Here is a 57671-nt window from a genome sequence, read left to right as displayed (position 1 = left end):
ATCGGTGATACCGTGAACAAGTGCGCCCGATGGAAGCCGGGCCGTGTAATTGGTATCGGCGAGCGCGTTACCGCCTGCATCCTTCAGCGTGAATTGCTGGTCATGGAATAGTCTCGACAGGAGACGTAAACAAAGAGGTAGACGTGTTGGACCGTGCGACGATCCGGTCGGCGGCACCGCTATCGTGGATCATTCATCGACGCCCATGCACTGCAATGATTCGCGGTGGTTCGCTGCATTTGCAGAGAACGATGTCACCGCCCACCGCCTGACGTCGCCCGCCGTTTGCAAGATCAATCATGCGGCGCATGTCGTCCACACCCGCACCACAGGTGATCGGGCCCGTGTTCTTGCACTTTCAGCAATATGCGTGATCGCCGATAAATGCCATGCGGCGTTGTCTACCGCTTTGGTCGGCGATAGTTCCAACCCTCTCGCTTGCAAACACGCGACTACCGTCGCCGCTCGTCAGCGGATCGCCTTCGACCGCTGCGTAATAGACGCTCGGCATCAAGCCTCCCTATGTCCAGGGTACACGGCCAGATTTCGCCCGCCGTCTGTTGCGTATCTGGTTGTACCTCCCGCTTGATCGGTGACGCTATGCTTTAGCTCGCCCGGTCGGAAACGGACCGCATGGAGCGTCTCAAGAAGCGCACGGCCGTTGCCATCGCGAAGCGCGAACCGCTGGTCGAAGTTGCCCGCAATGCTGATCGCTGATGTCGCGTGTGCGACGCTGCTGGCCGACCCGCTACCTATGTCCATTACATTCCGTCGTTCGGGCTTGCGATAACGCCCCCCTGTGACCAACCGATATAACTTGCTATTACGTTGTCGCGTGTCCGGCATTTTGCAGTGTTCCTTAATGAAAAATGCGCCAGTGACGCAAGTCAGGCGCCTATTGAGAATGATGGCAATGATTCCGCCGCATCCGCTTCGATCGTTCATCAGATTTGTGCGGACCGCAATCAACCAACTCTGAAAATTGATCACAGTCCATGCGCATCAGATAGATTTATCAATAATTGACCTTCACCAGCTTCTGACCATTCGACCGATCGACGCGACCGCGGTCATCGAAACGCGTCTTGACTTCCCGTCGACATTGCAGAAAAGTTTGACGACGCAGCAGGCTTGAGATCGACCATCTGCCGAACTCTTGGAGCGCGAGCGCAACGAAGAAGTGTCAGAAGCAACGCGCGAGCATCTGCTGCATACTCTCAACGCGCTATCCCGCATCAGCGAAATCCTCGAACCCTGAGACTTCGCTCGCCCCAACGCCATCGCCACGAGAGGCCTTATGACCATCGATCCCTCCGTCGTCGCCGCATTCACGCCCACGGGCAAGCTGCGCGCGTCGATCAATCTCGGCAATCCAATCCTGGCCAATCGTCACCCCGACTCCGGCGAGCCGTTCGGCGTATCGGTCGATCTCGCGCGCGCGTTCGCCGCGAAACTCGGCGTCGAACTGGAGTTGGTGGTCTTCGATACGGCCGGCAAATCGGTGCAGGCCGTCGGCGAGGAGCGCGCGGATTTCGGCTTCTTCGCGATCGATCCGTTGCGCGGCGAGACGATTGCGTTCACGGCGCCGTATGTGTTGATCGAAGGCTTCTACCTGGTGCGCGACGACTCGCCGGTGCGCTCGAATCAGGATGTGGATCAGGCGCACAACCGGGTCGTCGTTGGCCAAGGCAGTGCGTACGATCTGTTTCTGACGCGCGAGCTGAAATCAGCGCAAATCGTGCGCGCGCCGAGCTCGCCGAGCGTCGTGCCGACGTTTATCGAGCAGCATCTGGAAGTGGCGGCAGGCGTGAAGCAGCAACTCGAGGCCGATGCGAAGCAAACTCCCGGTCTGCGGCTGCTAGACGAGCGCTTCATGGTGATCCGGCAGGCGATGGGTGTGCCGAAGAGCCGCGGCGAAGCGGCGGCTCACGCGCTGCGTTCGTTTGTCGAAGAGATGAAGGCCTCGGATTTTGTGGCGCAATCGCTCGCGCGGCACAAGATCGCGGGAGCGTCGGTTGCGCCTGCGGCGTAGCGGGCCGCTCGAACCCGACACCGCGTAGCTTTCGAAGCTGCTGGCATAGCAGATACGCGGGGCCGCGCGATGCTTCGGCGCGGCCCCGCCACCACCTTCAGCGACGCTCAAACGAGCGTAGTCTGCACATCCACATTACCGCGCAACGCCTTCGAATACGGGCAGGTCAGATGCGCTCGCTCGATCAACCCCTGCGCCACGTCACGCTCGACACCGGGAAGACTGACGAACAGCCGCGCCTGAAGGAAATAGGCGCCATCGGTGGTGCCGAGATCGATCTCCGCATCGACGCTGGTACCGGCCGGCAACGACAGGTGCAACGCGCGCGCCGATCAGCAGGAACCAGACCGGTTCGTCCTTCATGGCGGAATCGCGAGCACGCGCGGCGGTGGCGGCAGCCGGGCCGCGTCGCCGCTAGCGCGCGCTGCTCGCGCCATGCTGGCGGCACTGTCCGTGCTGAACCGCGGCCTGGTTCGCGCGCCCCGCGTGTTCACGGTTCGCCTGGTCGCGGCTCAGCTCGCCGGGCGCCTTGCGCGCAGACGACGCCACTGGCAACACCCAACTTCGCGGCGATGGCAAGGCGCTGTACAACCTTGTTCATGAGCGACCCCTCGGTTCGGACCAGCTGGAATGCCCTGTCCGTTCCGTTGCAAGCCGCGTTCCTCGCCTGAGGCGTGAGCGTGCCGACCGCCCTCACACACCGAATGGAAAAGTCTCCGCCGCGTGGTTCTTTTCGTCGGCGGAAACGGGCAGCGCGCTCACCGCGCTCGTGCGATCGAACCACACGAACGCATCGAACTGCTCGGCCAGCGACGCTTCCGCGTAATGGCTATACCGCTCGGTCCCGGGACGGTAGATGACGCCGATGAAGCGCTCCAATAGCGGCGCGCGCAGCCGTTCGCGCAGCGCGTCGTGCATGCCGGGCCGCAGGTCGAGCAGGAAGCGCGGGAGACCCGTGCCGTGCATGCTGAATTCGACGCTGCCCTCGAGCGATGGCTGCACGGTCTTGACCTCCATCGGTCCGCCCCAATCGCTCGCCGCGGCGACCGTGCCGCTGTGCGTGCCAAACCCGATCAGCGCCGCCGCGTCGCCGAACTGCGCGCGACACAGCTGGCCGAGATTGATCTCGTCCTGCATGCGGCCCATCTGCGTGGCGCTCGCGTCGCCGATATGCGAGTTGTGCGCCCACACGACCAGACGCGCCTGCGGCCCGCGGCTGTCGAGCGTATGACGCAGCGTGTCGAACATATGCGTGTCGCGCAGATTCCAGCTTTGCGGCCCGCCGTAGTACATCGCGCGATAGTAGTGCTCGGCGACCGCCACGAGCCGCGCGTTCTGCGCCGCGTCGAGGAAGCGCTCGCCGTCTTCGCGCGCATAGTCGAGCCGGCTTTTCAGCAGATCGCCGAGTTGCGCGACCACGTGCTCTTCGCACTGGGCGTAGCCGCCGCTCAACGCGGCGCGTCCATACACGGCCGGATCTTTCTGCCACGGACTGAGGCACCCATAACGCTCGCGAGCGATGCGCGCCGCGGCAGGGTCGACGCTGTCGAGATAGCGCAATACCGCGTCGATCGATTCGGAAAGGCTGTAGATATCGAGCCCGTAAAAGCGCGTTTCGCGCTCGGGGTGCGCGGCGTTGTGCGAGCGCAGCCACGCGACCAAGCCCATGAAGTCGGTGTTGCGCCACATCCAGGTCGGAAAGCGGCGAAACGGTCGGGACCGCCCGCCGGGCATCGGCCGATCGCGCACATGCCGGTCGACGATCGCGGCGTCGGGCCAGTCGGCCTCGACCGCGATCATCGAAAAACCGTGCTGCTCGACGAGGCGCCGCGTGATCGCCGCGCGCGCACGGTAGAACTCCGACGTGCCGTGACTGGCCTCGCCGAGCAGCACGACGCGATGCCCGGCGAAGCGATCGAAAAATGCCGCGAATTCCGCAGAATCGATGTCGGGCAACGGTTCGGCCGCGTCGCAAATCGCGAGTTCGAGCGCGGCCGGCATAGGTGCGGCCGGCGTAGGCGCGGCCGGCGTAGGCGTGAGCGGGATGGGCGTGGACGTGGATGCGGGCCGCAAATCCGCGCGCGGCGCGCCGCCTGGCTCCGGCCAGCCATCGTCGCCGACGAGCGGCACGAAGCGCACGTCGCCGAACGCATGTTCGTCGTAGTCGTGTTCACCGCGCCGCACGATCTTCACGAGCCGCTGACGGCTCTGACTGCTGCCGACCGGCATCACGAGCCGTCCGCCCACGGCGAGTTGCATGCGCAGCGCTCGCGGCACACGCGGTCCGCCCGCCGCCGCGATGATCGCGTTATAGGGCGCATGCGCGGCAAGACCTGCGGTGCCGTCGCCGACATGCACTTCGACGTTCTCGTAGCCGAGCCGCTGCAGGCGCTCGCGCGCGCCCTCGGCGAGGCTCGGGTCGCGTTCGATGGAATCCACCCGGCCCGCGATCTCCGCGGCGATCGCGGCCGCATAGCCGGAGCCCGTGCCAATGTCGAGCACGTGATCGCCGGGCTGCAACTCGGCGGCCGCGAGCATCTTCGCGACGATGTACGGCTGCGAGATCGACTGCTCGCCGCCGATCGGCAGCGGCGTATCGTCATACGCGAATTCGCGCAGTTCGGATGGCACGAATGCCTCGCGCGGCACGCGCCGCATCGCCTCGATCACGTAGTCGTCGCGCACGCCGCGTTGCACGATCTGCCGTTCGACCATCCATGCGCGCGCTTCGTCGAAATCGCTCATCGCCGCCTCCTCGCGAATGCGCGGCGCGGCGCGCGCCACGCATTGCGACGGGGCCGCGCGCGAGTCCGCTGCTCTTTCACGCTTCAGCAATGAGCATACCGCCGGCAGGTGCTCGTGGCGATGCGCGAAACGTGAAGCGCGCCCGGACCGATCTTTGCTGCGCGCTTCTCGGGAGCGATTGCACGAACAAAATGCCGTCCGAATCCCTCGCACAACCAAAGCGAAAATCATGAACATTCCCATGCAGGTCGTGTCCTTCCTCAGCTCGCGAGGTCTGAAGCTCGCGACCGCCGAATCCTGCACCGGCGGCCAGATCGCGTCGTATCTGGCGAGCGTGCCGGGTAGCGGCGCGTGTCTCGATGTCGGCTTCGTCAGCTACTCGCCATCGGCAAAGCACGATGAAGCAATACGGGCTTACCAGCGAAGCGGTCGCGCGCGAAATGGCCGAGGGCGCGCTGCGCCAGGAAGGCTGCTGCGCGGACATCGCGGTATCGAACACGGGGCTCGCCGATAGCGGCGCGCATGGCGGCTCCGCTGACGATCCGCCACCAGGCACGCAATGCTTCGCGTGGTCGATCCGACGGCGCGGCAATGAGTTCACCACCTTCGCCGAGACGCGGCGCTTTTCGGGCGACCGCAACGACGTGCGGTCGGCCGCCGCGCTGTATGCGCTGTCGCGCGTCGAGCATTATTTCGATCAACTCCCGCGCGTCGAGCGGGACCACCGATGAGAGACCGAGACGCGCCACCAACGCGCATGGCCGGTGGCACCGACGCCATCGCCGGCGTCGGTGTAAAGGGGCGGCGCTCGCTTATCCGGCGCGCGGCCGCGTGGCGCGCTTCGGCGGTTCCATGTCATCGTCCGACATTTCCTGCAGTTGCTCTTCGGGCGCGATGCGCGAGCCGCGCTCGCGCTCCGCGGACTGATCGGTCGGCTCCTGCGGCACGGCAGCCTCGTCGGCCGCGCCTTCCGCCTCGATCTGCCGGCGCGCTTCTTCCCAATGGTCGTCGGCTCTCCCTTCCGGCGACGGATCGTTTTCCCAGATCTGGTATGCCCGCGTGCGAATGCGGGCTTCGAGTTCCTTGTCCATAAGTGCTTCTCCGTGAACGTGAGCGATGCCGCGGTACGGCGCCACATGCACCGTGCCCGAATGACGGCGAGCCACAGGCTAGCAAGCGTTGTTCCGCGCGGCGCGCGTTCGTTCGATGGCACCCCGCTATTCGACGTGCCAATCAAATCAGCGCGCCGCCGGACTGGCGCTCGAGGAAGGCGACGTCGACGACGTCAGAACGAAAACGGCGGGCACAGATCCACCGCGTGCCAGTCGTGAACCAGGGCAAGCGTTTGAAGGGGATCGTGTCGCCAGGCGATATCGCGGCGGCCCGCGCGCTCACGCCTCGGGACAGGCAAGGTCGGCCGCGACGATTCGCGCACCGTACTCCTCGGCGGCGAGCCGCGCTTCCTCGATACTGTTGAACGGACCGACTTCGGGCGCGCCATCGAACGGGAACAGACGGCGGCCATCCACTTTACGGCTCACCAGCAGATCGGCATAGAATCGCCCATCGGCGCTGCGGCGCGCGGTGACGTAGATGGAAAAGTCGTCGCGCGAGGCGACCCCTGCCGCCAGATACTGCGTCAGTTTCAGCTTTCTCCTTGACATGGCTCTCCCCTGCTGCATCAGGCGATCCTGTTGTACCCTCCTGAAATCGATGTTAATGGACATGTAACAGGGAGCGGACGTCCGTAAGTGTCGACTTATAGACAAGACTGTCGCAGCGACGTTTTAAACGAATCAGTGCGAGCGCCGCGCGCAAATTCAAGGCTCCCATCAGGTCTTGTCGCCGACCGCGCGACTGCCCGCCTGATCCAGCCTGGCTTGCAGCGTTTGCTTGCGCGCCGCGATCTTTTCACCGAGCGCGGCGAGATCGCAGCCGGTGCGCCGCAAGGCCGGAAAGAGTTCGCCTTCCTCTTCCTCGACGTGATGCCGCACGAGCTCGGACATGACCTTGAACGTCGCGTCGAAGCCTTTGTCGCCCGGCTTCAGCGTCTCGAACTTCGCGATCAGCGTTTTCACCAGAAAATGCTCGACGTAGGCTTCATCGACATCGAGCTTGTCGTCGTCGGGCAGCGCCTGTTGCGCGGCCGGATACAACAGATCTTCCTCGATGATCGTATGCATCGTCAGCTCTTCGCACGCGCGCTGCGCCAGCGCGGCTTCGGCTTCGTGCGTGTCGCGCTCGTCGCCGCGCGATTTGCCGAAGGCGTCGAACAGTCTTTCCACGGCGCGGTGATCGGCCTCGGTCATGCCTACTCGGGCGCAGCGCTCGACGACGGCCGCAAGGTCGATGCCGGGGACTCGTTGCGCAAGGCGCTGCGCGAGCGCGAAATGTTCAGCCTGGAGCTTGGCCAATTTCGCCAGGACAGGAGACACCGCGGCGCAACAGCGCGAGGAGGACAACGCGCGGCGCGCGGGGCCACGCGGCCGAACTCCTGCATTCCATGCTGCTGGAAATATAAGTCCAATGCGAGATAATGGGTGTCTGGCCCAGCAGGAAATGGGCTCGTTGCCCTATAAAAATCCACCGCTGGACTATCCTTTTAGGGACGCGCAGCCATGTCAAAAAAGCGAGGGCAGTCTCTGCCTAGCCAGGCACACTATCCGATCGTCGGTATCGGCGCATCGGCGGGGGGGCTCAACGCGCTGACGGAATTCTTCGAGGCGCTGCCTGCGCACACGTCGATGGCCTTCGTAGTGGTCGTTCACCTGTCGCCGGATCACGAAAGCAATCTGGCCTCGCTGCTGCAGAAAGTCACCAGCATGCCGGTGCAGCAGGTCACGGGCCCCACGCCAATCGAATCGGATCACGTTTATCTGGTCGCGCCCTCGTTCGAGATGATCATGGTCGACGGCTACCTGCGCGTCACGCAGAAGCAGTCCGAGGAAGGACGCCGGGCGAGCATCGATCTGTTCTTCCGCACGCTCGCGGAGGCGCACCGCGAACGCGCGATCGGCATCGTGATGTCGGGCGCGGGCTCGGACGGCTCGGTCGGCCTGTCGCGTATCAAGGAAATGGGCGGCATTACGCTCGTGCAGGACCCTTCCGAGGCCGAATACGACAGCATGCCGCGCAGCGCGATCGCGACCGGCATGGCCGACTTCGTGATGACCGGGGCCGAGATGCCGCAACGGCTGATGGATCTGTGGTCCACCGCGCGGGAAATCCATTTGCCGGCCGCGCAGGCGGAAGAGCCCGACGAAGACACGGTCAACGAGTCGGCGGAACGCGCGTTGCGCGAGATCATGGTGATCCTGCGCACCCGCACCGCGCACGACTTCCGCCATTACAAGCGGGCTACGGTCCTGCGCCGCATCGAACGCCGGCTGCAGGTCAACGGCATCACCGAGCTGCAGGCGTATCGCGACTATTTGCATCTGCATCCCGAAGAAACCCAGGCGCTGCTGCAGGACATGCTGATCAGCGTCACCAATTTCTTCCGTGACAAGGAAGCATTCGACGTGCTCGAGCGGGAGGTGTTGCCGCCCCTGTTCGAACAGCGCGGCGAGCAGGGCCGTATCCGCGTTTGGTCGGTGGGCTGCGCGACCGGCGAGGAAGCGTATTCGCTCGCCATGCTGATGCAGGAGCGCTCGATAAAGTCACACGAGGGCGTGTCGTTTCAGGTATTCGCGACCGACATCGACGAGCGCGCCATTTCGTTCGCACGCACCGGTCTGTACCCGGACTCGGTCTTCGCCGACCTGACGCCGGCGCGCATCCGCCAGTTCTTCACGAAGGACGCCGCGCACTTCCGGATCAAGAAGGAACTGCGCGAACGCATGCTGTTCGCGCACCATAACGTGCTCAGCGATCCGCCGTTCTCGCGGCTCGACATGATCTGCTGCCGCAACCTGCTGATCTACCTCGACCGCGAAGCGCAGATCGAAATTCTGCGGATGTTCCACTTCGCGCTGCGGCCCGGCGGCGTGCTGTTTCTCGGCAGCTCGGAATCGGCCGACAGCGTGAGCTCGATGTTCACCGTGGTCGACAAGCGCAACCGCATCTATCGCGCGAACCTGGCCGTGCGCGGCGACACGCCGGTGCCGATCGCGATGTCGGGCACGATGAGATCGCGGCCCGTGGTGACCACGGTGCAGCCGACAGGGCGCCGGCGCTTCTCGTTCGGCGATCTGCATCAGCGGCTCGTCGAGCAATATGCGCCGCCCAGCGTGCTGGTGAGCCGCGAATCCGAAATCGTTCATCTGTCCGATCGCGCCGGGCGTTTTCTGCAATATTCCGGCGGCGAGCCGTCGCATCACATCGTGGCCGCCGTGCGCCCGGAACTGCGGCTCGAACTGCGCACCGCGATCTATCAGGCCTTGCACACGAACCGCAGTGTCGAAGCGCGCCGTGTACACATCGAACGCGATGGCCGTTCGTACTTCGTCAACATGACCGCGCGGCCGGTGCACGATCCGGAAGCGAACGCGGACTTCGTGCTGGTGCTGTTCGACGAGGTCGAGGACAGCATGGCCAACGCGGAAACGGCCTCGGCCGACGTGCAGAAAGACCCGATCGTCAGCCAGCTCGAACGCGAGCTGCAACGCACGAAGGAACAGTTGCAGTCCACGATCGAGCAGTCGGAAACCTCGACCGAGGAGCTGAAGGCGTCGAACGAGGAATTGCAGGCGATCAACGAGGAACTGCGCTCGGCGACCGAGGAACTCGAAACCAGCAAGGAAGAGCTGCAATCGATCAACGAGGAGCTGACCACGGTCAACGCGGAACTGAAGTCGAAGGTCGAGGAAACCGGCAAGATCAACGACGACTTGCACAACCTGATCGCCGCGAACGACATCGGCACGATCTTCGTCGACCGCAACTTCTGCATCAAGCGCTATACGCCGCGCGCAACCGACGTCTTCAGCATCATTCCATCGGACATCGGCCGCTCGCTGCTCGACATCACGCACCGGCTCGAATACGACAGGCTCGCCGACGACGCGGCCGAAGCGTTCGACTCGCTGCGCCTGATCGAACGCGAGCTGAAGAGTAACGACGGGCGCTGGTATCTTGCCCGCTTCGTGCCCTACCGCACGACGGAAGACCGCATCGACGGCGCGGTGCTGTCGTTCATCGACATCACCGATCGCCGTCAGGCGGAAGACCGGCTGCGCGAAGGCGAGCGGCGCATGCGCATCGTCGCGGAGGGCACCAAGGACTACGCGATCATCACGTTCGACGATAACGGCGTGATCACTAGCTGGAACGCGGGCGCGGAACGGATTTTCGGCTATTCGGAAGCCGAAATGATCGGCCGGTCCGCCGACATCCTGTACACCGACGAGGACCGCGCCGGCAACGTCGCGCAACGCGAGTTCGCCGAAGCGCGTCTGAACGGCCGCGCCGAAGAGGAGTGCTGGCATCTGCGCAAGGACGGCACGCGCTTTTTCGCGAGCGGCGTGCTGTCCCGTCTCGACGAACCGGGCATCAGCGGCTTTGCGAAGATCACGCGCGATCTCGGCGAATATGTGCACGAACCGACCTCGGGACGCGGCACCCATGTCGAAACGCTGCGCGCGGCGAGCGAGCGCGACGCGCAGCGGCGCCGCGACGAATTTCTCGCGGTCGTGTCGCACGAGCTCAAGCATCCGCTGAACCTGATTTCGGCCAGTGCCGAGCTGATCGCGCGCGCGCCGGAAGCGCGGCAGAACCTGAACGTGTCGCGCGCGACCGATACGATCCGCCGCACCGTGATGGGCCAGGCGCAAATCATCGACGATCTGCTCGACATTTCGCGCGTGCGCACGGGCAAGCTGTCGGTCGTGCGCACCGTAGTGGACATGCGCGAGATCGTGCAGCGCGTGTGCAACGCGGTGCAGGACGATGCCGCGCAACGCGGCATCACGCTCAGCGTCGAGATGACCGATGCGCCCGTGATCGTTCACGCCGACCTCACGCGGATCGAGCAGATCGTGTGGAATCTGATCAGCAATGCGCTGAAGTTCACGCAGCGCGGTTCGATCCATGTGTCGTTGCAGGTCAACGATCACGCCGAGGCCGTGCTGCGCGTCAGCGATACCGGCATCGGCATCGAGGCGTCGCTGCTGCCGCATATCTTCGAGATGTTCCAGCAGAGCCGCGATCCGAGCTCGCGCCGCGGGGGCCTCGGCATCGGCCTCGCGCTGGTGCGTGATCTGGTCAACCTGCACGGCGGCGCGGTGCGTGCGGAGTCGGACGGCGTCGGCCGCGGTGCAACGTTCACGGTGACCCTGCCCACCCACCGGCTCGCCACCCGCACGAGCGCGGGTATCGACGTCACCGCCGAGCCGTTGAAAGGCACGCGCATCCTGATGGTCGACGACGACGCCGCGACCGTCGAAACCTTCAAGCTGCTGCTGGAAAGCGAGGGCGCCGAAGTGCGGACCGCGACGAGCGGCGAGGAAGCGCTGACGATCATCAACGGCAACGCGCCCGATATCATCCTGTCCGACATCGGCATGCCGGGCATGGACGGTATGGAGTTCATCGGCAAGCTGCGCGGTATGCCGGCGATGAAGTCCGTGATCTGTATCGCGGTCAGCGGCTTCGGCCAGCAGGCGGACGTCAGCGCGGCCGAAGACGCGGGCTTCGACGCGCACCTGAAAAAGCCGGTGGTTCTCGAAGACCTGATGAGTATTTTCGCGCGGCTGCGCGGCTGAACTAGCGGCTTGACGGGGCGCAACGGGTCTATCCGTTGCTTTGCGACGACGACGCGTTGCGCGACGCGACCCTCGCAACGGCCGCGTTGACCTCGATCGGTGGCTGCCTGTCGCCGAACGGCGGTTCCACGACGAAGCGATCTATCACGCCCGGCTCGAACACCAGGCAGCAGGTCGATCCGCCGTACTGGAAAAAACCCAACTCATCGCCCTTTCTGACGCGCTGACCAGGCAACGCCTCGATCCTGCACGACGACACGTCCGCCATGCCAACGAACACGCACGCCACCTGCCCCACCGCCGGATCCTCGCACTTGATCACGATCACCGCGCGCGTGCGTGGCGCCGTGCGCGCACGTTCGCGCGCTTTGGCGACCAGCATGGTCCGGTAGTGCGCGAGCTGCGCTTCCTCGCGCGGCAGCCATCCTCCAAGCCGCCGCCGTTGCGTGCGCGGGCTCGCCACTTCGTCGTTCGTCATGCTTCGCCCTTCTGAAGTGAGTGGCGGATCATTTGAAGTGGCAAGCGGGTAGCAGAACCGCAATGGGAGCAAGTGCTATTCCCGCACCGACCCTCCGCGCACCGCGCCGGCGGAATGTAGCTTGCTAATCGCCGGTATGGAATCGAACCAGCGCTTGCTCGTCATCTCACCGCATCTCGACGATGCGGTCCTCAGCTGCGGACTTCTGATCGCCGCGCATCCCGGCACGGTCGTCTGCACGGTTTTCACCGCGCCGCCCGCCGGGAACATGACGACCGATTGGGACCGCGCGGCCGGTTTCGCCGACACGTTCGAAGCGATGCGCGCACGTCAGGCGGAAGACCGGGAGGCGCTGGGGTTGTTGTCGGCGATTCCCGTGCATCTGCTGTTCCGCGACGCGCAATACCATGCGTCGCCCGGTGCGGATGAGCTGTTCACCGCGTTGAGCCAGACTGTTTCTCACGCAAAACCGACGCGCGTCGTGATGCCGTTGGGCCTGTTCCATTCGGATCACGTTCTCGTGTCCAATGCCTGTCTCGCACTGATGCAGCGTCAGCCAGCCACTCCGTTCATCGCCTATGAAGATGTGCCCTACCGGCGCATGTCCGGCGTCGTGCAAGCGCGCCTGTCCGACCTCGCGAAACGCGGCTATGCCGCCAACACGCCGCATGCGTTGAACGTGCCCGGCACCACGCAACACGAGCGCATGAAGCGCGCGGCACTCGACGCCTATCGCAGCCAATTGCGCGCATTCGGTCCCGAAGGACAGGCAAGCCTTTTTTCGTCCGAACGCTATTGGCCGCTTGGCCGCGACGAATCGAGTCGATCTACGCAAAACGCGTGACGCACGGCACGAGGTTTGCTTCGTCGTCGCAGTCCAACCGTCGAAGCGATTGCACAGCATGCAAACCAAAGCCCCCCACCCGCGCATTTCGGTCGTCGTTCTCACGTATAACCGTGCGGGCGAATTGCTCACCACCCTGGAACGTCTGCTCGCGTTACCCGAAAACCCGCCGATCATCGTCGCCGACAACGGTTCCACCGACAACACGGTCGCACTCGTCGAAGCGCGCTATCCGAGCGTTCGCGTCGTCGAATGCAACGGCAATCTCGGCGCGGCGGGCCGCAACCACGCGGTCGCGTGCGTCGAGACCGACTATGTCGCGTTCTGCGATGACGACACCTGGTGGGGCCCGGGCTCGCTCGAACGCGCGGTGCAATTGCTCGATGCATGGCCGCGCGTCGGGTGCTGAATGCGCGCGTCGCGGTCGGCGCGGACAACACGACGGATCCGACCTGTGCGTTGATGCGCGCAAGCCCGCTCGGCCGTGTCGGTCTGCCGGGGCCCTCCTTGATCGGCTTGATGGCGGGCGCATGCGTGTTTCGCGCGGCGCTGTATCGCGAGATCGGCGGCTATGAGCCGCGTCTTTTCATCGGCGGTGAGGAAACACTCGTTTCGCTCGACGTGCTCGCGTCGGGACATGCGATCGTTTACTGCGAGCAGTTGACGCTCCATCACCATCCGTCGCCGGTGCGCGACAGCGCGTTGCGCCGTCGCATGCTCGCGCGCAACGCCGCGTGGGTCGCGTGGCTGCGTCTGCCGTTGGGCGAAGCGTTGAGCGCGACTCTGCGCGCCCTCGACGTATTCGCGCGGGAAGGCACGCTGATGCGCGACGGCACCGAATTACTGGCCGGGCTGGCGTGGACCGTGCGAGAACGCCGGGTGGTCCCCCGGTCGATCCTCGCGATGCGCGACCGCGTGCGCGCGGCCGAGCGCAATCTCGACGCGTCCGCAACGACGACTGTTGGTGGCAAGTTCGACGCGCCGATCTGAGACCTCGCCCAGACCTGAATCGCGCGCATCATGATCGCGGCAACGCCGTGTCCGTGCGCGACGGCGCCTGCGCGAGCCGCCGGATCGCGGCGATCAGTTCTGCGGGCGCCACGGGCTTGTGCAAGTGCGCGTCGAAACCCACGGTGCGCGCACGCTGTTCGTCGAGTGCGTCCGTGTAGCCGGTCAGCGCGATCGCGGGCAGTGGGCCGCCCCGTATCGACGGCCGCCCGCCTTCCAGTGCGCGCAAACGGCTCAGCACGTCATAGCCATCTTCGCCGGCCAGCATCAGATCGCAGAGCAGCACGTGCGGCCATTGCGCCGGGTCCGTCGCGCGCAGCCAGTCCAGCGCTTCGGTGCCAGCTGCACATAGCCGTACGCGTGCGCCGCTCGTGCTCAGCACCGCTTCGAGCGCGTCGCGCGCTTCTTCCTGGTCGTCGATGGCGAGCACGAAGAGGCCATCGAGCGGAGCGGGCTCCGCCGAATCCGGCGCCGTGGGCGCCGACGCCAGTGGCGATTGCGCATCCGCGACCGGCCGCAGCGGCAGCATCGCCACATAGGCGAGCCGCCCGTTCAGCGGCGTCAGCGTGAAGCTGCCGCCCGCGGCTGCCAGCGCGCTTTCCATCTGCCGCGCCGCCGCCTGCGATAGCTCGGCCGGCTTGTCGCCCATGCCGAGCACGCTGAACCACACATGATTGCCGTGCCGCTGCGCGCGCAACGCGATGCGCTGCCCAGGGCTCGCCTGCGCGATCTCATTGCGGCACAACTCGGCGATCAACGGTTGCAGCACGCTCGGATCGCCGGTCAACCGCAGCTCGTGGTCGGACGGCTCCGCGTAGACGACGACGCGCCGCTCGGCGATCTCGTCGTGCAATGCATCGATCACACCCGCCGTCAATGCGCTGACGCTGACCGATCGCGCGGTCAGCCGGCGCTGCGCGTGTTCGAGTTCGCCCTGCTGCCATTGCAGCGACCACATTTTCGCGTACACGCCCTCGCGCGCGAGCAGTTCCCGATGCGTGCCCTGCTCGACCACCTGGCCGTGCTCCATCACCAGAATCCAGTCCGCGTCGACGACGGTAGAAAGTCGATGCGCGATCACGATCGACGTGCGGCCTTGCGCGAGGCGCGTCAGCTCGGTCTGGATCGCGCGCTCGGAGCGCGTGTCGAGCGCCGAGGTCGCCTCGTCGAACACGATGATGCGCGGGTCCTTCAGAATCGCGCGCGCAATCGCGATGCGCTGCCGCTCGCCGCCCGATAGCCGCACGCCCCGCTCGCCCACGCGCGTGTCGTAATGGTCGGGCAAGCGCTCGATGAACTCGTCGAGCTGCGCGGCCCGCGCCGCCCGCACGACGTCCGCGCGCGTCGCCGACGGACGTCCATAGGCAATGTTGTAGGCGATCGTTTCATTGAACAGCACGGTGTCCTGCGGCACGATGCCGATGGCCTCGCGCAGACTGCGCTGCGTGAGCATGCTGATGTCCTGCCCGTCGATGCGGATCATGCCGCGCTCGGGCCGATAGAGGCGAAACAGCAGCTTCACGAGCGTCGATTTGCCCGAGCCGCTGCCGCCGACCACCGCGAGCGTCTTGCCCGGATACGCGTGAAAGTCGACATCGCGCAGCACCCGACGCGCCGTGTCGTAGCCGAAATCGACATGTTCGAACTCGATCAGCCCCGCGCCGACCTTCAGCGGCTGCGCGTCGCGCGCATCGATATCCTCGCCGACGCGGCCGCGCGCGACCAGAATCACGAACATGCGCTCGACGTTGACGAGCGCGTCGTTGGTCTCGCGAAACACGAAGCCGAGCGTATTCAGCGGCATGCAGATCTGGATCAGGTAGGCGTTCACCAGAATCAGATCGCCGACGCTCATGCTGCCGGCCACCACGTGCTGCGCGGCAAGCAGCATGACCGCCGCTACCCCGAGCGCGATCACCGCGCTCTGTCCCACGTGCAATGCGGTCAACGCGTTCTGGTTAGCGATGCGCGCGTGCACCCACTTCTCCAGCACGTTGCCGAGCCGTTGCGTCTCGCTCTCTTCGGTCGCGAAGTATTTGACCGTGTCGTAGTTCAGCAGACTGTCGACGAGCCGCCCGTCCGATTGCGCTTCGAGCAGATTGACCGCGCGCTGGAATGCGACGCGCCGCCGCGTGAACACGAACGTGTAGCCCGCATACAGCACGAAGGTCACGACGATCACGAGCATGAATTCGCGCGCGTAGCTATGCACCATGATCGCGACGATCACCGCGATCTCGAAGAAGGTCGGCACGATCGTAAACAGCGCGGTGCCGAGCAGAAAGCCGATGCCGTCGGCGCCTTTCTGCACGTCGCGCACGATCGCGCCAGTCTCGCGCCGCGCATGAAAGCGCGCGCTCAACCGATGCAGATGCGCGAAGGTCCGCTCGGTCAGCGCCGCGACCGTGCGTTGCACGACGATGCTGAACACGACGTCGCGCGCCTCGTTCAGCGCGTCGCCGAAAAATCGTAGCAGCGCATAGGCGAGCACGAGGAACACTGGAAACGCCACATGCGCGAGCGGATGGCTCAGTTCGTCGACGATGTGCTTCAGCGTGAGCGGCATCAGCACGGTCGCGAGCCGCGCGGCGATCATCAGCGCGAGCGCCCCGCTGGTCTGCCAGCGATAACGCCATACCGCATGCGCGAGATCGCCGACGATTCGGCGCGTCAGTTCGGAGCGAGGCGGCGGGGCGGAATTCGGCATGAGGTCGTGGTGGGGGCACCCGGAAGAAACGTCGCACAAGCGTGGCGGCGCGCAAGCGGCGCGCCCGGGCGCAAGCAAAAAAGGCGCTGGCTCCAGCCCTTTTCCGCGCACTTCTTACTTATCAATTGGGCGGGGTCCTTCGCCCATCCTGGTACCGGCGCGGCGCGAGCGGTTCGAAGTTACATGACCGTATGTAGAAACAGGGGACGCCACAGCGCTTCTCTACCCACGAAAAAGGGCACGCTACAGCGCTTCGTACGGTTCCGCGCGACGTTTGCGTCGTTTGTCCGCACCGCAGGATGCGAATGGCACACCACATGCTGTGCGCCGCTTACGAAAGTCAACATCAATAGCCGCTCATCGCAGGAAGGAATGCCAATGAAGATCGCCCTGATCAGCGAACACGCGTCGCCACTTGCTGTCGCCGGTGGCGTCGACAGCGGCGGACAGAACATCTACGTCGCGAACGTCGCGCGTCAACTGGTGGAAATGGGCCATCAGGTCGACGTGTTTACGCGCCGCGATCGCGCACTGCTGCCCGAGCGCGTCGACATGGACGGCGTGCGCGTGATTCATGTGCCCGCGGGACCGCCGCGGCAATTGCCAAAGGAACGACTGCTGCCGTTCATGGACGAGTTCGCCGCGTTTCTGAGCGCGTTCTTTCGCCGCGAACCGCAGTCCTACGACGTGATGCACGCGAACTTCTTCATGTCCGGCCTCGCCGCGCTGCAAGTGAAGGCTGCGCTCGGCGTGCCGCTGGTCACGACCTTTCACGCGCTCGGCCGCGTGCGGCGTATTCATCAGGGAACGGATGACGGCTTCCCCGACGAGCGCTTCGCGATCGAAGACGAACTGGTCGCAGGCTCGGACGTGCTCGTCGCCGAATGTCCGCAGGACCAAGCCGATCTGCTCGAACACTATCGCGCCGATCCAGCGCGCATCCAGATCGTGCCGTGCGGTTTCGATGCCGAGGAGTTCATGCCCGTCGAGCGCGAAGCCGCCCGCGATGCGCTCGGCTGGCGCCAGCACGACTTCATCGTGCTGCAACTGGGCCGGCTCGTGCCGCGCAAAGGCATCGACAACGTGGTGCGCGGCGTCGGCGTGCTGAAGCACACGTTCAACGCGTCGGCGCAGCTGTACATAGTCGGCGGCAATTCGGACGCGCCCAACGAAATCGCGACGCCGGAGATCGCGCGCCTGCGCGAGATCGCACGCGAATGCGGCGTCGCGGAGCAGACGAGCTTCGTCGGCCGGCGTGGTCGCACGCGGCTGCGCTACTTCTACAGCGCCGCCGACGTGTTCGTGACGACGCCCTGGTACGAGCCGTTCGGCATCACGCCGATCGAGGCGATGGCCTGCGCGACGCCGGTGATCGGCGCCGATGTCGGCGGCATCCGCTATTCGATCCTCGATGGCGTGACCGGCTTTCTCGTGCCGCCGCGCGATCCGCACGCGCTCGCCGCGCGTCTCGACCGCTTGCGGCGCGACCCTGCGCTCGCGCGCCGGATGGGCGAAGCGGGCCTCGACCGGGCGCGGACCGGCTTCACCTGGCGCGGCGTCAGCGATGCGCTCGCGCAAATCTATGCTCGTGCGGCAAGGCTCGCACCGACCCAAACATCGCTCGACACCGCGTCCGAGCCGGCGCAGCTACCGCTGCGAGCAGCAGCCGGAGCGTCGTCCCGTTGACGACGGCGCACGCCGCGCGAACCCGCACGGTGTGCGCATCTGGAACACGCCGCGGCCGGTCCAGCGGCTGCGGCGCGCCTTTTTTCGACTTATGACCGAAGCTCGCGCATACCACGAACCATCATGACGCTACCCGCTGTGTTCATCGACAAGGACGGCACGCTGCTCGAAGACGTGCCCTACAACGCCGATCCCGCGCTGATGCGTTTCGCGCCGGGCGCGCGCGAAGCGCTCGCGCTGCTCGCCGCGTACCCGTACGCGCTGTTCGTGATCAGCAATCAGTCCGGCATCGCGCTCGGCAAGTTCGAAGACAGAGCGCTGTTCGACGTCGAACGCCGGCTGCGGCAGATGTTCGCCGAGTGCGGCGCCACGCTCGCCGGCGCGTACTGGTGTCCGCATCATCCCGAGGGCAGCGTCGCGCGTTACGCGATCGTCTGCGACTGCCGCAAGCCCGCGCCCGGCATGCTGCTGCGCGCGGCCGAAGAGCATGAGCTCGATCTCGCCAACAGCTGGTTCATCGGCGACATTCTCGACGACGTCGAAGCGGGCAATCGCGCCGGCTGCCGCACGATCCTGCTCGACAACGGCCACGAGACCGAATGGCGAACCGGCCCGCAGCGCACGCCGGGCGCGCGCGCCGCCGGTCTCCACGAGGCCGCGCAACGCGTCGTATTGCACGGCCTGCCGCCGGACACCGCGGCGCGCCGCAAGGAGGCGCCACGGTGAACGCACCTCTGCCACTTGCGCCGCCCAAGCTGGCTCACGCGCGCGCCCCCGATACGTCGCAGCCGGTGTGCTGGGGCGGCGAGGTCAAACGGATTCTGTGCGTGCGCCTCGACAATCTCGGCGACGTGCTGATGACCACGCCCGCGCTGCACGCGCTGCGCGAGTCCGCCGAAGACCGCCATATCACGCTGCTCGCGTCGCGCAGCGGCGTCGCGCTCGCGCCGTTTCTCGACGACGTCGACGATGTGATCGAATACGACGCGCCGTGGGTCGCGCCCGCGTCGACCGTGACGCGCGATCTGCTCGACGATCACCGCATGCAGCAGCGGCTGCGGCGCGGCGGCTTCGATGCGGCGGTGATTTTCACCGTCTATAGCCAGAGCCCGTTGCCGGCCGCGATGCTGTGCTATCTCGCGGGGATTCCGCGCCGCCTCGCGCATTGCCGTGAAAATCCGTACGCGCTGTTGACCGACTGGCTGCGCGAGCCGGAGCCGCAGCAGCGCACACGGCACGAGGTGCAACGCCAGCTCGATCTGGTGCATCACGTCGGCGCGCAGACGGGCGACACCGGCATGCGCTTTCGCGTGCCGCCGGCCGCGCGCCAGTCGCTCGACGCGAAACTGAGGACGCTCGGCATCTGCCGCCACACCGAGTGCATCGTGTTGCATCCAGGCGCGACCGCTGCGTCGCGCCGCTATCCGCCCGAGCGCTTCGGCGAGGTCGCCACGCAGCTCGCGCGCGAAACCGGCGCCTCGGTGCTCGTGACCGGCGGCGCGAGCGAGCGAGCGCTCGTCGAGACCGTGATGCGCACGGCCGCGCCCGGCGCGCGCGCGCAGCTATACGACCTGAGCGGTGCGCTGACGCTCGCCGAACTGGCCGCGCTGCTCGAACGCGCGAGCGTGCTCGTGTCCAACAACAGCGGCCCCGTGCATGTCGCGTCCGCGCTCGGCACGCCGGTCGTCGATCTTTACGCGCTGACCAACCCGCAGCACACACCGTGGCAAACGCCGCAACGCGTGCTGTATCGCGACGTCGAATGCCGCTGGTGCTATCGCAGCGTGTGTCCGCACGGGCATCACGCATGCCTGCTCGGCGTTCCGACCGACGAGGTCGTGCACGCGGCACTCGAATTGCGGCAAGCGCATGCGCATGCGCCACGTCGTGGTGTATCGGAGCGCGCCGGTCGCGCCGATACAACGAGCACGCCGTCGCTGATCGATCAGCCAACCGCCCCCTGAACCCACTTCCACTGCTAATGCCATGTACACACTCGGAATCAATGCGGTCTATCACGACAGCGCCGCCGCGCTGCTGCGCGACGGCGTGGTGCTCGCCGCCGCCGAAGACGAACGCTTCACGCACGTCAAGCACGCGAAACGTCCGGTGCCGTTCTCGACCTGGCAGCTCCCGTTCGATGCGATCGACTACTGCCTGAAGGCCGCCGGCATTACGCTCGCCGCGATCGCTCACGTCGCTTACTCGTACGACCCCACGCTCTTCGGCGGCATGCCGAAGAGGCCGGGCGCGACGATCGAGCTGCCGTTCGATCCGGCCGGCACGCGCCCGGACAACCCGTCCGCGTCGGCGTGGGACCCGCTGTTCCTCAGCTATATCGCCAACGCGAAGGGCCAGCTGCTCGACGGCGCGCCGCATCATCTGCGCAAGCGCTTCCAGGGCGTGGATCGCGAGCACGGCTTCGCATGGCACTTCGTCGAGCACCATCTCGCGCACGAGGCGAGCGCGTTTCTCGCCGCGCCGTTCGACGACACCGCCGTGCTGACGATGGACGGCCGCGGCGAGGGCGTGACGACCAGCATGGGGCAATTCGTCGGCGGCGAGTACAAGCGTCTGAAACAGGTCGAGCTGCCGCACTCGCTCGGGCTGCTCTACGAAGCGGTCACCGACTGGCTCGGCTTCCTGCACTCGTCGGACGAGTACAAGGTGATGGCGCTCGCGTCGTACGGCAAGCCGGCTTATGTCGAGGTGTTCCGCGAGATCGTCCGCTATCGGCAGGACGGCAGCTATACCGTCGACGCCCCGCGGCTGACCGAACGCTTCGGTCCCGCGCGCGAACGCGGCGGGCCGCTCGAACAACGCCACTTCGATATCGCCAATTCGTTGCAGCGCGTGCTCGAGGAGACCGTGCTGGAACTCGCGCACTGGCTGCATCGGCAGACCGGCTTGAGCCGGCTCTGCATGGCGGGCGGCGTCGCGCTGAACTGCGTGATGAACTCGAAGGTGCGCGACGCGGGGCCGTTCAGCGAAGTGTGGGTACAGCCGGCGGCCGGCGACGCTGGCACCGCGCTTGGCGCGGCACTGTGGACCGATTATCGCGAGCGTGCCGCGCGCGGCGACCGCGAGCGTCACTGGAAAATGGATCACGCGTATCTCGGGCCCGAATACAGCGAAGCGGAAATCGAGCAGTTCCTGCGCTGGTCGAAAGTACAGTACCGGCGACTCGCCGATATCGCCGGCGAGACCGCCGATCTGCTCGCGCAAGGCAAGGTCATCGGCTGGTATCAGGGGCGCACCGAATTCGGGCCGCGCGCGCTCGGCGCGCGCTCGATCCTCGCATCGCCGGTCGATCCGCGGATGCAGGCGAAGCTCAACGAGATCAAGGATCGCGAGGACTTTCGCCCGGTCGCGCCGGTCGTGATGGAAGAGGAAGCCAACGAATGGTTCGTGAACGGCCAAACCGCGCCGTTCATGCTGTTCGTGTTCGACGTGCGCGCCGACAAGGCCGCGCGTATTCCGGCCGTGCGGCATGTGGACGGCACCGCGCGCGTGCAGACCATCAACCGCGCGCAGCACCCGCTGTACTACGACTTGCTGGCGGCGTTCAAGCAGCGCACGGGCGTGCCGATTCTCGTCAATACGTCGTTCAACACGCGCGGCGAGCCGATGGTGAATTCGCCGCGCGACGCGGTCGAGTCGTTCTGGACCTCGCCGCTCGACGCGCTCGTGATCGGCCCGTTCCTCGTCGACAAGGCGGGGGGCCGCGCATGAACGCCTCGGTCATGTGTCCGTCGCCCCTGCATGGCGGCGTGGCCGCGCGCTACAGCAGCGAAGATGACGAGGAAACCGGCCGCACGTTGCGCACGCAGTCGAGGCCCGACGTGTCGGTGGTCGTGCCCACCTACCGCCGTCCCGCGATGCTCGCGAACTGTCTTGCCGCGCTATGCGCGCAGCAGTTCGCGCCGCACCGCTACGAGATCGTGGTCTGCGACGACGGTCCCGATGACGCCACGCGCGCCTGCGTCGAACGATTCGCACGCGAGATGGCGCCGCGCGGGCTAGAAGTGCACTACCTCCCGGTCACGCGCACCCAGGGGCCGGCCGGCGCGCGCAACGCGGGCTGGCAGTATGCGCGCGCTTCGCTGATCGCCTTCACCGACGACGACACGCTGCCCGATCCGCACTGGCTGACGGCTGGCGTCGCGGCCCTCGCGCAAGGCGCGACGGCGGCCGCCGGCACGATCGTCGTGCCGCTGCCCTCGCCGCCCGATCTGCCGACCGATTACGAAGCCGACGCGAGCGGCCTCGCGCGCGCCGAATTCGCGACCGCGAACGTGTTCGTCACGCGTGCGGCGCTCGTCGCGACCGGCGGCTTCGACGAACGGTTCACGTCGGCGTGGCGCGAGGATTCGGACCTGCAGTTCACGCTGCTTACCGCGGGCGCCCAGATCGTGCGCGCCCGCGACGCGGTGGTCGTGCATCCGGTGCGGCCCGCGCGCTGGGGCGTCAGCATCGCGCAGCAGAAAAAGAGCCAGTTCGATGCGCTGCTTTATCGCAAGCATCCCGAACTGTTTCGAACGCGCATCCGCTCGCGGCCGCCGCTGCTGTACTACGCGATTCTCTGCGCCGCGTTGCTGGCGATCGGCGATTCGTTCGCGGATCAGCCGATGCTCGCGGGCGCGGGTTTGATCGCGTGGTGCGGGTTGACCGCCTATTTCTGCGCGCGGCGGCTGCGCGGGCGCAACCACGGCTGGCGCCACGTCGCCGAAATGCTCTGGACGTCGATCCCCATTCCGTTTCTATCGATCTACTGGCGGCTCTATGGCGCCATCCGTTTCAAGGTGTTCTTTCCATGACCCCACCCTCGCTGCTGGCGGCGCTCGCGCCGCGCCGTATCGCCGTGTTTCGCGCGCTGCAGCTCGGCGACATGCTGTGCGCGGTGCCCGCCTTGCGCGCACTGCGCGCGGCCGCGCCGGATGCGCATATCGCGCTGATCGGACTGCCATGGGCACGCGCGTTCGTCGAGCGCTATGCGGCGCTCGTCGACGAGCTGATCGTGTTTCCGGGCGCGGTCGGTTTTCCCGAGCAGCCCGAATCGAACCATGGCTTGCCCGCGTTCTTCGCGCGGATGCGCGAGCGGCGTTTCGATCTGGCGGTCCAGCTGCACGGCAGCGGCGGCATCGCCAACGATCTGCTGCATCAACTCGGCGCATGTGCCGACGCCGGCTTCGTGCAGCCCGACGAGGTACCGCGCAAGGGTTGCTTCATCGATTGGCCCGATGCGCTGCCGGAGCCCGAGCGCTATCTCGCGCTGATGAGCGCACTCGGCGCGCCGGCGCACGACCGGCGTCTGACGTTCCCGCTCACCAAGCTCGACCTCGACGAGTACACCGCGCTGCGCACGTATCACGGCATCGAAGACGGGCGGCTCGTGCTGGTTCACCCCGGTTCGCAATTGCCGTCGCGCCGCTGGCCCGCCGAGCGCTTCGCGGCCGTCGCCGACCACCTCGCCGCCGACGGCTGGCAGATCGCGATCACCGGCACGGCCGCCGAAGCGCCGCTGACCTGCGCGGTGCTCGGCGCGATGAGCGCGCCCGCGCTGCATCTGGCGGGTGCGACGTCGCTCGGCGGACTCGCCGCGCTGGTCGCGCGTGCGCGGCTCGTGGTCTGCAACGACACCGGCATCTCGCACATCGCCGCGGCGATGGCGAGCGCGTCGGTTGTGATCGCATGCGGCAGCGACACGCGGCGCTGGGCGCCGCTCGATCATGCGCGGCATCGCGTGCTGGCCGACTATCCGGCGTGCCGGCCGTGCATGTTCCGCGACTGCCCGTATGGTCATCCGTGCGCGCTGAACGTGCAGGTCGAACAGGTGGTCGAGACCGCCCGCGAGCAGCTTGCGCGCGCGCCCGGCGCGCGACCAGGCACGCCCGGCAGTCTGCATGAGGGAACCGTTTCGCTGTCTTTCGAGGATCTGGACCATGTTGCGTAATTGCCGCCGGCTGCGCGTGCTGACCTGGCACGTGCACGGCAACTACATGTATTACCTGAGCCAGACGCCGCACGATTTCTATCTGGTCACGAAACCCGGTCATCCGCCCGGCTATGCCGGCAAGGTCGGCGTATTGCCGTGGGGCGACAACGTGCACGAGATCGCAATCGACGACGTGGCCAACCACGAGTTCGACGTGGTGCTGTACCAGCATCGCATCCACTGGGACCACGACCGCGAGCACGTGCTAAGCACCGCGCAGCAACGTCTGCCACGCGTCTATGTCGAGCACGACCCGCCGCAGGAAAACCCGTTCGAGCAATGCCATTGGGTCGACGATCCCGGCACGCTGCTGGTCCACGTCACGCACTTCAACCGGCTGATGTGGGACAGCGGCGTCACGCCGACGCGCGTAATCGAACATGGCGTCGTGGTGCCCGACGGCGTGCGCTACAGCGGCGAACTGCAGCGCGGCATCGTGGTCGTCAATCATCTCGCGCAGCGCGGCCGGCGGCTCGGCGCGGATGTCTTCAGCGAAACGCGCACGCGCGTGCCGCTCGATCTCGTCGGCATGGACGCACAGCGGCTAGACGGCATCGGTGAAATCGGCAACCTCGATCTGGCCGCGTTCAGCGCGCGCTACCGCTTCTTTTTCAATCCGATCCGCTGGACCAGCCTCGGCCTCGCGATCGTCGAGGCGATGACGATCGGCATGCCGATCGTCGGTCTCGCGACGGCCGAGCTCGCCACCGTGATCCGCAACGGCGAAAACGGCTTCGTGCATACCGACCTCGACGCGCTCGTCGACTCCATGCTCGGGCTGCTGCGCGATTCCGGCGAAGCGCGGCGGCTCGGCGAAGGCGCGCGGCGCACGGCGCTCGAACGCTTTCATATCGACCGTTTCGCGCAGGACTGGCACGACGCGCTGCTGCACGTCACGGCGTGATGCCACGCTGATTTTCAACGTTCATGCGGTCCAACCACAGGATCACGCACCATGAAAGAACTTACCCGCAAGCGCATTCTGGTCACCGGCGGCGCCGGCTTTCTCGGCTCGCACCTGTGCGAACGGCTCGTCGCGCAGGGACACGACGTGCTATGCGTCGACAACTTCTATACCGGTACGAAGGACAACATCGCGCATCTGCTGGACTGCGCGAACTTCGAACTGATGCGTCACGACGTGACGTTCCCGTTGTATGTGGAAGTCGATGAAATTTATAACCTCGCGTGCCCCGCGTCACCGATCCACTACCAGCACGATCCGGTGCAGACTACGAAGACCAGCGTGCACGGCGCGATCAATATGCTCGGGCTCGCCAAACGCGTGAAAGCGCGGATTTTCCAGGCGTCGACGAGCGAGGTGTATGGCGACGCGCTCGTCCATCCGCAGAAAGAAGACTACTGGGGCCACGTGAATCCCATCGGTCCGCGCTCGTGCTACGACGAAGGCAAGCGCTGCGCGGAAACGCTGTTCATGGACTATCGCCGTCAGCATGGTCTGTCGATCCGCATCGCGCGCATCTTCAACACCTACGGCCCGCGCATGCATCCGGCCGACGGCCGGGTGGTGTCGAACTTCATGATGCAGGCGCTGCGCGGCGAGCCGCTGACCGTCTATGGCGACGGCTCGCAGACGCGTTCGTTCTGCTATGTCGACGACATGATCGACGCCTTCATTCTGCTGATGAACAGCGCCGACGATCCAGGCGGCCCGGTCAACCTGGGCAATCCGCACGAAGTGTCGATGCGCGAGATCGCGCAGCGCATCGTCGCGGTGACCGGCTCCGCGTCGTCGCTCGAAACACGGCCGCTGCCGGCCGACGATCCGTGGCATCGACAGCCGGACATCTCGTTGGCGACACAACTGCTCGGCTGGCAGCCGGGCACGTCGCTTGACGAAGGGCTGCCGCGCACCGCGCGTTATTTCCGCGCACGCATTCAGTGTCGGTCGCCAGCACGGTCATCGGTCCCGAGCTCAACGCGGCCGAGATAATCGCGAGGCGATCCGCAGGGCAATCGACCAGATCGACGCTCAGCGACTCGCGTCCGCCCGCGTTGTTCACGTGGGCGGACCAGCCGCACACTTGCGCACGATGTTCGATCAGGCTTTTCCAGACCTCGACGACTCGCAGTGATCCCGGGCTCCGGCACGCAATTTCTACACGGCTGGCGTGTCCGCGCGAATGCGCATCACGGTCTGACGCGACGTGCCGAAGCGCCGCGCGACCTCGCTGACCGACTGTCCCCTGCCGAGCGATTGCAGCACGCGTTGACGCTGCTGCTCGGAAAGCGACGGCGGCCTGCCCGTGTGCTTGCCGCTCGCGCGAACGGCCGCGAGACTGTCGCGGCTGCGCAGGCTGCGGCACGCGGCGTCGAGCCGCACCAGCGCGCGCAATGCCTTCACCGCCGAGGGCTCGGGGCGCCCGGCCAGATCGGTATGGCCGACTTCGACGCAACGCAGCGCCACGCCGGCCTTCCGACACTGCATCACGGTGGCGAGGATGTCGCGCGCGTTGCAGCCGAGCGCGGCCAGCTCGAGCACGACGAGCGTGTCGCGCGGCGCGATTCGTCGGATCAGACTCTGCAGCTCGGGGCGGTCGCGCGCCTGCGCATAGGTCGGTAGATCTTCGACCACGACCCGCGCGAGCGTGACCATGTAGCCGGCCTTGTCGAGCCGGATCAGCGCCTGCTCGTGCCGAACCGCATCGTGCGCGCCGAACAGATAGATGTGTAGTTTTTCCACTTCGCCTTCGTAGTCACGATCCGCCATTAGCGGCGCTATTACGTCGGGGTTCCGGTTTTTTCGAGCGACGACGCCTGGACACGCCGTCACTCATCGCGCTCAGGGCTGTCGCTGGCCGCCCTGATGCGTCGGAGGAGTCTGGTTCTGTTGCTGCTGTCCGCTGTCGCGGCCGGGCTGTGCCGGATTCGATGGCTGACGATTCGAATTCTTGTCCGAAGTCATGACGCTCTCCTACGTGAGATTGCGGGTGACCGTGGCTAACCGCGGCCATCGTGATCAACCCGCAACCAGCGTTCCCGGTCCTGCCCGCGCCAGAGCGTTGCGGCGCGGGCATGCAAGCGCCTGGCTATGACGCTTCCGCTGGCGATGCGAGCAGCCCGGTGGAGGAATTTTCAAAGTGTATCAATCGCGTTGAACGTCCAATACGGTTGGCGTCGGTATTGGCGCGATTGAACTGTCATTGCGTGGGCGGTGGAGGCGCGGCAAGTGACGGCCGCGCATCGGGAACCGCAATCGGGGACGACCGCGGAATCCGTCTGACGGGAAGGCATGTAGCGCCCTGCTCAAAGCTCGGCGCCAGAGCGGCCATGCAGATACGAGCCGAAGCGAAGAACGCGACGGCTCGCTCGCCTCTTTACTGAAGCCGGCTGCGCATCGTCATCGTTATCCGTTCTATTACTACCATCGAAGCTCCCCGTGCCGGACAACCGGCGTCCGGGCTTCCGCCCTTCCCTTGTGGGCATTATGCGGTGACAACATCGCTTCGTTTTACGCATCCAGACCGAGGTGCATGACTTCAGCAGCCCGCATCCCGGTCCTGGCGAGCAACAATATGATTGCTGTGTTTCGCAGCGGCTGAAACGTCGCAGCGTCGACCCGCACTTGATGAGCTGTTCCACATCATCGTTCGTCAGGCTGGCTGGAAGCGTCGCGTGACGCCATCTCCGGATTCGAGGTAGTGCTTCCTCGAGACCGGACGGCACAAGACCCATCACGGTGAGAAACCGCTGCATCGCGCGCAGCGCGACGATCGGCGAATTCGATGGTCGGCGCCTCTGGCTCGAAAGTTCGCGGTGCAGATATCCGCGGAGATCTTCGATTTACAGGTCTAGCCAAGCCAGCCTGACGCGCCACGAAACGTCGGCGTGCCTGGTTCAGTAACCTGGTGGAGGCGCCGTATCGTAGGCCGGCGGCGGAGGCGTCGCTTCGTCGTGCGTCCGGTACACATTGGCGGCGCTGCGCGGGACCGGCACACGCTCGCCATTTGCGTACATGCACTGAACGTACGCCTGGTCGTAGCGGTGTTGAAGGCTGGCGGCCGAGCTTTGCGCCATGCCGGCGCCGATCATGCTGCCGCCGAGCAGACCTGCGCCTGCGCCGACCGCTGCGCCGCGGCGGCCGTTGAACGCCGCACCGGCCGCCGCCCCGAGCGCGGTGCCGACGACCGTACCGCCGAGGGCGCCTGTCGCTGCGGCCTGTTGGGTGCTCACGCCGCCGGTCTGCTGGGAAGCAAATTGCTGGCAAGTCGCGTCGTCGGCGCGGAATTGATCGAAGGACTTGCCCGTGCCGGGCAGGGCCATCACTGTGGGACCTGTCGGCATGCCAGCACAGCCGTCGAGCGCGATGATGCAGCTCAGGCTGACCGCGGCGGTGACTAGCGCGGATACGCCCCGTTTCGTGCGCATTGCCAGAGAGAGGGAATTCATTTTGCTCATGTCATTTCGGCCCGTTTGGCCTCACCGGCACTTCCACCCAGCCGCTCGAACACCCCTTCACGTACGGGTAATATTTTTTTGTCACCGGGCAATACCACCAGGTACCCGACGGCGGACTCGTCTGCGTTTTTTCGACGTAGACGGTGCTCGGGGTTGGCTGGACCGACTGGACGACGAGTGGGGCGGGCGCAGCGTAGTAGACGACGGGGGGCGCCATCATCATGGGGGGCGGGATACCCACAAGGACACCGACGCGCACATGCGCTTGCGCGGTGCTATTCAGGCATACGGCCGTAGTCGCGATCAGCGCAAGCAAAACTATCCTGAATCTCACAAACTTTCTCCTATTCGATGAAGCGGGCCTGCCGCGATCCGGCGCAAAACGGTAAGGCCATGGCGCAAAAAACCGAACGGGTTCAACCTGGCGAATTCCGCTGCGCGACAAAAAAGGGAATCTCGTTGGTGCTGGTTGAAGTGAATCCCCGCGTGGCCGAACCTGGTGATTCCGGGGCCGGCCGACCCCGAAGGCAGATTCCCGACATCTACGCCTTCCGCTGAACCTCGCGTCCGAAGGGGGTACGCCGACGTCGCTATGGAAAGCCAGACAAGGCTGCGGCTTGCCCCGCCGTGATGTCCAATCAACTTTCGTTGTAGATAGAACGATACGAGGCCAGCTGAGCCATCGCCGGTACCCCCGAAACTGCGGAGCCCAGTTTCACGCCACCGCGCCCACTGAACGCCTGCTGTTGAGCCGCCACGCTCGCCAGCGCCGCGTGGATGTTCGCCGGATAGTGTGCGTCACCGTTGGGGTGGTCAGAGCCCGCTAGCTGCAGTCGGATGACTTCTTCGTGCACTAGCTCACGCGTCAGAGGACCATTGCCCTGAGCAGAGGTGGCCGTGGGGAGAGCGATGACTGACACGACAGTGAGAACGGGCATGAACGCTTTAGCCATGATGAAGCTTCCAGTCTCGAGCGCCAGGAACAACAGACGCAGGGTTAGCGAAACAACGACCAGGCAAGGTCTTGAAGTCCGTGTGCCCGTTCCGTTGAGGTCCGTCATCTTCTTATCGTTTGATTACAAATAGTTCTCTTCAATACATTGTTTCCGAGCTTGCAACGTCGAGAGGCATCTATCCGCGCGCAACGGTCGCGAAACGACAGGGCGCCGTACCGAACGGCGATCTCGGGGCTCGGAGCCCTCGTGCTGCGACGTGCATTTGATGAAGGCCGCCCAACCGACGTAATTTGCGAGCGGACGGCGAATGTATAGGCGCGTCAAGAACCGATACGCTTGGATAACTCGGGGTCTACCTTGTCCGGCCAACGATTCGCGAGCCACCCAACCTCCATGTTCATGAAATGGCAACTCACAATTGCGCGCGTCGAATAACGACGCGCTGTCGATATACTGCAACCCACATCTGACACAGCATGTGCTCAGTTTTGCGGTGGATACCGGCTCCGTTATTTACAAAGGATTAGCCAGCACAACGATTCACGTTCAAGCGCTGACAATCGGACCTCGGCGCAAAAGCAGCCGCTACCCTTCCTTTAACCCATAGGAGTCTTCAATGAAAAAGTGGTTTGCCGCGCTGCTGATTTTATTCGCAGCGAGTTCGCATGCAGCCGGCGATTCCTCGATGAACGCAACGATTGAAAGCGTCGCAGGTACGAATCAACTCGGCGGACTCGTAGTGCTACGGTCAGCGGACAGCAAGTGCCGTTACTACGGTGTACTGCAGCAGACTGCGCGTGCGCCGCGTGGCATGGCAGAGCGCATCGCTGCAGTGACCCAGGACGGAAAAGTCTATGACTGGATGACAGTTATCAGTTACTCGGAATGCCTGCAAGCGAACGGAACCTACACCAAGGAACGTGTTTCGCTGGATTCGCCCGGCGGAAAGCGGTTCCGGGTGGGCGATAGCGTAGAGCTGCGATCACCGGTGTAACGAGGGCCAGCAAGCCACCGATAACGGCTTTTACCAGTCCCATGAGTGCGAGAAATCACGTCGACGACTATCTATTCTCGCTGATTGCAGACAGGACACGGAGCTCTACCGGACCGGAATTGCGATCGGTGGGTTCCTGGTTCGAGATGATATCGCTCGTACTTCGGACTACGACGGTTCGAGAGATCGACAGCGGTATTTCTGCAGCACGTAGTCGCTTCAGGATTGCAAATAGCAGATCGCTTCTGGTATCCCCGGCGATTCTCGGGCTACCGACATAGCCGGTAACAGTCAATGTCATACCGTCAGGCGTCAACTGGCTAAAGATCACCGATGGCGCGGGACGATCGAGAACCGATGGGTGATCCAGGTAAGCTTGCAGAAGAACATCGCGCACCTGCTCCGGATCGACGTCCAGCGCAAAAGTAAGGGCCAGTGTGACAACCCCCTGCGTTTTGTTTCCCATTGTCACGTTGCGCACATTCTGAGAAATCAGGTGCGAATTGGGCACGATCACCGTTGATCTGTCTGCGAGCTGTATTTCGGTCGCACGCACACTGATGCGCCGGATATCGCCTTCAATGCCGGTGATACTGATCATGTCGCCTACTTTGACCGGCCGTTCAGCAAGCAATATCAGCCCGGAAATGAAGTTTTTAACGATTTCCTGCAGACCAAAGCCGATGCCTACCGACAATGCGCTGACGATCCACGCCAGGTTATGCCATTTCACGCCGAGTACGGACAAGGTTTGCAGCGCGACGAGGACATAGCAGACGTTGGCGAAGACCGTCACCAGCGACGCGCGCATACCCGAACTCATTTGCGTCTTGGGCAGAAACTCGGCGTCCAGCCATTTGCGCATGAGCCCAACCAGATACAGGCACACTGCACAGGTAAAGATAGCGCTGAAGATATGGGCGGGAACAATATTGAGCGCATGTAATCGCTCGCCACCGAATACGCCGAGAATGCTATCGACCAGATCTCGGGGCGTTGTCCCGAGGCCGCCCGTAAGCAGTGCGATGACTGCGGCGAGCATCAATGCGCTGCGCAGGATCGCAGAGAGTACCGTTGCCACCTGTTCGAGATGAACATCTTGCAGCCCGAATAGATGCCTGATTGTTTTGCCGCTGGCGTGGCATGGCGAAAATACGGTTTCGCAAACATCATGAGCGAGCTTCGTCAGCAGATAAACGCTGCTCAGTACGAGATCGAACCAGACCAGTTCGTAAGTCAGGAACCGCGCGAACGAAACATAACCACAGAGCAATGCAATCAGAGAGGCTCCGACGGCAAGGCTGACGGCGGCATGAATAATGCCAGCGAGGGTAGAACGCGCCTCAGGCGATTCTCCGGCAGCGGCGAGCGCAGTGAGTACCCGGTTTGCGCGTAAAAGCGACATCCCGATGGTCAGAGCGACCACCAATGCCACCACGCCGCGAGTAAAGAGCGTAAGTTGCACGCTGGTATCGACGGCCCGGTTGATCTGCTCGATGGCTCCTGAAAACAGCAGCAGTGCGGCCAGTGTCCGTGGGAAAGGGCGTAGCGCGCGAGCGACTGGATCCGCGATGGCCGGCAACCGCCATGACGGATGTCGTGTGCAAAGCAATGCCCGGCCGAGAGCGGCGACAAGCGCGCAGGTCACAACGTGTTTGATGATTTCGCTGGCGAAGCTTTGCAGCGCAGGAGGCAGCGCCTGCTGACGGGTCAACGCGAAGTAGAGCAGATCAATGGCACATATGGTGGTCACCAAAGACGCGACGACGGTCGAGATCGCCATCGCGCTGCGCCGTATCCGGCCTTCCGGAAGGCGGCGTAGGCAGAGCCGTTCTGATGCTCTGTCAAGAAGCCGTGTTCCGATCGTTGCAACGACCAGGGCGAGCAGCACAAGCAGGGACGTTGCAACCCGCTGCCCCGGTTGCCATGTCGTTTGAATCTGCCTGTCGATCTGCGCATTGAAGTCTCGCAGACGTTGATAGTCAGCCGTGTCCGGGTGGAGCGCCGACGCCCAGAACGCGGCGCTGACTACACTGTCGGAACGAAGGGCCAGTTGATCTTTCAGATGGTTTTGCAGCAGTCGCGTGATCTGGGCGCTCAGGTTGGCAAGGTTCTCCTTGATCGTTGCCGCCTGCTTGAGTTCGGCATCGAGTTGCAATTGCTGAGCGGCGAGAACGCTGCGCTGTTGGGCGACCGCGGGAGTTTCCGCGGCGGATTCGGAAGCGGGTGCTGTTCCGAGTACGTCGAGCTGGGCATGCGTTTTCGCGCGATCGGGCTCCAGCGACGTGGTTATCAGCCTGTCGACGTCTTCGGCGACGCGCCGGCTCAATGCGTCCAGCTCGGACAGCTGCGCATCGCTTGTTGCCGTCGAAGCACGCTGCCGGATCTGGTCCTGTTTTTCCTGAAGCGCACCGAGCCTTGGTAATGCCTCGGAGCCCGCGCCCATGGATGGCGAAGAATCAGCAGGAGCATCTATGCTAAGGGGTGGCAGCGTCGCTGCGTTGGCGGCAACCGGAATCAGGCCGAACATCGTCAGCGCGATAAGGTGAAAAATGACTGCAACTATTTGTCGCGCGGCGCAAGCGCGGCGAAGAGTATGCATTTGAGAGATCTGGCTCATGCACGCGATACCTAGGTAAGCGGTGTTGCATTCGGTCGCGGCCGGGCGTGAAATGAGGGAGCCGCACTGCGGTAAGAGAGCAAGCTCAATGAATCATACATGATTATAATATCATATATGATAGGCACGGCAAATATGAAAGGTGGGGGCACGGTCAGCGCTTGGCCCGCTGATTTGCGATCGCGGCCGCTTGAGCATCGGCGTGCGCTATCCAGTTTGTGCGAGAAACGTTCGGTATAGTGGGACGTTGAAAGATGGAAGCTGATCCTGGATGCTTTTTACAAGGCTTCCCGCGATATCGGGCTCCCGACTAATTGGCATCTATCAAACCATCGTTTCCTCGACTCATGGGTTGGCGCGCAGGCAACGCGGTAATTGAGGAGCATCGACATGGAACAGAGCAACGCATTGCCGGATTCGATCCGAGCAGCGATTGAGGCGCACGGCGGTGCAGCGCGATGGGCCGAACTGGCGGAGATCGAGGCGACGGTTTCCGCCTGCGGCCTTCTGTTCACCGCAAAGCGACGGCCAATACTGCGACAAGTGCAGGTTCGCGCGTCGACAGACGAGCCTCGTTTCGCTTTCAACGATTTTCCGCATGTTGGCGAAACGAGTGAACTTCAAGGAGAAGAACTTGTTCGCGTCGTCGGGCGAGACGGGGCTATCCTGGCTCGCCGCGACGGACCGCGAACAGCATTTCGTGGCTGGCGACGGCAAATCTACTGGGACGACCTCGACTTTGTCTATTTCGGCGCCTACGCGTTCTGGAACTATCTGACAGCACCTTTCTTATTCTTGCGCGGCGGCTTTACGTTCCAAGAACTTCCGCCACTGGCGACTTCGGCCGGGATATGGCCAAGAATCCGGGCGACCTTTCCCAGCGACATTCCAACGCACAGCCGGGTCCAGGATTTCTATTTCGATAGGCAACATCGCCTTTGCAGGATCGATTACACCGCCATGGTTATCGGCCGCTGGGCGCGGGCCGCTCACATCTGCGAGGACTTTCGCGAATTCGATGGATTCCTGGTACCGACTCGCAGGACGGTAAAGCCGCTGCCGGTCGGCAATGCTCCATTGCCAGCTCCGACTCTCGTCGCGATCGAGGTCCACGATTTTCGACCAAGGCCTTCTGATTGACGCCAGTCCAATCGGCCGCGGCGACTGACGAAGCAAGGCGGCCGCGCTCAGGCTCGTGGGATTGCACTTGGCCGGCAACCCGGGTAGCGTGTCAAGGCCGACAAGCTCGCGCCAAAAGTTCTGACACTCGTTGCGATGGGACAGTCGTATCGCGAGATTGGACAGAGGCTTTCCATTAGCAAGAATACGGTGCTTGCCATCGTAAAAAGGGCGCGCGCCGACGAACAGGGGGAATGAATGAAGCAAGATGCATTGCTCGCGCTGCCGCTGACTGACACGGAGATCGAGCAACTCGATGATTTCCTGATCAGCGATTCGGCTCCGGAAGAGGCGATGGATGTCTCGATGATGGATGGTTTCATGACCGCGCTCGCATCGAGTCCGAACCTCGTCATGCCTACCACGATGCTGCGCTGGGTCTGGGATGCAGAGCAAGGCGTGGACCAACCCGCGTTCGCGAACGCCGAAGATGCCGAACGCATCGTCGGCCTGATCATCCGGCACTGGAATGATGTCAATGCCACGCTGCGCGAGACGCCCTGCGCGTATGAACCCCTGGTCCTTGAGCGTGACGGGGATGACGGCCGGGCGCTGTCGATCATCGACGAGTGGTGTGTCGGGTATTACAAGGGCATCACGCTGGATCAGGCAACGTGGTCGCCCTTGATGGCGCAGCACCCTGAATGGTTCACGGTGATCCTGTTGTACGGCACCGAGGCCGGCTGGGATGAGCTCAAGAGACGCAAGGACGGTCTCGACCAGCATCAGGCCTTCGCGGACTCCCTGGCAGACTCGGTACTCCGCATCCATCACTTCTGGATACAACAGGTCCTACCGACAGTGCCGCACTCGCGCAGGCATTGAACACGATCGACAGGGACGACGGCCAGAAGCATGGGCGCAAGATTGCGGCATTGCGCAATGAGCTCGTGGTACTTGACGTGTCTGGATTCCATGGCGGGTTCCCTCACTGACGGGTTGGCGGCACTCACGATGCCGTGGCCCGAACGCGCGGTGCGCGGGCCTTTTGGGGCTGCGACTCGAGCGCGGTTGTCGCGCCGAGCACTGACCGGATGGCGCGCAGCGCCTCTTCCTGCGCGGGTGTCGGCGGGATGCGCAGCACCCGCCGGTCGGCCAGCAGCTTGTCGAGCAAGTTCAGGAGCCGGTTTCGGTCTTCCGGGCTGGCGAGCAGATCGGGCAACGTCTGGATAGCCTGTTGTGGCTCAAAAGTCGCGATGAGTTCCTGCTCCCCGCGAATGCGCCGCCAGTCGGCAGGAGGCAACTGCGGCAGGTCGTCGGCATATTCATCGACCAGTTGCTTGACTGTCTCGATGCGCGATAGCGGCAGCGGCTCGCCCTTTGGCGCGAGCAGGAACGCGGTGCGCGCGACCGCCTCGTTGTAGCCGCCCTGCCTCAGCGAGGCGAGCGCCGCCTGGACGAACGGCAGGCTGCGAGGATCGGCGGCGGCGGACGTGCCGGCCCCATGCTCGCCGAGGCGGTCCGGGTCGTACATTGCGAAAAGATTCGCGTAGATGGAGAAGAACAGTGCTTCGATGCTGGCGTCTCTTACCGCCCGGAACTGATCGAGCGAGGCGCTGATCAGTTCCGAGCCGCGCTGCTCCACCTTGCGCCAGGGTTCGAGGTCGCTCGAGGGCTGCCGGCTGGCTCTGACAGCATCGGCCATCGGACGCAGCGCGGCCACCCACGGATTCAGGTCCGAGAATGCCCAGCGCTGGAGACGCAACGGATGAAAGTCGCGCAGCAACCGTGCGGTCGTCTCGTTCGACGCATGCTGCACAAAGGGCTGAACGAACAGCTCGTAGGCTCGCTGGTTGAACTCCGACACCGCCGCCACGGCCTTGAACGGCTTTTCGTCCTCGCGCCGCAACTCGTTGAAATGCTCGACGGCTTCTTCCAGCCGGTGTTCGGTGAGCGAGACCTCGTATTCCGTTTTGCCGTCTGCGCCCTTTGCCTCCTTGATCGACATGCCGTAGAGGCCCGGCGCGAGCGTCTCGATTGTCTCCAGCACGTTGAAGATCTGCGTGTATTCCTTCTTCGCCACCTTGCCGGAAACAAAGATGCCGAGATGGCCGACGTCCTCGTGCATCAGGGCGACGATGACCTGGCCGCGCGCCTTGATCTCCTCGGTGCTGCTGTACATGTCAGCGACCCAGTTGAACGCCTGTTGCGGCGGCGTGATGTTGTCGCCCATCGATGCGAAAAGGATGATGGGCGAGCGGATGGCACGCAGATCGAAGGATTTGCCCGACGGGCCGGACACTTCGCCGGACCACAGCTTGTTGCCGATGAAGAGGTTGCGGGTGATCCACTCGATCTCTTCCCGGTTCATCAGGTAGTAGCTGCCCCACCACCGCTCGAACTCGATAAAGCGCGCCGGTTCCGTATCGATGTTGGCGAACAGGTTGTAGTACTTGTCCCAGAACGTGTTGGCGGGGTTCAAATACTCGAAGTTGTTCACGAGATGCGCGCCGTCGAACTTGCCGTTGCCAAGATCGGCCGCCAGGGACGAGAGCCACGTGCCGCCCAGAATGCCTCCGGCATAACGCATTGGATTGGGCACCTCGCTCTCGCTCCACGCCCCGCTCCAGTAAGACATGGGCGCGCCGTTGACCAGGATGGGACCGGTGTCTTCCGGCGACGAACTGGCAAGCATCATCGCGGCCCAGCCGCCCTGGCAATTTCCGACGATCGCGGGCTTTGGGCTGTCTGAATGCAGTTCGCGCACCTTCCGTACGAACTGCTGCTCGGCCGCGCACACGTCGAGCAGGGTCTGGCCGGGCTCTGGCTCCTGGAAGAACACGACGAAATAGACGGGATGGCCGGCGCGCAGGGCAACGCCGACCTGCGAATCGTCCTTGAAGCCCCCGATGCCGGGACCGTGCCCGGCGCGCGGATCGATGATCAGATACGGGCGCTTCTTCACGTCGACCACGACACCCTCCGGCGGCCGTATCGACAGCAGAGCGTAGTTGACGGGCCGCTCAAAGTGCCTCGCGTCGAGCACTATGTCATAGTCGAAATGCAACGCCGGCTTGATCCCGGCCTTGTTGCGCTCGATGAACTCGTTGCCGCGTTGACGCAAGGCATCCCAGAACAGGACGGAGCGCTGCGCGAAATCGGCCGTATAGTGCCAGGCACCCCATGGTGTGAACTGCGCCAGGTTGGGAATGGTGAGCGCGGACGTGCCGTCGCCCCCCTTGATTGCGTCGCTCGTCCTCTGCCCGAACCGTTGCCGGGCCTCTTCCAGGCGATTGTGCAACAGGCGCAGGATTTTCAATGCGATCTCGTGATTGCGTGTCAGCTGTGAAACCTGGTCCATCTCATGAATCTCCTTAAGCGAAGCAACTTAACCCGGCACAACTGCTCATTCCGTTGCCTGGTTGCAGAGAAGCTTGGATGCCGACTGGATTACGGGCAGCATCAAGCACAAACAATCCTTCAAGTGACAACTATGTCATTTCACGCTGCGTCGCCATCTGGGCGCCCCTTACCTCGACCTACTGCGCTTCTTCCTGAAGCATCGGCGCTTCGTGCGCAGCCGCCGGGCCGAGCGTCAAGGCAAAAGTCCGGGTGAGTTGATGACGGGGCGGGACCACCCGCACTGGCTCACGATGCTGGGACTCGGACCGCTTCAACCGCGGCAAGTCTGAGCGCGGGAGGTCGATACCCAGGACATCCAAATCCATCGGGATACTAACCACAACGTACTTTGTCGCCCCTTTCGTCAAACGCCCCCTATCGCAGCACACGTCGCACGCAGGCGTTCTTTCATGCTTCGACCACATGCGGCAGCAATGCGGCGCCACCTAATCAGCAGCGCAAGGTCCCATGCCCTGTTCGAAGAACTCCGCGGTATGGTCGATAAACGCCCTGACTTTCGCGGGCAACAGTGCGCGTCCGATGTAGGCCAGACGGACCTCGGCCACATTATCGGCGATCTCGAAGTCTTCCAGCAGACGAACGAGCCGTCCGGCCTTTATGTCCTGCTCAACAAGGGCGATTGGAAGCAGACCAATACCGAATCCTTCGAGTACGATGTCGCGATTGAATATGGGATTGTTCGACGCAATTTCGTAGCTGATCGGGACCGCGATGTTTTCCTGATCCATTCGAAAGGTGACGCATGGTTTGTGCATCGAAGGAGGGACCGTGACGAACACATGGTCGGCCAGGTCAGCCGGATGCCGGGGCCGAGGACGCCTGCCCAGATAAGCTTCCGTTGTGACAATGACCAGCGGCAACCGCTGGAGCAGCCGCGTCACAGCCAGATCCGTCGCCAGCATGAAAGGCAGGACGATACCCAGATCGTAACCGTCGGCCGTCAGGTCCACGGGCCGCTCGGTCAATGTGATATCCAGGGTGACGTTCGGATGCTTGCGTTTAAAGGACGCAATCAGCGGTGCGAGCCACGTCAATGCGGTGGTCGCATGTGCGACCAGTCGCAGTACGCCCGCCGGCAGTCGACCGTGGCCCGCCGCACTGGCTTCCAGGCAATCGAGGTCATCCAGGATGCGACAACATCCATCGTAAAAGCGCTCCGCGGCTTCCGTCAGCGAAAACTGTCGGGTCGAGCGATGGAAAAGTCGCGCGCCCAGGCGCTCTTCCAGCGATGCGATCGCCCGCGAAACGACCGATGGCGAGAGATCCATCATTTCCCCGGCACGTCTGAAGTGTTTGACTTCGACGATAGTCCGGAACAGGCGCAAGCTTTCAATGTATTCCATGGTTCACGTTCCATCTGCTATCTGACGACTTGTGTAGATATCCTTGATATCAGTCCTGTTCGTGGACCTTTACCGCACCGCACGCCGTGGAACATAGTCCAATGCCGTGCAACCGCGACCAGGGGTACTGTCCGGTCACGTCTTGCGCGCGTGGATGCGCCTGGTGTCACCGCCGCACATGAAAGCGCTGAGCATTCTGCCGTAAAGACACCAGAGAACCGAATCACATCAGGTCGGCTGTTCTATCAGGCTAACGCTTCTCGCACAGATCATTGCGTGAGCATTAGCCGGTGTGGGCCCAGTGAGGCGCGGCCTGTAGATGGCATCTCCGACTTCGATTAGCCGACCGGTCAGCGCACAGATGCCTGGCACCCGCGCGACGGCTTCGCACCATGTCTGGTATCCATAGTGTCCGGAGCGCGCATCGCACCAAGAAACGATCAGTGTTTGCGCGGTCGGTTGGTCGAGTACCCGTACGATTGGCTTGCTGGTCGAAGCGATCGACTGTCGAACCGAGGAACCGTTCAAGGCAGATCTGTGCGCAGTGGCTCGTTCGTCAAGACTCCAATCGCCAAGCCTTGTGACGGTCATACTCCACGGATCAACAGCGCGATTCATAACCCGGCTCCCTCCGTGCAAGCTCGAACGCTTGCGCTTCGCGTGAGCGCTGCCCACCATAGCTGCTCCCTTCCGTCGATAATTACCGGTCCGATTGCGTCGGCAAAGACCTTTTTGATGTCTTTGCCCTACGAACATAGTCACGCTTTCATGAACGGCGCCTACCCGAAAAACACCGCGGCCCCGGCAAGTCCCCCGGGTCGGGGAGATCGTTCTTCGAGGCTTTACCGGTATGCTGCTGCCGAGCCCAAAGTCCTATGCGTGCGCTGCCCCCGTGCCGCCATGTGCGTTGTCGCAGGTGGCAGCCAGGACGCTGCGGGCCGCCTCGACCAGGACTGCATATCGGCAGCAACGCGTGCAAAATCGCTCGCCGCCGGGGACCCAGGAAATGCATCGACGACACAGCGCGAAAGCTCTGCCGCTTGCGCGATACACGGATCGATTGAGATGCAGCCTGCCTTGAGAACCGAGACAGCCAGATAATCGCGGGCGATGGCTCCGAGACTTTCCAGCAGCGCGTGAGTGTCCGCTTCACCATCGAACAGATTCACAATGATGCGGAATTCCTCGATGCCCTGTGCGAGACGCAGGCGCTTCATGCAAACGTAAGTGTCTGCTACTGCAGCGGCCGACAGGTGCATGACGACGATGACGTGGTGGGCTTGCAACGCAAGTGGTGAAAACGCGCCGTTGCCGGCAAGCGCGGCATCGATCAGCACGATGTTCGGCGGGCTCGTGAGCACTGCGTCGTACTGCAGGCCAGCGACGTTTTCGTGATCCGTATGGCCGGTGCCGGTCGAGTGGAACTGACGTCGACCACGGTCAACGGCCAGCACGCGCGGCAAGTTGCGATGTATCGCGGGAGCGAACACGCCTGCGGCGTGAATGTCTTGAAGCATTGTGCTCGCCGAGCGCGCGCCAGGACATTCGTCCACCACCAGCACGTCCATACCCTGTCTGGTCAGCGCCATCGCGAGGTTGACAACGGCAGCCGTACGGCCGACTCCTTTCGAGCCGCCTGTGACAGCGACCACACGCGTAGCACTTTTGGCGAGCATCTGGCGCAACCCGAGCGCCTGTCCGGAGACTATATCCTTCACTGATTCCCCCACGTATCGAGACCTCCGCGCCCATCACGAGTAGCGTTGACGGCCCGCGCGCCGTCAGTCATAACGACTTTCGGATCGCACGTTTCATCGACGCGTGGATTGTACGCCTTCGCGTCACTACTGACAATGCAATCATATATGGTCTATGTGTCAGATATGAGTGACAGATGCAAAAAGCGCGAACGGCGGGTTGGCCCCGAACTCATCCGGTTCTTTCTTGCACGTCGGGAATTGAAATGCTGCGCGCTGCCTGAAAATGGAGGTAGCGGTACGTCTAGCCGGCTACAGCAAGGCTTGACGCCGTGCCTTTCGGGTCGTCTCGATCAACAGCCGAAGGCGCTTGGGGTGCGCCAATGTGCTGTTGTGGCGAGCGGGGGTGGAGTGACACCTGTCGATGCCTCCGACTGATGCCCGCGGTAACTTATCGAGCGGTTGCGTCGCCTTGGCGACAGCTCGGCGCCGCCATGCCGCGTTCACTCGGAAGGGGCTGCCGCGGGAATTGGGCTGTGCCAGTCCATTCAGTCATATGAGTCGCCATGGTGCGCCCATGGGTACGTCCGGGCGATGATTGTCGTAGACTGGTTCTTCCGGCTGTCGCGACAACACGCACGAAAAAAATCCGGCAAGCACTGTCTGAAGCACCTTGTCGCTCACCGTTTGCGGACTGCACATCCTGAAGAACTGCACGCCCTCGCACAGGCTCACCAGGCCAACCGCGAGAGCCTCGGCCTGCAGGGGCAACGGCCTGCCGTTGCGCTCCGAAAGCATGCAGATGTGCGCGCTGATCTGTTCCAGCTTCTCCTGCCGGAAGGCGTTAATGCGCTCCCGAAACGGGGTGTCCCGGCACGCGAGCAACTGGGCCTCGACCCAAAGTGGAAAGCAATCGTGTTCAACAATAGATTGGCTGTAGTACGCGATGGCGCGGTCCTTCATTTCATCGGGCGTGCCGCCCTTCTCCATCATCGCGAGGAGATTCGTCCGCGCCCTATCGTCGTCGCGGCGCAACAACCTGATCAGCAGATCCGGCTTGCCGCCGAAGTTTGAGTAGAACGCGCCGCGCGTATAGCCAGCCGCCTCAGCGATGTCCTCCACGCTTGTCGCGGCGAATCCCTTTTTAACGAACATCTTCCGCGCAGCCTCGAGCAGGCATTCGCGCGTCTGCTCTCTGCGCTGTGCCCGTGTCAGGCGTTCCCGCTTCATGGCATAAAGTACCGGTCAGGCCGACATCTGCGGTGCCGCCAGATCGGCATGCTTGTCAGATGACGGGTTTCGCAATGATCCGTCGACGCCCGATCAGGCCGCCTCGCGGTTTATGTGACATTAGACTCATATCTGATTTTGTTGTCAACAAAGTTGACGAAATCTGGCACACGTGAGAGGAAATCGGAACCGTCATACCGCGCACTGGTATTCCGGACCAAGGCATCCAAAGCCCTTCGGAAAAGCGCAGAGGCGCGCCGCGCGAGGACGTCATGAGCTCCCTCGTCCGGTTGGAAGATCTTCGGGCGATAGCGTGCGGCCTTGAGTCGGCCGGCGACTGCATACGTCGCCCATCCTGAAGCGTGAGCGGTCCGCCCGTCTCATGCCAAGCAGCTTCGTTGCGGTGCCCATGATCACGCGACTTCCATACCGTTTGTCGACTGTGCGAGGCTGAGCTCCCCAAGGTAAACGCTTTCGCCCAATTCACATTTGCGCCAGGCGCTGCCGAGGGCATGACGTATTTCGACCCTGTAAAGACCGCTTCCCTTGGTGAGACCACCGAAGCGGAAATCGCCGAAGCCGTCAGAGACAGTCTCCGCCACCTTCTGATCGCCGAGGTAAAGGGCTACGACCGCATCCGTGACGCACTCGACCACATCTCCCATCCGCGCGCTGACGCTTCCGCCGATGAAGGCGGTTTCCCAGCGCTCGAGGTCGCTGTACCACACGCGCGGCTTCGTGCCCAGGTTAGGCCGCAATACCTTGAGCCCCTCGCGCTGGGCCTTCTCGGCCATCGCAGCATCATCGAGCTTGACCGTCTCGAAGACGTCGGTGGGGCACGACTGCTGGCAACGCGGCTGCGGCCAGCCCTGGTCGAGTAGATGGGCATCGAAAATCCAGGTCTGCGGCAGTTGCAGCTCATCGTTCCAGACGATCGCCTTGTAGGGGCAGGACTTCACGATGTCCTTGCGGCCCCGCGCCTTGTCCGGATCGATGATGACGACGCCGTCGGCGCGCTTGCGAATGGCGTCGCCGCCCACCCGCATGCAAGGCGCTTCGTCGCAGTGGTTGCACATGACCGGCAGATACGTGGTCTCGACCATATGCGAGTCGCCCTGGACGCGGCGCAGGATCCGGATGGGGCTGTCGGCATTGGCGGCGGCCGGCGCGGCATAACCGGGGAAGTCGTTGCCGACGTGCTCGTCCCGCGCGGCGATCACGCAGTTCTGGCAGTTCTCGCAACGCCCCACTTTGATAATCAGGTTCAACTTGCTCATTCGAAATTCCTCACGCGGCGCGACCGAGCATGAACGCTTCGGTGCCTAGCCACTTCTCGACCTGCACCAGGCAGGAATTTGGGCTCATGCTGCTCGTGCCGGCGGTTTGAGGCCGGTCAGGGGTGAGCATGTTCATGCAACCGCCAATCTCGACGCACTCGCCGTCTATTTCGACCAGCTGAAATTCGGCGCTCGCCTCATACGACTTGACCACTCCCGCGCTAACCAGCGGCGAGACGTCGGCCGCGCAGATCACTGCGCCGCGGTCGTTGTACACCTTGACGAGGTCGCGGTGGGCAATGCCTCGAATGGCCGCGTCGGCCGGACCTAGCCTCAGCAGCCAGAAGCGATGGCCACCAATCAGCGCGCGATGGTCATCGATGCTGTTGACCGAGGAGTTCTTGCCATCACAATGGGTATGGAAGCTGTAACGGCTGTGAGTGGCGATCAACTGCAGCGGATAACGCTGAGCCAGGTCCGAACGCAGCCCCTCCCAGGACGGGATGTATCGGTTGAGCGGTGGTCGCTCGGGATTGTCCGCAGTGTGCCGCTTCAGCAACTCGGGCACGAACTCCAGCTTGCCGCTCGGCGTCTGCAGGCCCATGCCGAATTTTTCGGCGAACTGCGACGGCAGCGGATGGGGTTCCTGCAGGTCCTTGCGCCGTCCCTCCGCGAACCAGCGCATGTCCACCGGATGGCGCAACTCGGGCTTTTCGGGCGGCACGACGAAATAGCCCTTGCGGCAGAACTCGCGCCACGAAATGCGATCGGGCAGATCCGACGAGTCGAAGACCCGCCTGACCCAGTCCAGCTCGCTGCATCCCTCGGTGAACACCCCGCCAAGGCCCAGCCGGGTCAGGATGGCAGTGAAGATGTCGTAGTCGGAACGGGACTCGCCCAAAGGCTCGATGCACTTGTGCTGCAGCGTCATCACGCGATGATTGACCGTGCTAAACCCATGGTGGGCGTAGCCGCCTGAATTCGCCCATTCGCCGATGTCCCAGCGCTCCAGCGCGGTGCACGCCGGCAGGATGATGTCGGCGAACTGGGCCTCGCCCTCCATCCAGATCGACTGGTTGACCACGAACTCGATGCTCGGGTGCCGGTAGGCTTCAGCCCAGCGTCCGGAATTCGTCACCGTGCTGAAGGCGGATCCGCCGTAGCGGTAGATCATGTGGATCGGCGAATACCCGGGCATGGGGTAGCTGAACGGCGCGAACTGGGCTTCCTGGGACATGCCGTCCCAGAGGTAGCCCGTCGCATGGCCGTTGATGATGGCGTCGGGCAATTGCTGCCGCGGGACCATTTGCTTGACCGGATTCATGGACAGAATGTGCGGCATGCGCTGGTAATTGTTCACCGCATTGGCGGTCCACGCCAGGTCGCCGGATATGCCGCCGTCCGCGTAGCCGGGGAAATAGAAATGGAGGTCGTGGGGCACGCCGGCCTCGAGGCAGCCGAAATTGACCCCCGGCTTACCCCAGCCCTGCATCGCCATCATCATGATCATGCAGCGCGCCCATTGCGCTCCGGTCGCGCCGCGGCCCGCGCCGCCGAATCCCGCGCCGGTCATCCCGACCGCGAGATGGACCTTCCTGTTCCCCCATCGGCGCGCAAGCGCACGGACGTCCTTGGCGGGCACGCCGGTTTCGCCCTCCTGCCACTCGGGCGTCTTGGGAACGCCGTCGGATTCGCCCAGAAGATAGGCCCTCCACTCGTCGAAACCGGTCGTGCGGGTGGCGATGTAATCCTCGTCGTACAAGCCCTCCATGGCCCATACGTACATGATGGCGGTGGCGAGAGCAGCATCGGTTTGCGGTCGGACCGGAATCCAGCGCCCGCCCAGCAACTGCGCGGTGGGGTTGCAGTGTGGGTCGATATGAACGAACTCAATGCCGAGTTCCTTGGCCCACAGGCGCCGCGGAGTTCCCTCGAATCCCGCATAGGCCCCATTGGTACTTTCGGGGTCGCAGGACCAGAACACGATCATGTCGGCTTCCTTCAGGCAATCCTCGACGCCACCATAGCCGGATGGCACGCCGACGCGCATCGAGTTGCCGAAATGATGCATGGCACCCCAGTACCAGCCTTCCCAGCTATCCGGATTGGCCGCGACCCGGGTAAAGCCGATCAGGTTGGCAAAGCGCGTCAGCGCGCTGAGGTAGTAACCCACGTTGCCCCACTGGTGATGGGACGACATCGGGAAGGTGATGGAACCGGGACCGTGAACGCGCTTCTGCCGGTTGATTTCCGTGGCGACAATGTCCAGGGCCTCGTCCCAACTGATACGCACATAGCCGGATTTGCCCCGGTTCTGGGGATTGCGTTCGCCGTCAGGGTCGAAGTCGACCCGCTTCATGGGGTGAAGGATGCGCTTGTCGGAATAGACCAGCGACTTGAGCGTCAACGCGTGGGGCGCGACCAGGCCACGCCGTGGCGGGCTGAAACGGCGGCCGCGCGCCTCGATCACATAACTTGGCGCATCCGTGCTGTCCAGCTCGATGGGCGTCACCCGAACGACGCGGCCATCCTTGACGTAGACGAACAGAGGCCCGCCGTTGGTGCAGGTGGTGTAGCGGCGGGTGCCGTCGCGCAAAGGCGTGCCCATCGGCAGGCCGACGGTCCGCATCATGCTCAGGGTCTGCATTAGCCAGACCAACAGTTCGTCCTCGCCCTCGGTGACCACCTTGAAGTTCTTGGCAGCGTGGATGATTTCGCCCTGGTCCGGATTGGGAGAAAGGAACTTCAGGGCGGTGGCGACATCCTTGAAGACCATGCTCACGTCGGGCCGCGGATGCCTGCCGGCGCTGGACCGAACAAGTCCGTTCTTTAACCTGATGACGCGACCGATGCTTTGATCCGCAAGTCCGATCCAGGCCACGAGATCGCGCTCCTTCAGGCGATCACGATAAGCGGGAAAGCGGCGTGCCGTCAGGTCAAGAACCTTGGGCAAAGCAAAAAGAATAGTCTTGAGGACCTGTCGTTTCATTATTCGATCCAAAGGGAAGCGGGGTGCGCTAGCGGTGGCATGACGTCGCGGACCGCAGCCAGGCCCGGGGCGCGAAAAATAACGTTGTCGATGTGTTCGATGGGCATTCAGATCTCTCGATCGGTGCATTAACGAGTCGTACGCGCTAGAACGTGTAGGCGACGTTCAGGAAGACGCTCAGGGGATCGAGCCGGAGCGTCGATTCGGAAACGATCTGCGTTCCAGTCGCGGTGTGTCCGTCTAACGTAAGGTGGGTCTTCACCGGCATATAGTTCACAGAGGTTCCGACAGACCAGTGTTTTGTAATGGCGTAACTTGCCCCGATCTCGAATACCGGATTCCACGATGAACTGAGTGTTGCGTGTGCCGAACCGCCTGGACCAACGCTATCAGTGACAAACTGGCTATTGGTTATCCGAACCTGGGTGAACCACGTATAGTTCACGCCGAGCCCCATGAACGGACGGAATTTCGAGCCAGCTGAAAACAGGTGGTATCGAAGTTCGATGGCTGGCGGCATTGGCCTCGTCGAGCCGAGGTTGCCATACTTCTCCAGCGTCCCATCGCCAACCAGATTTACTGTCAATGGCAGTCCCAAAAGCATAGCGACGCCAATGTTGTCCGTGACGTAGTACTCGGTGGTAATTCCCACCGTATTCGTTGACGTCGCATGCCCCCCGCTACCGGCTAGTTGGCGATTCACCGTTTCGCCGCCAATACTCTCCACGGTGAGTGGCGTTGCGTCGCCCTGTGGCGCGATGTGAAGCCATCCTGTGGACAGCGTAATGCTTCCCGCCGACTGGGCGTTTGCATTGTCGGTAAGCGCAGCCGAGCAGAGGCAAGCCGCCATACCGGCAGAGCTGATCATTCGCCTGTAATTCCTCACGTGTCTTCTCCTGTCTCGTTGCCCGGGCATTTTTTGTGAACCCGTGGCGCTTCTTGTGGAACCGATGCGGAGCTCTGCCTGGGATCGTTGCGTCGTTCCTCATAGGCTTCGACCGCTTATCAGGTCCGCCGGTTATGTCTGATTAGGTAGTTTTACTAAATGACATGAAACAGGCACGAATGTTTAGAACACCGCTACTGCCTCGTACACGTTATGTGGAAATACGCGTTCGCGTTATCCTTACCATCCTTTCTATTCTTCGTACCTCCTGGGGTCGAGACTTTAATTCGTCCAATTATTCGTTCTCTGCCTTTGGAATAATTGCTGGTACAGCATGCCTCCATCGCCCTGCACGCTAGTAAGCGCGCATCGCCAAACGTTCAGTCTCGGGCGGGAATACGCACCACGCACCGTCGGGGTGCCGGAAGAAAAATAACCCAACCGGTCCTGTCGGCAGCAGTAGCTCGATATGCACATAGGGTCTCTGGTTTGAGCCGGCACGACCGAACCGGGTAATCCGAACCGCACTCGCCGATATTGGCCCGAGCCATTTTTCAACAAGCGAACGCAAGGACCTTTCTGAAGCAGTATTCATCCTCTTTCCTCCAAACCGACGCGAGCGTTTAACTCATGAGACTGGCGTTTGAAACGCCGCATCGAGCCGCGTGCGCGTGACTGAACGCCCCCGCTGATGTCAGGCTCCTATCACCTTGGCCTGCTGTGCGTCTCTATCGCCGCTGGTACATCAACATTGCTCTTTCCGTGATGGCCTCGCGGCAACCGAAAGCGAAAATGCGAACGGAAAGCGCCCGAGCGCGGAAGTCGCCAATACTTCGAGCGCGGGGTCGGGAAGTTCGACGTGAAGCGAAAGCCCGCGCGAAGTATCTTCAATGATCCTAACGGTTGCTCCCTCGACGCCAGCCTCCACGAGTGCCGACTGTAACGCGTCTACCGTTTCGCGCTGTTTCAGCGCCAACTTGAAAATCTTGCCCACGCCTGTCAACGGCATCGCATCCAGGATTCTGATCCGTTTAGGCAGTGCCGCGCGCTCGCCTATCTCGAGTCGCACGAACTCGGCGAGTTCGTCCTCAGTCGCGGTTGCACCCGGTTTGAGCTGGACATAGGCAATCGGCAACTCCCCGGCGTGTGCATCGGGACGACCGACCGCCGCCGCGATGTTGACGGCGGGATGGCGATAGAGCGGTTCCTCGATCGCTGCCGGATCGATGTTGTGACCGCCACGAATGATCACTTCCTTTTTGCGACCGGTAAGCCAGAAATAACCATCGACATCGCATCGACCGAGGTCGCCGGTATTGAGCCAGCACCTGCCATCGCCGAGATCCAGCCACAGCCCCTTGTTCTGCTCGGGCACGGTATACCCGAGGAAAATGTTCGGGCCGGAAATAGTCAGCAGGCCGACCTCATCGATCTCGCAATCCCGTACATATCGCCCGTCAGCGTCGACGATGACGGCTTTCATCGCCTGGCCCGGAATGCGGAGCCCGATTGAGCCCAGCCTGCGCTCCCCCAGCGGCGGATTGGCGCTGCTCACGCAGGTCCCCTCGGTCAGGCCATAGCCCTCGAGAATCCGGATGCGCGTCCTTTCCTGAAAGGTCCGGAGAACTTCGACCGGCATGGGAGCCGCACCGCACAGTCCGTACTCCAGCGAACTCACATCGTGCTCGCCGACAGGAATATCGAGTAACGCCGCATAAAGCGTCGGGACACCGCTGAAGAAATTGATGCGGTGATGCTCGACGATTTCCCAGAAACGTTTGACAACGCCATCGCCGCGATAGCCTTGTGGCGTCCCGAGCACGACCTGGGCGCCTTTGGAAAAAGGCAGGAGACCCGTTGCCATGACGGCATTCACGTGGAAGAGTGGCAGTCCGCAGAAAAGCGTCTTGCCTGGCCCAACGCTGTCGCCGAAGAATTGACCCGTGCTCCAGGCATTAGCCACCTCATTGCCGTGGCGGCGCATCGCAATTTTCGGCAGGCCGGTCGTCCCGCCCGTACAGAAGTACGACGACACGTCGTCGGCGCCAAAGTGCCGCGCGCCTTGAAGTGCCGTTCCCGACTCCTGCGCGATGGCAACGCCGAAGTCGTGGATCTCGATATGCGCAGGAACCGCGCCCCGCACGCCGCCCTCGCCGTGCAGCCTTGAGCACTCGTTACGCTGCAGCATCCGCGTCGCGGACTGTTTTGAACCCGTCACACGTTCGGCCGGATTCACGAGCACCAGATTCTTCAGCGAAGAAACCTTGTGCAGCACCGCTTGTACCTTTTGCCAAAGATCAGTTCCGGGAAACGGCGCCAGCGTTACCAGCACGCTGGCGCCTGCAGCGTTGAGGAGTTGGCCGATGGCTTCCTGCTCGAGCAATGGATTGATCGCGCAGACAATTCCGGCGGCCTCCCCACCCCAGATCACGAAGTGCGTTTCAGGGAGGTTAGGCAGAACATATGCGACGACTGAGTCGCGTTGTACTCCGAGGCGCGAGAACATGTTCGCGGTGCGCGTGATATCTCGGACGAGTTCACTATACGTCCAGCACTCGGCGTTCCGATAGTCGTCGGCCGTTGCAAAGAACGAAAGTGCCGGTGCCGATGGATTAATCGCCGCGCCCCGGCAGATCATCTCGTAGGTGCTCGACGGGAGATCCGCCGGCAGCCCTTGCGTTTCGATGGCAAGGACTTCGTCTACGTTTGCGATGCCTTTCATGCTGCCTCTTCCACAACGACGTTATGCTGCACGCCCAGATCGATCGAGCGATCGTAGCTGACGATATGCGCCTCCACGACGTCCCCCACCTTCAGGTACTGCGGCCTTTCCGCCTGCATCTTCAGGAAAAGACGCCATTTTTCCGCTTCAGGCAGCTGCGCCGCGGCGCGTTGCTTTTCGGGCGATGGAATGCTCAGTGCACAGCCAGATGGCGTGCCCGTCGCGAGCAGGTCACCGATGCGCAGATCATGCACGCCGGAAAGCTCCGTCAAGGTCTCTGCCGGCCCATGGACGAGACCCGCCGTCGTGTCATTCTGGCGGACGGTTCCATTGACCGTCAGTGTCAGCACGAGCTCCTTCAACTTCGGAATATCATGTTTCTCAAGGAGGCAAAGGTAAGGGCCCACAGGGCCAAACGTGCGGTAGCTCTTGCCCTTGTAGAACTGCATCTGCGGAATCTGGATATCGCGCGCGGAGTAGTCGTTGACGATCACGGCGCCAGCAATGTAATCATGCAGGTTCTCGTCGGTGACCGTTTCGCGGGACGTGACGTCGCGTTTGAGCACAAGACCGAGTTCGATCTCGTAGTCGAGCAACTGCACCTCCCTGGGCTTCACGAGGGGCGAGTCGGCAGGAACGATGCAGCTCGTCGCCTTCGTGAAGATCATGTTGAATTTCTTCACATCCGGGTCCATGCCCGAGTCGATCATATGCTGGCGATAATTCGCGCCCTGACAGATGAACTGCTGGTTGGCCGTCACGGGTGACAGCCATTGCACATCCGATTCGGGAATCGGAGAACCGTCCAGTACCGCCAGCCGTTCGACGGGATTGGCTTCAATAAACTCGGCGGTCGACTTGAATTCGCCATGAATCGGCGTGATGGCGCCATTGGCGACTACGCCCCACTGGGCGCGGCCATCATGAAGGTAATGCAGAACGTGAAGTGCCATTTATCGATCTCCGGATTCGATGAAAGTGGGGTGGTTCAGGCGAAAAGCTTCGCCAACGTGCGCAGCTTGCTCAACGTCAGGTCGGGGCTGCGGCGCAGGTTTCTGAAAAGTGCCACGACGCTCGCGGGTGTGAACCTGGGCTTCGTGAAGCTGCGTGGCATCGTCGGTCCCCATTGCGCCATCGCTTCGCGGCTCACGGCATGGACACCCGTCGGCGCGTCCGCCGTAAAGAGGTCGCCGTCGCAATAGTGCTCGTGCTTGTCTCCCCACGGATCCTGCCAGTAGTCGAACACCTGGCTGCCCAGGATATGTCGGCCGATCCCCCATGCGTGCGTCCAACCTTTGTCGCGCAGAATGCGTTGGCCCATGCCAACCGCGTCGGCGTCAACGACTTCGTACGCGCTATGGCTGTAGGTGGGCACGAAGCCTTGTGCAAGCGCGAGCGTATGGTGATCGGCTGGCTTGTCGCCGAGATCGAGCCGCATGAACGCGACGGCGGGCGAACCATCGGGAAGCACCTGCACATCGCTGGGGATGAAGCCGAAATGCCGCGTATACCACGCGCAGGTTTCCTGATAGTCGACGAGTTCGAGCACGACGTGTCCGAGCCGGATAATTTCCGGCGCGCCTTCGGGCGGTCGCTGCGTCCCGTTGATCCGGACCGTCGCATCCACGGAGTTGAACGGCAAGGGTGGCCGATGAGACAACGTCGAAGCTGGCTGCTGGCCCCATATCGCGTCGACGCGAAAGCCTGAAGGATCGGTCAGCCGTACCGTATAGCCGCCGCCGGGCAGGGGCGAGCGTTCGACGTCCGAGGCGCCCGGCAGTTTTGCAAGTGCATCAAGCTCGGCCCTGTTGTCGACCTGTAGCCCAAAACCAACGAACCGGGGTTTCGAGGCCTTCCGGACGACATAGCAGAAGTGTGAGGCACCCGTTCCCCGCAGCAGCAGGAGCGCTTCACCGCGCGATACCGTTCGGAGCCCGAAGTCACTGAGAAATTGCTCGGCTTTCTCGAGATTTGGCCGGTCGAATATCAGATAGGCCAATGCCGACGCTTTCGTCGTAGGATCGGGGTGACGGGCTGGTTGTACTGTGGTCAGGTTCATGGCGATAAGAGATCACACGGTGTGAATGGGGTTTCGAGATGGCATGCGGCTTCGCGATCACTGCATGACCCAGCAGTGCTGACCTAGCAAGGAAAGACTCTCGCGCACGAGCCGCGACGCATCGGTCGCCGGGCCATCGTGAACGACGGTCTTGTCGGGCCGCACCACGGCGGCCCAACCAACCGGTACGAGACGCGGAAGGAACACACCGTCGAGGTCCTCCCAGCTGTCATGCCGAGCGAGATGCGGCCGCTCTCCACGGTGTGCGATCTGCACAGTGCTTCCGCCGGCACGCGCGAAGGCTGCTGCCTCAGAAGAATCAAGCGAGGCTCGGGCATCTGTGCCAAATCCAATCAGCACCAGACCCTGCCCGAACACCTCGTCGCTCGGACGCGCCTTGCCATCCGAACCACGTACCCGCCCCTGCCCAATGACTGCGCCGCGCACAAGCTTCGTCGGCGAGCGGCCTTTGACAAACACACCTCTTCTAGTTGTTTTTTTCGGCTGGATCTGCGATTCCTCGGGCTGCGCACGCAGCGGGAGCACCGGTGGCGACAATTGCATTGGCCCATGAGCCCACAAGGCAATGCCGCCATTGCGCGGCGTGACGAGCTTTCTCATGAACCTTGCGAGCTTTGTTATCGCCTTCTCGTGGGGCCGCCTCTCCTCGTCGTAAGTGTCGAGAATGCGTGAATCCGCTCGCCCCTGCACCACCCATGCAAGCTTCCAGCACAGGTTGGCGGCATCTCGCAGTCCCGCGGCCAACCCTCGGCCGACGGATGGAGGCCCAATGTGCGCGGCGTCGCCCGCGAAGAACACACGCCCCCGGCTGAATGCATTAAGGGTTCGCGATCGGAAGCGATACACCGCCCTGCGCTCGATCATCGAGTCTTCCGGGTTGCCCGATGGAGCGACCACCTCGCGTATGCGGACCTCGGCTTTCATGTTCTCGTGGCGCTCGTCCGGCTGCAGCATAAACTTCCAGCGCTCACGCCCGCTGCGACCGACCATGCACCGGTTTGGCGGACGGTGATCGGAGATGAACTCGATATCATCGGCTGGGCGCGAAAGATGCCGCGCAGCGGTAACGAGCCATTCCTCGGCAAATGTCTTACCCCAGAAGTGCGGCCCGATAGTCTGCCGAACCAGTGAATACGCCCCGTCTGCACCGACCACGTAGCGCGCCCGGACGATGTGAGGGCGGCCGTGATCAAGCTCCAGCGACACGAGCACATGGTCGCCTTCTTCCGTGAAGCTCCCCAGTTCGACACCTGGCGCGATATGCACACAGTCGTATTTCTCGAGCCGGGCCCGCAGGCACCGCTCAAGTTCGTGCTGGTACAACGTGACGGGCTTCTGATAGCCATCCTGGCGGCTCGCCGAACTGATCTGGCCGACCTGCCCCAGGCTGGGCGTTCTCATCCGCACATATGGAATGGTGCTGGTCTCGAAATCGGGCTCCCCAATGCCCGCAAGCTGAAGGATGCGCAGCGCGTCGTTATCCAACTCGATTGCCTGGCGCGCGATGGAAACCTCGGTCGACTTGTCGACAATCAATACATGCACGCCGTAGCGCGCCAGTAGATTGGCAATCGTTGCACCGACAGGTCCGCAACCCACCAGTAAGACGTCAACCACCGACGGTAATGCGCCAATCGGCGGACGAACCTGTTCATGCCGGCTCCACGGCGCGGCGTCGTCCTTTGCTGCTGTCTCCACAGTCACTCCAGATGTTGTCTGTTGTACTTGTATGTAAGGCCGGCCTTCGGGTCGTCTTTAATGACATTAAAGTCATTCTTGACCGTTTTGTCAACCTAGACATTACGATCTATACTTAGGCATAACCAAGCTTGGATCCATCATGCCGAACACTACAAAGCGTCCTACCCGTGCGGCGCCAGTCGCCCCGGTTGCCGTTCCCGAACAACGCGAGCCGCGCGGTGCGCGTCGCAAGCGCGAGACGCGTGCCCGTCTGCTCGACGCCGCCCTCAGACTGATGGCCGAAAAAGGCATGGAGGGCGTGGCGATCAATGAAATCACCGAAGCCGCTGATGTCGGCTTTGGCTCGTTCTACAACCACTTTGAATCGAAGGAGGCGATTTACGCGACGCTTGTCGACGAGGTGTTCGAGGATTTCGCTAACATGATGGATCGCCTCGCCGCTGGCCTTTCCGACCCGGCCGAGGTGATCGCTGTCGCCGTGCGTCATACGGTCCTGCGTGCGCAGCAAGACCCCGTGTGGGGACGTTTCCTGGTACGTGAAGGGTTTATTCCGACGCATGCGATGAGCCGCGGACTGGGCCAGCGGCTGCTGCGCGACATTGTGAATGGCATTGCCGTGAAGCGCTTTGTGGTCGCCGACCCGTTCATCGGATTTCTTGCGGTAGCCGGTACGGTCCTCTGTGCAATCGCCGCCGAGCTGAACTTCGTCGCACCGGGCGCGCCCGCGGCAAGCGTACTCAAGGAGCTTGGCTTTAGCGGGGAGCACTTCCCTGAGCGTACTGCAGCAGTGCTGCTGCAGACACTCGGACTCAAGCGCGCGGAGGCGGAGAAGATTGCAGCGCGTCCGCTGCCGGTCGTGGAGGAGACTGTCGACGCCGATTGAATCAAGAGGTCCGGCGCCATCGGTCTGATCGGCCTGAAGTCAGCCGGGTGCGGCCCGGCGAAGAAGCCCGGTCGGGCCGCTAGCGATTAAGCTCAATCACCTGCTAAAGCCTCGACGCTAGCAATCAGCTCGCGCTCCTTGTCGGCGTGATGCACCAATTCCAGAATCGGTTCAGCCTGCTAGCGCCGGGCATAACAACGCCGAACTTCTCGTACTCGCAGGGATGCGCGCCGGTGCAACGGCGGACACGGTAGGCGCTGCCGAAAATTCCCGGACGACTTCGCCAATTTGAGTGCCTATCCTTCTCACTGCGACTCGATGGCCGTTGACGAGTGCATCGTAGCCGGCCGATACGGGCTGGCTGACTATGCTGCGGCAGGTCAATGTTCGTGAGTCGTTCGACTTGCGTACACTCCAGGTGACGTCAAGCAGCGCGTGTGAGCCCGGCCACGATTCAAAACGCTGCACGTCGACGGAGACCTGATACGTGCGAGCGTCCTCGGCGTGACCAGACCGGTACGTGTCGGGGCCGCCCGCCTGTCGAGTCGCGGCCGCGAGCAGCGCATTGCGGATCTCGTCTGCAAGCGGCGATGCCCAGCGCTCGTCTTCCAGAATCCTGACGCGCGCCGCATCGACCTGTACGACGAGCTGGCTCCTTGCCACTGAAACCGGCACCTTCACCATGCGCATGTCGATCCGGAAGGCCGGACTGACCGTAACGTTTGCGCGCGTCGGTTCGCTGTCAGTGCCGAGGGTATAGAAGCGGGCCGGCGGGGAAGCACAGGCGCTCAGCGCGGCCAGACCCATGACGGTCGCAATACGGGCGATCGCGCGCCACACGCGGGATTGGATCAGTTTCATCGTTGGTCTCCTTTCTTGCCGAACAGGAGCGCCTGGGGATGACGTTCCAGATAATCGGCGAGCGCATTGAGGGATTGCAGGGTGCGCGTCAGTTCCTGCATCGCATCCTGGATGTCCGACTGCAGGGGCGCGGTCTGCCGGAGCGTCGTTTCGGCGGTACTGAAGGTTTTCTGCGCGGCCGCCAGGGTGTCGCGGGCTTGCGGAACGACCTCTGTGTCCATGTGCCCGAACAGCTTGTTGGCGTTTTCAAGTGCGCCGTTAAGATTGGCTCCGATCTTGTCGAACGGCACCTGATTCAGCTTCCTCGCAATATCGGCAATCTGCACCTGAAGTTCGTCAAGGGTGTTAGGCACAGTCGGCAGTTCAATAGGATTGCGATGAACATCGACGCTCGCCCGAGGCGCTTTCGGAAACATGTCGAGCGCCACGAATAGCTGGCCTGTCAGCAGGTTGCCGGTTCGCAACTGACCGCGCATTCCCTCCATGACGAGGTTTTGCAGCAACGCGTGACCACCCTGCGAGTTCGGAGCCGGTAGCGCTTCGTTGGAGCGCCGGCTGAGCCGGTCGGGATACAGCGCCAGCGATACCTTCATGCTGAAACTCTTCTCCTTTTCGTTATATTCGATACCGATGTCCGTCACCTGCCCCAGCGCGATGCCTCGAAGGTCGACAGGAGCGCCGACAGACAGGCCGCGCAGCGACTGGTTGAACCGCATCACGACATTGAGCGGCGCGCCGTCGGGCTCGCGCATCGCGTCCGACTCGTCCGATGCGAGTCGGAACGCCGCCTTGTCAGCGGCCGGTTGTCCGGCGTCCTGACCCGGCGGCGACTGGAACGCCAGGCCTCCGACGACCACCGTCGCCAGAGATTGTGTATTGAGCTTCAATCCATTCGAATCGAGACGGAGGTCAACACCGCTTGCGTGCCACCACCGTGTATTGGTGCCGACATACTGGTCAAACGGGGCATTGACGAAAACATTGACGATGACACCGGTGCCGTGCGGATCGAGCGAGAAGCCGACCACCTGGCCTACCTGGATGCGATGGTAGAAAATCGGCGCGCCGATATCGACGGAGCCCAAGGAGTCGCCTTTCAGCGTGTACTGATGTCCCGGCTGTCCAGAAGTGACAATAGGTGGACTTTCGAGACCGACAAACGCGGTTTGCCTTTCCGAAGACTTCCCGACGTCGACACCGATATACGCGCCGGAGAGCAGCGTACCGAGGCCCGAGATGCCGTTAGCGCCCACGCGCGGGCGAACCACCCAGAAGCGCGTGCCGCGGCTTGCGAATTTTTCTGCCTGTTTGGTCAGCTCGATCGTGACGATGACGTGCTGCAGGTCCTTTGACAGCGCGACCGCCTGTACCGAACCGATCTCCACGTCCTTGTATTTGACCTTCGTTTTGCCCGCCTCCATGCCCTCAGCGTTGCCGAACGTGACCGTCACTGTCGGTCCCTTGTCGGTGACGGATTTGACTACCAGCGCCACACCGATCAGCGCACAGATGAGCGGCACTAACCAGATGAGGGAGGGAATCCAGCGTTTTCGCGGCTTGATGTCAGGTTTGGGTGGCGTGGGAAGATGCATCGCTCGGAGAGTAGTTCGCAAATATGAGGTTATTTAGGAGTGCGGACGCCGCTAGAACGGTATTCGTTCATCGCCGTGAACCACGCGCTGGCCCGCAGCGGACGTTGTCCCAGATCAGCCGCGGATCGAACTGATGCGACGCGAGCATGGTGAGAATCACCACCGCGCCGAAAGCCAGCGCCCCCGGACCGGCAGTGACAACCGCAAACGAACCGAAATGCACCAGCGCGACCGTCAGTGCGACAACGAAGATATCGAGCATCGACCACCGGCCAACGCACTCGACGAGCCGATGCAGCCTCGCGCGTTCGAGCGGCTGCCAGTCCGGACTGCGACGGGCCGCTACGATTTGCAGCGTGAGAATGGCGAGTTTGAGCATCGGCACCACGACGCTGGCTACGAACACGACGACGGCGAGCGGCCAGTCGCCTGAAGTCCAGAAGTACGCCACGCCGCCGAGGATCGTGTCGTCCTCCGAGTGGCCGAGGGATGACGCGTGCATGATCGGCAACAGATTCGCGGGTATGTAGGCGAGCGCGGCGGCAAGAACCAGACTCGACGTGCGCGTCACGCTATCGGGATGGCGCGTGTGCAGCACCGATTCGCACCGCGAGCAGCGCTGCTCTGACGACGCCGCGATGTGCTTCTGCACCAGTCCACAGGTATGACAGGCTATGAGCCCG

General features: G+C 63.1%; 40 protein-coding genes and 4 pseudogenes (1 of these 44 only partly in view). 18 read left to right on the top strand and 26 right to left on the bottom strand.

Annotated features, from left to right (window positions below):
• The first annotated feature begins 1297 nt into the window (after positions 1-1297).
• Positions 1298-2032, top strand: a complete 735-nt coding sequence (locus HDG32_RS15500) for an ABC transporter substrate-binding protein (RefSeq protein WP_184068472.1) — start codon at positions 1298-1300, stop codon at positions 2030-2032.
• 107 nt (positions 2033-2139) lie between these two features.
• Here the strand turns inward: HDG32_RS15500 and HDG32_RS15495 are convergent.
• A pseudogene (locus HDG32_RS15495) lies at positions 2140-2364 on the bottom strand (peroxiredoxin); the annotation flags it as partial.
• A gap of 361 nt (positions 2365-2725) precedes the next feature.
• Positions 2726-4777: a protein-L-isoaspartate(D-aspartate) O-methyltransferase gene (locus tag HDG32_RS15490; RefSeq protein WP_184068469.1), complete on the bottom strand. Its 2052-nt coding sequence runs from the start codon at positions 4775-4777 to the stop codon at positions 2726-2728.
• 229 nt (positions 4778-5006) lie between these two features.
• On the opposite strand from HDG32_RS15490, the pseudogene HDG32_RS15485 reads away from it, so the two are divergent.
• Positions 5007-5508 (top strand): annotated as a pseudogene (locus HDG32_RS15485) (CinA family protein).
• A gap of 81 nt (positions 5509-5589) precedes the next feature.
• Here HDG32_RS15485 and HDG32_RS15480 read toward each other — a convergent pair.
• The 3 genes from HDG32_RS15480 to HDG32_RS15465 form a co-directional block, all read right to left on the bottom strand.
• Positions 5590-5868: a DUF2934 domain-containing protein gene (locus tag HDG32_RS15480; protein ID WP_184023396.1), complete on the bottom strand. Its 279-nt coding sequence runs from the start codon at positions 5866-5868 to the stop codon at positions 5590-5592.
• Between the two features lie 300 nt (positions 5869-6168).
• Positions 6169-6441, bottom strand: coding sequence for a DUF6723 family protein (locus HDG32_RS15470; RefSeq protein ID WP_184068463.1), 273 nt, complete (start codon positions 6439-6441; stop codon positions 6169-6171).
• A gap of 168 nt (positions 6442-6609) precedes the next feature.
• Positions 6610-7086 (bottom strand): hemerythrin domain-containing protein, encoded by a 477-nt coding sequence (locus HDG32_RS15465; RefSeq protein ID WP_184068460.1) that lies wholly within the window; start codon positions 7084-7086, stop codon positions 6610-6612.
• Positions 7087-7395: 309 nt separating this feature from the next.
• Here HDG32_RS15465 and HDG32_RS15460 point away from each other — a divergent pair, with 309 nt between their 5' ends.
• The gene (locus HDG32_RS15460) at positions 7396-11478 is read left to right on the top strand and encodes a CheR family methyltransferase (protein ID WP_184068457.1); all 4083 of its coding nucleotides are present in this window, start codon (positions 7396-7398) and stop codon (positions 11476-11478) included.
• Between the two features lie 28 nt (positions 11479-11506).
• On the opposite strand, the pseudogene HDG32_RS15455 reads toward HDG32_RS15460, so the two are convergent.
• Positions 11507-11827 (bottom strand): annotated as a pseudogene (locus tag HDG32_RS15455) (phosphatidylserine decarboxylase); the annotation flags it as partial.
• A 265-nt stretch (positions 11828-12092) separates the two neighbouring features.
• Between HDG32_RS15455 and HDG32_RS15450 the strand changes: the two are divergent.
• Both HDG32_RS15450 and HDG32_RS15445 read left to right on the top strand, forming a co-directional pair.
• Complete coding sequence (locus tag HDG32_RS15450) at positions 12093-12800, top strand: PIG-L deacetylase family protein (RefSeq protein WP_184068559.1); 708 nt, start codon at positions 12093-12095, stop codon at positions 12798-12800.
• Positions 12801-12858: 58 nt separating this feature from the next.
• Positions 12859-13790: pseudogene (locus HDG32_RS15445) on the top strand (glycosyltransferase family 2 protein).
• Between the two features lie 28 nt (positions 13791-13818).
• On the opposite strand, the gene HDG32_RS15440 reads toward HDG32_RS15445, so the two are convergent.
• Positions 13819-16515, bottom strand: coding sequence for an ATP-binding cassette domain-containing protein (locus tag HDG32_RS15440; protein ID WP_184068454.1), 2697 nt, complete (start codon positions 16513-16515; stop codon positions 13819-13821).
• Positions 16516-16893: 378 nt separating this feature from the next.
• Here HDG32_RS15440 and HDG32_RS15435 point away from each other — a divergent pair, with 378 nt between their 5' ends.
• From HDG32_RS15435 to HDG32_RS15400, 8 genes are all read left to right on the top strand, one after another.
• Positions 16894-18201 (top strand): glycosyltransferase family 1 protein, encoded by a 1308-nt coding sequence (locus HDG32_RS15435; protein WP_184068451.1) that lies wholly within the window; start codon positions 16894-16896, stop codon positions 18199-18201.
• A gap of 123 nt (positions 18202-18324) precedes the next feature.
• Positions 18325-18927 (top strand): HAD-IIIA family hydrolase, encoded by a 603-nt coding sequence (locus HDG32_RS15430; protein WP_184068448.1) that lies wholly within the window; start codon positions 18325-18327, stop codon positions 18925-18927.
• Positions 18924-20165 carry a lipopolysaccharide heptosyltransferase II gene (gene waaF / locus HDG32_RS15425; RefSeq protein ID WP_184068445.1) on the top strand — a complete coding sequence of 414 codons (1242 nt, stop codon included), beginning with the start codon at positions 18924-18926 and terminating at the stop codon, positions 20163-20165. Before HDG32_RS15430 ends, waaF begins: the two co-directional genes overlap by 4 nt.
• A gap of 22 nt (positions 20166-20187) precedes the next feature.
• On the top strand, positions 20188-21933 hold the full coding sequence (locus HDG32_RS15420) for a carbamoyltransferase C-terminal domain-containing protein (protein ID WP_184068442.1): 1746 nt from the start codon (positions 20188-20190) through the stop codon (positions 21931-21933).
• The gene (locus HDG32_RS15415) at positions 21930-23018 is read left to right on the top strand and encodes a glycosyltransferase family 2 protein (RefSeq protein ID WP_184068440.1); all 1089 of its coding nucleotides are present in this window, start codon (positions 21930-21932) and stop codon (positions 23016-23018) included. The genes HDG32_RS15420 and HDG32_RS15415 overlap by 4 nt, the downstream gene beginning before the upstream one ends.
• Complete coding sequence (locus HDG32_RS15410; RefSeq protein WP_184068437.1) at positions 23015-24154, top strand: glycosyltransferase family 9 protein; 1140 nt, start codon at positions 23015-23017, stop codon at positions 24152-24154. Before HDG32_RS15415 ends, HDG32_RS15410 begins: the two co-directional genes overlap by 4 nt.
• Positions 24144-25100, top strand: a complete 957-nt coding sequence (locus HDG32_RS15405) for a glycosyltransferase (RefSeq protein WP_184068434.1) — start codon at positions 24144-24146, stop codon at positions 25098-25100. The genes HDG32_RS15410 and HDG32_RS15405 overlap by 11 nt, the downstream gene beginning before the upstream one ends.
• A 51-nt stretch (positions 25101-25151) precedes the next feature.
• Positions 25152-26150, top strand: coding sequence for a UDP-glucuronic acid decarboxylase family protein (locus HDG32_RS15400; RefSeq protein ID WP_184068431.1), 999 nt, complete (start codon positions 25152-25154; stop codon positions 26148-26150).
• A gap of 165 nt (positions 26151-26315) precedes the next feature.
• Here the strand turns inward: HDG32_RS15400 and HDG32_RS15395 are convergent, their stop codons facing one another.
• From HDG32_RS15395 to HDG32_RS15385, 3 genes are all read right to left on the bottom strand, one after another.
• Positions 26316-26927: a recombinase family protein gene (locus tag HDG32_RS15395; RefSeq protein ID WP_184053545.1), complete on the bottom strand. Its 612-nt coding sequence runs from the start codon at positions 26925-26927 to the stop codon at positions 26316-26318.
• Between the two features lie 1127 nt (positions 26928-28054).
• Positions 28055-28615, bottom strand: a complete 561-nt coding sequence (locus HDG32_RS15390; RefSeq protein WP_260336482.1) for a hypothetical protein — start codon at positions 28613-28615, stop codon at positions 28055-28057.
• Between the two features lie 638 nt (positions 28616-29253).
• Positions 29254-29676 (bottom strand): DUF4148 domain-containing protein, encoded by a 423-nt coding sequence (locus HDG32_RS15385; protein WP_260336481.1) that lies wholly within the window; start codon positions 29674-29676, stop codon positions 29254-29256.
• Between the two features lie 511 nt (positions 29677-30187).
• On the opposite strand from HDG32_RS15385, the gene HDG32_RS15380 reads away from it, so the two are divergent.
• Positions 30188-30565 carry a hypothetical protein gene (locus HDG32_RS15380; RefSeq protein ID WP_221307744.1) on the top strand — a complete coding sequence of 126 codons (378 nt, stop codon included), beginning with the start codon at positions 30188-30190 and terminating at the stop codon, positions 30563-30565.
• 67 nt (positions 30566-30632) lie between these two features.
• On the opposite strand, the gene HDG32_RS15375 is transcribed toward HDG32_RS15380, so the two are convergent.
• On the bottom strand, positions 30633-33185 hold the full coding sequence (locus HDG32_RS15375; RefSeq protein ID WP_184068425.1) for a DUF3772 domain-containing protein: 2553 nt from the start codon (positions 33183-33185) through the stop codon (positions 30633-30635).
• A gap of 390 nt (positions 33186-33575) precedes the next feature.
• On the opposite strand from HDG32_RS15375, the gene HDG32_RS15370 reads away from it, so the two are divergent.
• The 3 genes from HDG32_RS15370 (at position 33576) to HDG32_RS15360 (ending at position 35189) form a co-directional block, all read left to right on the top strand.
• Positions 33576-34325 carry a hypothetical protein gene (locus HDG32_RS15370; protein ID WP_184068423.1) on the top strand — a complete coding sequence of 250 codons (750 nt, stop codon included), beginning with the start codon at positions 33576-33578 and terminating at the stop codon, positions 34323-34325.
• A 120-nt stretch (positions 34326-34445) separates the two neighbouring features.
• Entirely contained in the window at positions 34446-34562 is a 117-nt protein-coding gene (locus HDG32_RS37250; protein ID WP_409340034.1) for a hypothetical protein, read from the top strand.
• A complete protein-coding gene (locus tag HDG32_RS15360; RefSeq protein ID WP_184068419.1) occupies positions 34563-35189 on the top strand; it encodes a UPF0149 family protein in 627 nt (208 codons plus the stop codon).
• 124 nt (positions 35190-35313) lie between these two features.
• Here the strand turns inward: HDG32_RS15360 and HDG32_RS15355 are convergent, their stop codons facing one another.
• The 12 genes from HDG32_RS15355 to HDG32_RS15300 all read right to left on the bottom strand — a co-directional run bounded on the left by HDG32_RS15355 (position 35314) and on the right by HDG32_RS15300 (position 53649).
• Positions 35314-37665, bottom strand: coding sequence for a DUF3141 domain-containing protein (locus HDG32_RS15355; protein ID WP_184068416.1), 2352 nt, complete (start codon positions 37663-37665; stop codon positions 35314-35316).
• A gap of 487 nt (positions 37666-38152) precedes the next feature.
• Positions 38153-39070 carry a LysR family transcriptional regulator gene (locus HDG32_RS15350; RefSeq protein WP_184068413.1) on the bottom strand — a complete coding sequence of 306 codons (918 nt, stop codon included), beginning with the start codon at positions 39068-39070 and terminating at the stop codon, positions 38153-38155.
• Between the two features lie 228 nt (positions 39071-39298).
• A complete protein-coding gene (locus HDG32_RS15345) occupies positions 39299-39661 on the bottom strand; it encodes a DUF3331 domain-containing protein (protein ID WP_184068553.1) in 363 nt (120 codons plus the stop codon).
• A 251-nt stretch (positions 39662-39912) separates the two neighbouring features.
• Positions 39913-40746 carry a MinD/ParA family protein gene (locus HDG32_RS15340; protein WP_260336486.1) on the bottom strand — a complete coding sequence of 278 codons (834 nt, stop codon included), beginning with the start codon at positions 40744-40746 and terminating at the stop codon, positions 39913-39915.
• Positions 40747-41319: 573 nt separating this feature from the next.
• Entirely contained in the window at positions 41320-41997 is a 678-nt protein-coding gene (locus HDG32_RS15335) for a TetR/AcrR family transcriptional regulator (RefSeq protein ID WP_184068406.1), read from the bottom strand.
• Between the two features lie 413 nt (positions 41998-42410).
• Positions 42411-43274, bottom strand: a complete 864-nt coding sequence (locus HDG32_RS15330) for a 4Fe-4S dicluster domain-containing protein (protein WP_184068403.1) — start codon at positions 43272-43274, stop codon at positions 42411-42413.
• Between the two features lie 10 nt (positions 43275-43284).
• Positions 43285-46263, bottom strand: a complete 2979-nt coding sequence (locus HDG32_RS15325) for a molybdopterin-dependent oxidoreductase (RefSeq protein ID WP_184068400.1) — start codon at positions 46261-46263, stop codon at positions 43285-43287.
• Positions 46264-46408: 145 nt separating this feature from the next.
• The gene (locus HDG32_RS15320; protein ID WP_184068398.1) at positions 46409-47131 is read right to left on the bottom strand and encodes an OmpW family protein; all 723 of its coding nucleotides are present in this window, start codon (positions 47129-47131) and stop codon (positions 46409-46411) included.
• Positions 47132-47894: 763 nt separating this feature from the next.
• Positions 47895-49871 (bottom strand): acyl-CoA synthetase, encoded by a 1977-nt coding sequence (locus HDG32_RS15315; RefSeq protein ID WP_184068395.1) that lies wholly within the window; start codon positions 49869-49871, stop codon positions 47895-47897.
• The gene (locus tag HDG32_RS15310; RefSeq protein ID WP_184068392.1) at positions 49868-50824 is read right to left on the bottom strand and encodes a fumarylacetoacetate hydrolase family protein; all 957 of its coding nucleotides are present in this window, start codon (positions 50822-50824) and stop codon (positions 49868-49870) included. Before HDG32_RS15310 ends, HDG32_RS15315 begins: the two co-directional genes overlap by 4 nt.
• A 35-nt stretch (positions 50825-50859) precedes the next feature.
• Entirely contained in the window at positions 50860-51930 is a 1071-nt protein-coding gene (locus tag HDG32_RS15305; RefSeq protein WP_184068388.1) for a VOC family protein, read from the bottom strand.
• Positions 51931-51987: 57 nt separating this feature from the next.
• Positions 51988-53649, bottom strand: a complete 1662-nt coding sequence (locus HDG32_RS15300; protein ID WP_311539899.1) for an FAD-dependent monooxygenase — start codon at positions 53647-53649, stop codon at positions 51988-51990.
• 142 nt (positions 53650-53791) lie between these two features.
• Here HDG32_RS15300 and HDG32_RS15295 point away from each other — a divergent pair, with 142 nt between their 5' ends.
• A complete protein-coding gene (locus HDG32_RS15295) occupies positions 53792-54535 on the top strand; it encodes a TetR/AcrR family transcriptional regulator (protein ID WP_184068385.1) in 744 nt (247 codons plus the stop codon).
• 171 nt (positions 54536-54706) lie between these two features.
• Here the strand turns inward: HDG32_RS15295 and HDG32_RS15290 are convergent, their stop codons facing one another.
• From HDG32_RS15290 to HDG32_RS15280, 3 genes are all read right to left on the bottom strand, one after another.
• Entirely contained in the window at positions 54707-55396 is a 690-nt protein-coding gene (locus tag HDG32_RS15290) for a membrane integrity-associated transporter subunit PqiC (protein ID WP_184068382.1), read from the bottom strand.
• The gene (locus HDG32_RS15285) at positions 55393-56988 is read right to left on the bottom strand and encodes an intermembrane transport protein PqiB (protein ID WP_184068379.1); all 1596 of its coding nucleotides are present in this window, start codon (positions 56986-56988) and stop codon (positions 55393-55395) included. The genes HDG32_RS15290 and HDG32_RS15285 overlap by 4 nt, the downstream gene beginning before the upstream one ends.
• A gap of 67 nt (positions 56989-57055) precedes the next feature.
• Positions 57056-57671: the final stretch of a paraquat-inducible protein A gene (locus HDG32_RS15280; protein ID WP_184068376.1), read on the bottom strand. The gene runs 725 nt beyond the window's last position; only the last 616 of its 1341 coding nucleotides appear in the window; the start codon falls outside the window, past its right edge — the gene reads right to left on this strand; its stop codon occupies positions 57056-57058.

Origin of the sequence: Paraburkholderia sp. CI2 (genome assembly GCF_014201055.1) — a bacterium.
Lineage (GTDB): Bacteria > Pseudomonadota > Gammaproteobacteria > Burkholderiales > Burkholderiaceae > Paraburkholderia > Paraburkholderia tuberum.
This window is presented reverse-complemented; position numbering and strand designations above follow the sequence as displayed.

Excerpts from the sequence above, each read along its gene's own strand:
- HDG32_RS15390 (WP_260336482.1), bottom strand. The coding sequence starts at position 28,615 with ATGAGCAAAATGAATTCCCTCTCTCTGGCAATGCGCACGAAACGGGGC.
- HDG32_RS15285 (WP_184068379.1), bottom strand. The coding sequence starts at position 56,988 with ATGCATCTTCCCACGCCACCCAAACCTGACATCAAGCCGCGAAAACGC.
- HDG32_RS15385 (WP_260336481.1), bottom strand. The coding sequence starts at position 29,676 with ATGACGGACCTCAACGGAACGGGCACACGGACTTCAAGACCTTGCCTG.
- HDG32_RS15320 (WP_184068398.1), bottom strand. The coding sequence starts at position 47,131 with ATGATCAGCTCTGCCGGTATGGCGGCTTGCCTCTGCTCGGCTGCGCTT.
- HDG32_RS15465 (WP_184068460.1), bottom strand. The coding sequence starts at position 7,086 with ATGACCGAGGCCGATCACCGCGCCGTGGAAAGACTGTTCGACGCCTTC.
- HDG32_RS15480 (WP_184023396.1), bottom strand. The coding sequence starts at position 5,868 with ATGGACAAGGAACTCGAAGCCCGCATTCGCACGCGGGCATACCAGATC.
- HDG32_RS15325 (WP_184068400.1), bottom strand. The coding sequence starts at position 46,263 with ATGAAACGACAGGTCCTCAAGACTATTCTTTTTGCTTTGCCCAAGGTT.
- HDG32_RS15345 (WP_184068553.1), bottom strand. The coding sequence starts at position 39,661 with ATGACCGTCACAAGGCTTGGCGATTGGAGTCTTGACGAACGAGCCACT.
- HDG32_RS15290 (WP_184068382.1), bottom strand. The coding sequence starts at position 55,396 with ATGAAACTGATCCAATCCCGCGTGTGGCGCGCGATCGCCCGTATTGCG.
- HDG32_RS15400 (WP_184068431.1), top strand. The coding sequence starts at position 25,152 with ATGAAAGAACTTACCCGCAAGCGCATTCTGGTCACCGGCGGCGCCGGC.
- HDG32_RS15315 (WP_184068395.1), bottom strand. The coding sequence starts at position 49,871 with ATGAAAGGCATCGCAAACGTAGACGAAGTCCTTGCCATCGAAACGCAA.
- HDG32_RS15500 (WP_184068472.1), top strand. The coding sequence starts at position 1,298 with ATGACCATCGATCCCTCCGTCGTCGCCGCATTCACGCCCACGGGCAAG.
- HDG32_RS15405 (WP_184068434.1), top strand. The coding sequence starts at position 24,144 with ATGTTGCGTAATTGCCGCCGGCTGCGCGTGCTGACCTGGCACGTGCAC.
- HDG32_RS15460 (WP_184068457.1), top strand. The coding sequence starts at position 7,396 with ATGTCAAAAAAGCGAGGGCAGTCTCTGCCTAGCCAGGCACACTATCCG.
- HDG32_RS15360 (WP_184068419.1), top strand. The coding sequence starts at position 34,563 with ATGAAGCAAGATGCATTGCTCGCGCTGCCGCTGACTGACACGGAGATC.
- HDG32_RS15395 (WP_184053545.1), bottom strand. The coding sequence starts at position 26,927 with ATGGCGGATCGTGACTACGAAGGCGAAGTGGAAAAACTACACATCTAT.
- HDG32_RS15490 (WP_184068469.1), bottom strand. The coding sequence starts at position 4,777 with ATGAGCGATTTCGACGAAGCGCGCGCATGGATGGTCGAACGGCAGATC.
- HDG32_RS15430 (WP_184068448.1), top strand. The coding sequence starts at position 18,325 with ATGACGCTACCCGCTGTGTTCATCGACAAGGACGGCACGCTGCTCGAA.
- HDG32_RS15375 (WP_184068425.1), bottom strand. The coding sequence starts at position 33,185 with ATGAGCCAGATCTCTCAAATGCATACTCTTCGCCGCGCTTGCGCCGCG.
- HDG32_RS15380 (WP_221307744.1), top strand. The coding sequence starts at position 30,188 with ATGAAAAAGTGGTTTGCCGCGCTGCTGATTTTATTCGCAGCGAGTTCG.
- HDG32_RS15470 (WP_184068463.1), bottom strand. The coding sequence starts at position 6,441 with ATGTCAAGGAGAAAGCTGAAACTGACGCAGTATCTGGCGGCAGGGGTC.
- HDG32_RS15410 (WP_184068437.1), top strand. The coding sequence starts at position 23,015 with ATGACCCCACCCTCGCTGCTGGCGGCGCTCGCGCCGCGCCGTATCGCC.
- HDG32_RS15420 (WP_184068442.1), top strand. The coding sequence starts at position 20,188 with ATGTACACACTCGGAATCAATGCGGTCTATCACGACAGCGCCGCCGCG.
- HDG32_RS15355 (WP_184068416.1), bottom strand. The coding sequence starts at position 37,665 with ATGGACCAGGTTTCACAGCTGACACGCAATCACGAGATCGCATTGAAA.
- HDG32_RS15330 (WP_184068403.1), bottom strand. The coding sequence starts at position 43,274 with ATGAGCAAGTTGAACCTGATTATCAAAGTGGGGCGTTGCGAGAACTGC.
- HDG32_RS15310 (WP_184068392.1), bottom strand. The coding sequence starts at position 50,824 with ATGGCACTTCACGTTCTGCATTACCTTCATGATGGCCGCGCCCAGTGG.
- HDG32_RS15415 (WP_184068440.1), top strand. The coding sequence starts at position 21,930 with ATGAACGCCTCGGTCATGTGTCCGTCGCCCCTGCATGGCGGCGTGGCC.
- HDG32_RS15450 (WP_184068559.1), top strand. The coding sequence starts at position 12,093 with ATGGAATCGAACCAGCGCTTGCTCGTCATCTCACCGCATCTCGACGAT.
- HDG32_RS15335 (WP_184068406.1), bottom strand. The coding sequence starts at position 41,997 with ATGAAGCGGGAACGCCTGACACGGGCACAGCGCAGAGAGCAGACGCGC.
- HDG32_RS15305 (WP_184068388.1), bottom strand. The coding sequence starts at position 51,930 with ATGAACCTGACCACAGTACAACCAGCCCGTCACCCCGATCCTACGACG.
- HDG32_RS15435 (WP_184068451.1), top strand. The coding sequence starts at position 16,894 with ATGAAGATCGCCCTGATCAGCGAACACGCGTCGCCACTTGCTGTCGCC.
- HDG32_RS15295 (WP_184068385.1), top strand. The coding sequence starts at position 53,792 with ATGCCGAACACTACAAAGCGTCCTACCCGTGCGGCGCCAGTCGCCCCG.
- HDG32_RS15440 (WP_184068454.1), bottom strand. The coding sequence starts at position 16,515 with ATGCCGAATTCCGCCCCGCCGCCTCGCTCCGAACTGACGCGCCGAATC.
- HDG32_RS15370 (WP_184068423.1), top strand. The coding sequence starts at position 33,576 with ATGGAACAGAGCAACGCATTGCCGGATTCGATCCGAGCAGCGATTGAG.
- HDG32_RS15350 (WP_184068413.1), bottom strand. The coding sequence starts at position 39,070 with ATGGAATACATTGAAAGCTTGCGCCTGTTCCGGACTATCGTCGAAGTC.
- HDG32_RS15340 (WP_260336486.1), bottom strand. The coding sequence starts at position 40,746 with ATGCTCGCCAAAAGTGCTACGCGTGTGGTCGCTGTCACAGGCGGCTCG.